General features: G+C 58.7%; 54 protein-coding genes (2 of these 54 running past the window's edge). 35 read left to right on the top strand and 19 right to left on the bottom strand.

Annotation, left to right across the window (positions count from 1 at the left end):
• Positions 1-293 carry the 5' portion of a UDP-N-acetylglucosamine 1-carboxyvinyltransferase gene (gene murA, locus ACZ48V_RS10705; protein ID WP_464538989.1) on the bottom strand. 1027 nt of this gene lie to the left of the window's left edge, so 293 of the gene's 1320 nt are visible here — the first part of the coding sequence; its start codon is at positions 291-293; its stop codon lies beyond the left edge, outside the window.
• A gap of 56 nt (positions 294-349) precedes the next feature.
• On the opposite strand from murA, the gene ACZ48V_RS10700 reads away from it, so the two are divergent.
• The 6 genes from ACZ48V_RS10700 to ACZ48V_RS10675 all read left to right on the top strand — a co-directional run bounded on the left by ACZ48V_RS10700 (position 350) and on the right by ACZ48V_RS10675 (position 8274).
• Complete coding sequence (locus ACZ48V_RS10700) at positions 350-1657, top strand: cysteine desulfurase family protein (protein ID WP_464538987.1); 1308 nt, start codon at positions 350-352, stop codon at positions 1655-1657.
• 61 nt (positions 1658-1718) lie between these two features.
• The gene (locus ACZ48V_RS10695; RefSeq protein ID WP_464538985.1) at positions 1719-2393 is read left to right on the top strand and encodes a TIGR04282 family arsenosugar biosynthesis glycosyltransferase; all 675 of its coding nucleotides are present in this window, start codon (positions 1719-1721) and stop codon (positions 2391-2393) included.
• A 345-nt stretch (positions 2394-2738) separates the two neighbouring features.
• The gene (gene fbp, locus ACZ48V_RS10690; protein ID WP_464538983.1) at positions 2739-3788 is read left to right on the top strand and encodes a class 1 fructose-bisphosphatase; all 1050 of its coding nucleotides are present in this window, start codon (positions 2739-2741) and stop codon (positions 3786-3788) included.
• A gap of 297 nt (positions 3789-4085) precedes the next feature.
• Complete coding sequence (locus ACZ48V_RS10685) at positions 4086-4844, top strand: hypothetical protein (protein WP_464538981.1); 759 nt, start codon at positions 4086-4088, stop codon at positions 4842-4844.
• 744 nt (positions 4845-5588) lie between these two features.
• Positions 5589-7706: a glycogen debranching protein GlgX gene (gene glgX / locus ACZ48V_RS10680; protein WP_464543122.1), complete on the top strand. Its 2118-nt coding sequence runs from the start codon at positions 5589-5591 to the stop codon at positions 7704-7706.
• A 169-nt stretch (positions 7707-7875) separates the two neighbouring features.
• Positions 7876-8274, top strand: coding sequence for a hypothetical protein (locus tag ACZ48V_RS10675; RefSeq protein ID WP_464538979.1), 399 nt, complete (start codon positions 7876-7878; stop codon positions 8272-8274).
• Between the two features lie 226 nt (positions 8275-8500).
• Here the strand turns inward: ACZ48V_RS10675 and ACZ48V_RS10670 are convergent, their stop codons facing one another.
• Both ACZ48V_RS10670 and ytxJ read right to left on the bottom strand, forming a co-directional pair.
• Positions 8501-9112, bottom strand: coding sequence for a TlpA family protein disulfide reductase (locus ACZ48V_RS10670; protein WP_464538977.1), 612 nt, complete (start codon positions 9110-9112; stop codon positions 8501-8503).
• Positions 9109-9453, bottom strand: coding sequence for a bacillithiol system redox-active protein YtxJ (gene ytxJ, locus ACZ48V_RS10665; RefSeq protein ID WP_464538975.1), 345 nt, complete (start codon positions 9451-9453; stop codon positions 9109-9111). The genes ACZ48V_RS10670 and ytxJ overlap by 4 nt, the downstream gene beginning before the upstream one ends.
• Before the next feature lie 131 nt (positions 9454-9584).
• Between ytxJ and ACZ48V_RS10660 the strand changes: the two genes are divergently transcribed.
• From ACZ48V_RS10660 to ACZ48V_RS10635, 6 genes are all read left to right on the top strand, one after another.
• Complete coding sequence (locus tag ACZ48V_RS10660) at positions 9585-11381, top strand: M3 family oligoendopeptidase (RefSeq protein ID WP_464538973.1); 1797 nt, start codon at positions 9585-9587, stop codon at positions 11379-11381.
• Complete coding sequence (locus ACZ48V_RS10655; RefSeq protein ID WP_464538971.1) at positions 11374-12057, top strand: class I SAM-dependent methyltransferase; 684 nt, start codon at positions 11374-11376, stop codon at positions 12055-12057. Before ACZ48V_RS10660 ends, ACZ48V_RS10655 begins: the two co-directional genes overlap by 8 nt.
• Positions 12058-12264: 207 nt before the next feature.
• On the top strand, positions 12265-13251 hold the full coding sequence (locus ACZ48V_RS10650) for a universal stress protein (RefSeq protein WP_464538969.1): 987 nt from the start codon (positions 12265-12267) through the stop codon (positions 13249-13251).
• A gap of 54 nt (positions 13252-13305) precedes the next feature.
• Entirely contained in the window at positions 13306-14178 is an 873-nt protein-coding gene (locus ACZ48V_RS10645; protein WP_464538967.1) for a universal stress protein, read from the top strand.
• Between the two features lie 214 nt (positions 14179-14392).
• A complete protein-coding gene (locus tag ACZ48V_RS10640) occupies positions 14393-15292 on the top strand; it encodes a universal stress protein (RefSeq protein WP_464538965.1) in 900 nt (299 codons plus the stop codon).
• 107 nt (positions 15293-15399) lie between these two features.
• Entirely contained in the window at positions 15400-16329 is a 930-nt protein-coding gene (locus tag ACZ48V_RS10635; protein ID WP_464538963.1) for a universal stress protein, read from the top strand.
• Between the two features lie 39 nt (positions 16330-16368).
• On the opposite strand, the gene ACZ48V_RS10630 is transcribed toward ACZ48V_RS10635, so the two are convergent.
• A complete protein-coding gene (locus ACZ48V_RS10630; protein WP_464538961.1) occupies positions 16369-16989 on the bottom strand; it encodes a hypothetical protein in 621 nt (206 codons plus the stop codon).
• Between the two features lie 460 nt (positions 16990-17449).
• Between ACZ48V_RS10630 and hemA the strand changes: the two genes are divergently transcribed.
• The 3 genes from hemA (at position 17450) to ACZ48V_RS10615 (ending at position 20783) form a co-directional block, all read left to right on the top strand.
• Entirely contained in the window at positions 17450-18910 is a 1461-nt protein-coding gene (gene hemA / locus ACZ48V_RS10625) for a glutamyl-tRNA reductase (RefSeq protein ID WP_464538959.1), read from the top strand.
• A 141-nt stretch (positions 18911-19051) separates the two neighbouring features.
• The gene (hemC, locus tag ACZ48V_RS10620; RefSeq protein WP_464538957.1) at positions 19052-19996 is read left to right on the top strand and encodes a hydroxymethylbilane synthase; all 945 of its coding nucleotides are present in this window, start codon (positions 19052-19054) and stop codon (positions 19994-19996) included.
• A gap of 40 nt (positions 19997-20036) precedes the next feature.
• Positions 20037-20783 carry a uroporphyrinogen-III synthase gene (locus tag ACZ48V_RS10615; RefSeq protein WP_464538955.1) on the top strand — a complete coding sequence of 249 codons (747 nt, stop codon included), beginning with the start codon at positions 20037-20039 and terminating at the stop codon, positions 20781-20783.
• Positions 20784-20934: 151 nt separating this feature from the next.
• Here ACZ48V_RS10615 and thiE read toward each other — a convergent pair whose 3' ends face one another.
• Entirely contained in the window at positions 20935-21594 is a 660-nt protein-coding gene (thiE, locus tag ACZ48V_RS10610; RefSeq protein ID WP_464538953.1) for a thiamine phosphate synthase, read from the bottom strand.
• 108 nt (positions 21595-21702) lie between these two features.
• Here thiE and ACZ48V_RS10605 point away from each other — a divergent pair, with 108 nt between their 5' ends.
• The 4 genes from ACZ48V_RS10605 to ACZ48V_RS10590 all read left to right on the top strand — a co-directional run bounded on the left by ACZ48V_RS10605 (position 21703) and on the right by ACZ48V_RS10590 (position 27341).
• Positions 21703-23055, top strand: a complete 1353-nt coding sequence (locus tag ACZ48V_RS10605) for a glycerate kinase type-2 family protein (protein ID WP_464538951.1) — start codon at positions 21703-21705, stop codon at positions 23053-23055.
• 297 nt (positions 23056-23352) lie between these two features.
• Positions 23353-23823 (top strand): nuclear transport factor 2 family protein, encoded by a 471-nt coding sequence (locus ACZ48V_RS10600; RefSeq protein ID WP_464538949.1) that lies wholly within the window; start codon positions 23353-23355, stop codon positions 23821-23823.
• 134 nt (positions 23824-23957) lie between these two features.
• The gene (locus ACZ48V_RS10595; protein ID WP_464538947.1) at positions 23958-25907 is read left to right on the top strand and encodes a PAS domain-containing sensor histidine kinase; all 1950 of its coding nucleotides are present in this window, start codon (positions 23958-23960) and stop codon (positions 25905-25907) included.
• Positions 25908-26090: 183 nt separating this feature from the next.
• Complete coding sequence (locus ACZ48V_RS10590; protein ID WP_464538945.1) at positions 26091-27341, top strand: PAS domain-containing protein; 1251 nt, start codon at positions 26091-26093, stop codon at positions 27339-27341.
• A 25-nt stretch (positions 27342-27366) separates the two neighbouring features.
• Here ACZ48V_RS10590 and ACZ48V_RS10585 read toward each other — a convergent pair whose 3' ends face one another.
• Entirely contained in the window at positions 27367-28650 is a 1284-nt protein-coding gene (locus tag ACZ48V_RS10585; protein WP_464538943.1) for a SpoIID/LytB domain-containing protein, read from the bottom strand.
• A 233-nt stretch (positions 28651-28883) separates the two neighbouring features.
• On the opposite strand from ACZ48V_RS10585, the gene ACZ48V_RS10580 reads away from it, so the two are divergent.
• From ACZ48V_RS10580 to ACZ48V_RS10530, 11 genes are all read left to right on the top strand, one after another.
• Positions 28884-29711, top strand: coding sequence for a TatD family hydrolase (locus ACZ48V_RS10580; protein WP_464538941.1), 828 nt, complete (start codon positions 28884-28886; stop codon positions 29709-29711).
• Positions 29712-29769: 58 nt separating this feature from the next.
• Positions 29770-30834, top strand: a complete 1065-nt coding sequence (locus tag ACZ48V_RS10575; RefSeq protein ID WP_464538939.1) for a saccharopine dehydrogenase family protein — start codon at positions 29770-29772, stop codon at positions 30832-30834.
• A 393-nt stretch (positions 30835-31227) separates the two neighbouring features.
• Positions 31228-31848 (top strand): superoxide dismutase, encoded by a 621-nt coding sequence (locus ACZ48V_RS10570; protein WP_464538937.1) that lies wholly within the window; start codon positions 31228-31230, stop codon positions 31846-31848.
• Positions 31849-32269: 421 nt separating this feature from the next.
• Positions 32270-32563 (top strand): cation:proton antiporter, encoded by a 294-nt coding sequence (locus ACZ48V_RS10565; RefSeq protein WP_464538935.1) that lies wholly within the window; start codon positions 32270-32272, stop codon positions 32561-32563.
• A gap of 62 nt (positions 32564-32625) precedes the next feature.
• A complete protein-coding gene (gene mnhG / locus ACZ48V_RS10560) occupies positions 32626-33060 on the top strand; it encodes a monovalent cation/H(+) antiporter subunit G (RefSeq protein ID WP_464538933.1) in 435 nt (144 codons plus the stop codon).
• Positions 33061-33113: 53 nt separating this feature from the next.
• Positions 33114-35588, top strand: a complete 2475-nt coding sequence (locus tag ACZ48V_RS10555) for a putative monovalent cation/H+ antiporter subunit A (protein ID WP_464538931.1) — start codon at positions 33114-33116, stop codon at positions 35586-35588.
• 88 nt (positions 35589-35676) lie between these two features.
• Complete coding sequence (locus ACZ48V_RS10550) at positions 35677-36156, top strand: Na+/H+ antiporter subunit B (RefSeq protein WP_464538929.1); 480 nt, start codon at positions 35677-35679, stop codon at positions 36154-36156.
• 74 nt (positions 36157-36230) lie between these two features.
• Positions 36231-36602, top strand: coding sequence for an NADH-quinone oxidoreductase subunit K (locus tag ACZ48V_RS10545; RefSeq protein WP_464538927.1), 372 nt, complete (start codon positions 36231-36233; stop codon positions 36600-36602).
• Positions 36603-36653: 51 nt separating this feature from the next.
• Positions 36654-38243: a Na+/H+ antiporter subunit D gene (locus tag ACZ48V_RS10540; RefSeq protein ID WP_464538925.1), complete on the top strand. Its 1590-nt coding sequence runs from the start codon at positions 36654-36656 to the stop codon at positions 38241-38243.
• Positions 38212-38694: a Na+/H+ antiporter subunit E gene (locus ACZ48V_RS10535; protein ID WP_464538923.1), complete on the top strand. Its 483-nt coding sequence runs from the start codon at positions 38212-38214 to the stop codon at positions 38692-38694. The genes ACZ48V_RS10540 and ACZ48V_RS10535 overlap by 32 nt, the downstream gene beginning before the upstream one ends.
• A complete protein-coding gene (locus tag ACZ48V_RS10530) occupies positions 38691-39305 on the top strand; it encodes a 4'-phosphopantetheinyl transferase family protein (protein WP_464538921.1) in 615 nt (204 codons plus the stop codon). Before ACZ48V_RS10535 ends, ACZ48V_RS10530 begins: the two co-directional genes overlap by 4 nt.
• 156 nt (positions 39306-39461) lie before the next feature.
• Here ACZ48V_RS10530 and ACZ48V_RS10525 read toward each other — a convergent pair whose 3' ends face one another.
• The 3 genes from ACZ48V_RS10525 to ACZ48V_RS10515 all read right to left on the bottom strand — a co-directional run bounded on the left by ACZ48V_RS10525 (position 39462) and on the right by ACZ48V_RS10515 (position 43951).
• Positions 39462-40736 carry an amidohydrolase family protein gene (locus tag ACZ48V_RS10525; RefSeq protein WP_464538919.1) on the bottom strand — a complete coding sequence of 425 codons (1275 nt, stop codon included), beginning with the start codon at positions 40734-40736 and terminating at the stop codon, positions 39462-39464.
• Between the two features lie 116 nt (positions 40737-40852).
• On the bottom strand, positions 40853-42250 hold the full coding sequence (locus ACZ48V_RS10520) for an amidohydrolase family protein (protein ID WP_464538917.1): 1398 nt from the start codon (positions 42248-42250) through the stop codon (positions 40853-40855).
• Positions 42251-42304: 54 nt separating this feature from the next.
• Positions 42305-43951 carry an amidohydrolase family protein gene (locus ACZ48V_RS10515; protein ID WP_464538915.1) on the bottom strand — a complete coding sequence of 549 codons (1647 nt, stop codon included), beginning with the start codon at positions 43949-43951 and terminating at the stop codon, positions 42305-42307.
• A 487-nt stretch (positions 43952-44438) separates the two neighbouring features.
• Between ACZ48V_RS10515 and ACZ48V_RS10510 the strand changes: the two genes are divergently transcribed.
• From ACZ48V_RS10510 to ACZ48V_RS10490, 5 genes are all read left to right on the top strand, one after another.
• On the top strand, positions 44439-46064 hold the full coding sequence (locus tag ACZ48V_RS10510) for an ATP-binding protein (RefSeq protein WP_464538913.1): 1626 nt from the start codon (positions 44439-44441) through the stop codon (positions 46062-46064).
• Between the two features lie 108 nt (positions 46065-46172).
• Positions 46173-47453, top strand: coding sequence for a sensor histidine kinase (locus ACZ48V_RS10505; protein ID WP_464538911.1), 1281 nt, complete (start codon positions 46173-46175; stop codon positions 47451-47453).
• 228 nt (positions 47454-47681) lie between these two features.
• Positions 47682-48101: a response regulator gene (locus ACZ48V_RS10500; RefSeq protein WP_464538909.1), complete on the top strand. Its 420-nt coding sequence runs from the start codon at positions 47682-47684 to the stop codon at positions 48099-48101.
• The gene (locus ACZ48V_RS10495) at positions 48091-48636 is read left to right on the top strand and encodes a hypothetical protein (protein WP_464538907.1); all 546 of its coding nucleotides are present in this window, start codon (positions 48091-48093) and stop codon (positions 48634-48636) included. Before ACZ48V_RS10500 ends, ACZ48V_RS10495 begins: the two co-directional genes overlap by 11 nt.
• Positions 48637-48728: 92 nt before the next feature.
• Entirely contained in the window at positions 48729-49478 is a 750-nt protein-coding gene (locus ACZ48V_RS10490; RefSeq protein WP_464538905.1) for a hypothetical protein, read from the top strand.
• Between the two features lie 174 nt (positions 49479-49652).
• Here ACZ48V_RS10490 and ACZ48V_RS10485 read toward each other — a convergent pair whose 3' ends face one another.
• The 10 genes from ACZ48V_RS10485 to proC all read right to left on the bottom strand — a co-directional run.
• Positions 49653-51386: an ATP-binding protein gene (locus ACZ48V_RS10485; protein ID WP_464538903.1), complete on the bottom strand. Its 1734-nt coding sequence runs from the start codon at positions 51384-51386 to the stop codon at positions 49653-49655.
• A 151-nt stretch (positions 51387-51537) separates the two neighbouring features.
• Positions 51538-52614: a class I fructose-bisphosphate aldolase gene (locus ACZ48V_RS10480; RefSeq protein WP_464538901.1), complete on the bottom strand. Its 1077-nt coding sequence runs from the start codon at positions 52612-52614 to the stop codon at positions 51538-51540.
• Between the two features lie 175 nt (positions 52615-52789).
• Positions 52790-53107 carry an ABC transporter permease gene (locus ACZ48V_RS10475; RefSeq protein ID WP_464538899.1) on the bottom strand — a complete coding sequence of 106 codons (318 nt, stop codon included), beginning with the start codon at positions 53105-53107 and terminating at the stop codon, positions 52790-52792.
• Positions 53104-53895 (bottom strand): imidazole glycerol phosphate synthase subunit HisF, encoded by a 792-nt coding sequence (gene hisF / locus ACZ48V_RS10470; RefSeq protein WP_464538897.1) that lies wholly within the window; start codon positions 53893-53895, stop codon positions 53104-53106. The genes ACZ48V_RS10475 and hisF overlap by 4 nt, the downstream gene beginning before the upstream one ends.
• Positions 53896-53935: 40 nt before the next feature.
• Positions 53936-54151: a DUF5615 family PIN-like protein gene (locus tag ACZ48V_RS10465; RefSeq protein WP_464538893.1), complete on the bottom strand. Its 216-nt coding sequence runs from the start codon at positions 54149-54151 to the stop codon at positions 53936-53938.
• Positions 54152-54159: 8 nt separating this feature from the next.
• On the bottom strand, positions 54160-54315 hold the full coding sequence (locus ACZ48V_RS10460; protein WP_464538891.1) for a DUF5615 family PIN-like protein: 156 nt from the start codon (positions 54313-54315) through the stop codon (positions 54160-54162).
• 3 nt (positions 54316-54318) lie between these two features.
• Positions 54319-54564, bottom strand: coding sequence for a DUF433 domain-containing protein (locus tag ACZ48V_RS10455; protein WP_464538889.1), 246 nt, complete (start codon positions 54562-54564; stop codon positions 54319-54321).
• 31 nt (positions 54565-54595) lie between these two features.
• Positions 54596-55390: a 1-(5-phosphoribosyl)-5-[(5-phosphoribosylamino)methylideneamino]imidazole-4-carboxamide isomerase gene (gene hisA, locus ACZ48V_RS10450; RefSeq protein WP_464538887.1), complete on the bottom strand. Its 795-nt coding sequence runs from the start codon at positions 55388-55390 to the stop codon at positions 54596-54598.
• A 55-nt stretch (positions 55391-55445) separates the two neighbouring features.
• On the bottom strand, positions 55446-56075 hold the full coding sequence (gene hisH, locus ACZ48V_RS10445; RefSeq protein WP_464538885.1) for an imidazole glycerol phosphate synthase subunit HisH: 630 nt from the start codon (positions 56073-56075) through the stop codon (positions 55446-55448).
• 285 nt (positions 56076-56360) lie between these two features.
• Positions 56361-57151: the 3' portion of a pyrroline-5-carboxylate reductase gene (proC, locus tag ACZ48V_RS10440; RefSeq protein ID WP_464538883.1), read on the bottom strand. It continues 31 nt past the right edge of the window; only the last 791 of its 822 coding nucleotides appear in the window; the start codon falls outside the window, past its right edge; its stop codon occupies positions 56361-56363.

The raw sequence follows: 57151 nt of genomic DNA, 5'->3' as shown, positions 1-57151 counted from the left end.
TAGAACGAGGCGCGCATCTTCTTGACGAGTTCGTAGGGCGCCTCCGGATGGTCAACCCGGCTTGCATCCACCCGAAGCTGGTGGGCCGATTCGTCGAACGAGACCGATGCGCCCGACACGCGCAGCACGTTCGAGAACGTGTACACGTCGCGCAACGCCGGAATGTTGGTGAGCGTGGTGGTTCCATTGGCGAGGAGCGCAGCGGCCATAAGCGGAAGCGCGGTGTTCTTTGAGCCGCCAACGGGCAGCGATCCGGTGAGCGGCTGGCCGCCCGTCACAACAAGTTTGTCCATGGGTGGGGAGACTGCATTTTCGCACAACAACGAAGGGGAAACGTTCGTCTTAAAACGTGCATACCGATACTTGTTCGCAGCCACGCCTGCAGCCGCAGACGCTTCCTGCTTCGTGCGCGCTGTATTCGGCTGCTCTACGTATTTCGCAGGCCCTTTTGTTTACTGGATTCGAGGCAGTACGCCCCATGCAGACCAACACGCCAACCGATACCATCTACCTGGATCATGCCGCCAGTACGCCGCTCGGCGAGCCGGTGCTTGAAGCGATGATGCCGTACCTGACCACGCACCACGGCAATCCGTCGTCGGTGCACCGGTGGGGGCGCCAGGCGCGCGTGGCTGTCGAGGAGGCGCGCGAGCGCGTGGCCCGCTGCATTGGTGCCGAGCCGAGCGAGGTGGTGTTCACAAGCGGAGCCACCGAGGCGAACAACTGGGTCCTGCGCAAGCGGCTGGCGGATGCGGGGCCGGGAGCCCATCTCGTTACGTCGGTCGTGGAGCACGAGGCCGTGCTCGAACCGGCATCCGATCTCGAAGCAGCCGGCCACCGCGTCACCCGGCTGGTCCCCGACCGCTACGGACGCATCTCGCCGGATCAGGTCGAGGCGGCGCTGGATGACGATACCGCGCTCGTCTCGCTGATGCATGTGAACAACGAAACCGGCGCCCGCACCGACATTCCGGCTATCGCTGAGGTCTGCCGCGCCCGTGGTGTGGCGCTGCACAGCGACACCGTGCAGTCGATGGGGGTGTTGCAGAACGACGTGCAGGAGCTTGGGGTGGACTACGCCACTATTTCAGGGCATAAGCTTTACGGTCCCAAGGGCGTTGGGGCGCTGTACGTGCGCGGCGGCCACGCTCTGGCGCCACTCATTGAAGGCGGTAGCCAGGAGCGCGACCAGCGGGGCGGCACCGAGAATGTGGCGGGCGTGGTTGGGCTCGCTGCGGCGCTGGAGCAGGCCTACGAGCGAGCGCCAGACGAGGCCGAGCGTCTGGCGGCACTGCAAGAACTGCTGATGCAGCAGCTGCACGGCGCGCTGGGGACGTCCATCGTGTGCAATACTCCGCCCGAAGCGGATCACCGCGCGCCCCACATCGTGAACGTAGCCGTGCCGCCGAAAAACGGAGACCGCGTCGACGGCGAAATGCTGATCCTGAACCTTGATATGAAAGGCATTATGGCTTCAGCCGGCTCGGCCTGTACCAGCGGCACGCTTACGCCGAGCCATGTGCTGTCGGGTATTGGACTCGACGACGCGACAGCTGCCGCGGCCGTCCGGTTCTCGATGGGCGCCGAAACCACCGAAGTCCACCTGCGCCGCGCCGTAGAGGTGCTGCACGCGACGGTAGACCGGATGCAGTCGTAGCATCTGTTCGTACGTAGTAGCACCCCGCCTCGCATCCCCCTAACTCCTGCCCCCCTTGCGCATGCGCAACGCCCTTCTCGTCTTTGCCAAATGGCCGCGTCCCGGACGCGTAAAGACCCGGCTCACTCCGGTTTTGACCGATGAGGAGGCCGCCGCGCTCTACCGGGCGTTCCTGCTCGACCTGCTGGAGCAGACGCAGGCACTTCATGCCGATGTGCTGATTCACTGGGCGGCCCCTGTGCCGGCGGGTGAAGACCCGGAGCCGTTTGCTACCCGTGCAGACGGCATGCGCGTGCAGAAGGGGAACGCACTCGGAGCGCGCATGCAGCACGGCATCCAGGACGCGTTGTCTGACGGATACGAGCGCGTGGCGGTGGTTGGGAGCGATCATCCTACGCTTCCTACGGCCTTTCTGCGGGAGGCCTTCTCGGCGCTGGCGCGTCCGAATAGCATTACCCTGGGGCCGAGCTACGACGGCGGGTTCTACCTGATCGGGATGAATGCCTGTTACCCGCAGGTTTTTGCCGACATGCGCTACAGCCATCCACAGGTGCTGAACCAGACGCTCACGCGCATCGGGCAGACCAGCGCCCGGCTCACGGTGCTGCCGCGCTGGTACGACGTTGATACCCCGGCTGCGCTCCGCCTGATGTTGGCAGACATGGATAACGGGCAGCCGTCGACCTGCCATACCGAGGCGGCGGTCGAAACGCTCGGGCTGCGCTCGCTGGTGTAGCGTCGTGCACAGCCGCGCTCTGTCAGCAGGCGTCCGAACCAAAACGAAAGAGATCAGCAGCAAGGCAAAAGCAAGGACAGGAGGGGGGCGTACACGTCGTCTGATGAGCGCGCCCAATGGTTGCCCAATGGTTGCCCAATGGGTGCCTAACAGGGGCCTGCAGGACCAAGGACGACGGAGTCAGCGGAGTGTTTTCCGTGATTCCTGCGTAGAAGCGCTTCCATTTTTTGCAGAAACCCGTTGCATTCGGTTAAGCTAATGTGCACATTGTACACCTGATGCATCCACGAAGCGCTGCATTTGCTTCGTTTCCTTTCGTTTTCGTGATCAGGTCCCTTTGATAGCATGAGTGATTCTTCTATCGTTGAACACGCCGATCTGGGCGACTTCAAAACGCTTGAGCAGTTTATTCTGGAGCAGCAAAACCTGTTTGATCACTCCAGTGGCTCCTTTTCCAGGCTGCTGCGCGACATCAGTGTGGCGGCTAAGATTGTAAACCGCGACATGCGCCGTGCGGGGCTGCTCGACATATACGGGCAGACAGGCGTCACGAACGTGCAGGGCGAGGTGCAGAAGAAGATGGATGCGCTGGCCCACAAAGAGTTCGTGCTGGCGCTGCGCCGGGGCGGCGAGTGCTGCCTGATTGGCTCCGAGGAGCACGCCGAGGCCATTCCGATCGACGCAAGCAGCGAGTCGGACGGCCACTACATCGTGCTGATGGATCCGCTTGATGGCTCGTCGAACATTGATGTAAACGTGTCGGTTGGCACGATCTTCAGTATCTACCGCATCCCCGACGACGTGCCGCCCGAGGAGGCAACCCTCGACGATGCGCTGCAGCCGGGCACCGACCAGGTGGCGGCCGGATACGTGGTGTACGGCTCTTCGACTATGCTGGTCTACACTACCGGACACGGCGTGAACGGCTTCACGCTCGATCCCTCCATCGGCGAGTTCTTGCTCTCGCACCGCAACGTAAAAACGCCCGATCGTGGGCGCATCTGCTCGATCAACAGCGGAAATTACCACGCGTTCGACCAGGGGCTGCGCAACTACCTCAACTGGCTACAAGAGTACGACGAAGACGACCCAAACCGTCCGGCCAAGACGCGTTACATCGGGTCGTTCGTGTCAGACTTCCACCGCAACATGATGATGGGCGGCATCTACATGTATCCGGCTACGCAAGGCAACCCCGATGGCAAGCTTCGCCTGATGTACGAGGCCAATCCCATGGCATTTTTAATCGAACAGGCGGGGGGAATGGCGACCAATGGCGAGAAACGCGTTATGGAAATTGAGCCTGAAGCGCTGCATCAGCGCACCCCGCTCTTCATCGGGAGTCCCGATATGGTGAAGCGCGCCCATGCGTTTCTCAGGGGAGAGCGGTCGTAGCCTCTCTATGCAGGGCCGTCTGAGTGATAGTCTGAGCGACCAGTCTAAGCGAAAGTACAGTTTGAAAGACAGCCGGGCAGTTGGCTCCTGATGGGAACGTCTGGGCATCGTCGCCCCGTTTCCTGTTCAGGAAGTCGTGCTATTCAAAAGGCAGGGGCCGCCATGGTAGGTCGTTACCTACTGGTAGGCCCCTGCTGTGCTCGCAGGCCTGTGCGGGCGCTCCGGGTGCTCAACCCAGGTGTGCCACCGCGACGTCCCTGTCCCAACGTCTGTTGAATCAGTGGTTTATTGTGCTATATGGACATTGCCGATCTGCCGACGCGGGCTCCTGCGTCGGTGCCTGCCGAATCGCTGTCGATAACTGACCCGCCCCGGTGCACCTTCACAGGGTGGGCGCCCGAGGTGTTTGAGGTACTGGCACGGCTTCGAGAGACGCCTCATATCGACCAGTACAACAAAGAGAAGCCGCATCTGCACGAGGTCCTCAAAGATCCGTTTAAGCGCTACCGAGACGACCTGGTTGTGAACTGGGTGTTGCCGAGTCGGCTGGACTTTGAGACCGAGCGCTACGTGTTTAGCCGGCTGCTGAAGAACGATTTTGGGGCTGGCGGATGCCACGATAACCTGTGGATGGCGTTCTATCGCCCTCACACAAAGCGGCTAAAGGATGTTCAAATCTCCCACCGAATCGACCCTGACGGATTCCAAGTGGGTATTTTTGTGGGTGCTCACGCGACCGACCTGCTACGCCAGGCCAAGCAGCGCATCCAGCAGGCCCCTGAGGTCTACCTGCAGCACGTAAACGCATGCTTGCGCTGCGATCGGTGGCGCTTCTACTACCGCACCGGGCGCTCAGAGCCCACCACGCACACCGATCCGCTTGATACACTCCCCGACGCGGTGCACAACGCCGATGGCATTTGGCTTCGTCGTTTCATGCCGCGCGAGCAGGTGCTTGATTGGGGCAGTGATCTTGTCGCTGAAACGCTCAGCGCCGTACGGCGGGTCTGGCCGATCTACCGGTTCTACCTTTCGGATGCGACCGTAAAATCGTAGATGGGAAGGAGACACTACGGACAGGGGGTGGCAAGAGTATTGTGTTGCTATTGGTCTTTGTAATCATTTTCTTTCGTTGATAGGATGTAACGTTGCGTGCGCTTACGACTACCGAGTATCGTTCTGCGCACGATTGTTGCAGGTCACAGCTTTAAGCGCATGTAGATAGCGTAATTAAAAGCCCTGTAAGAGGCTTAGCTGCCACCAGCTGCCTGTTCTGGAATCTGCAGGTGACCGTCGTAGGTCGCTAAAAGATGGCTAAAGGCCAAAAAAGTCCAAAGATAGAGAGATGCAGCGTTGCTACGCTATACGTTGCCACACATGCGTGGATGGGCACTACCGTATAAAACGGTAGACAAAGATGGGCCGTATAAAACGGTAGACAAAGATGGGCTGGAGACGGATAAGGATAGGCCGGAGGACGAGACAGAAAGAGAGGCCAGTTGGTCCAGTCAGTACAGTGCCAGTGCCAATGTGGGTGAGCTGTCTGCTAAAAAGAGCAGGGACAATGCGCCAGAAGCGACGCAAAAAAGCGGGTCGCCTGCGCACCAGACAAGGCAAAATTAACGTAAGCTGTTTCAGCAGCGTCCAGATAGCAGGTTCACTGCCAGGTTCACTGCACTGTGCAGCGCCTGTGTTGTTTACTCAATACCCAAGAAAGTGATGTTCGAAGAAGAGATCGTGACTCCGCAGGATGTGGAGATTGAGAAGCGCGTGCAAGACGGACTGCGAATCCGCGCGGGCATGCCGTATCCGCGTGGGGCAACCTGGGATGGCATCGGCGTGAACTTCGCGCTGCACAGCGCGCATGCCGATAAGGTAGAGCTGTTATTGTTTGAGAATGCCGACGACGACCGGCCCAGCCACGTCTTTGAGTTGCCCGAACAGACCGGTCCGATGTGGCACGGATACATCGTAAACCTGCGCCCTGGGCAGCTCTACGGCTACCGGGTATACGGCCCCTACAACCCGGAGGCAGGGCAGCGATTCAACCCCAACAAGGTCTTGCTCGACCCGTACGCGAAAGCCATTGGCCGGCCGTTGTCGTGGGATTCAAGCCTTTATGGCTACGACACGTCAGACGCCCAGGCTGATCTTTCGTTTAGCGACGAAGACAGCGCCCCCTACGCGCCGCTCGGGGCCGTTGTTGAAGAAACGTTTGCGTGGCAGCGCGACCAGTCGCCGGGCATCCCGTGGGAAGAGACGGTCATCTACGAGACCCATGTGAAAGGCGCAACCCAGCGGCACCCAGACGTGCCGCCCTCGCTGCGAGGTACCTATCTGGGGCTGGCCTCCGAGCCGATGATCGACCACTTCAAGAGTCTGGGGGTCACCACTGTGCAGCTGCTGCCGGTGCATGCAAAGCTGAATGATCACTTCCTGGTAGAGAAAGGACTCACCAACTACTGGGGATACAACACACTGGCCTATTTCGCGCCGGAGCCCTCGTATGCGAGTAACGGGTCGATTTCGGCGGTGCGCGACTTTAAGATGATGGTGCGCTCGCTACACGCAGCGGGACTTGAGGTCATTATCGATGTGGTCTACAACCACTCGTGCGAAGGGAGTGAGCTGGGACCGACGCTCTCGTTCCGAGGCATCGACAACAAGACCTACTACAAGCTGAATCCCGACCAGAAGCGGTATCATATCGACTACACCGGAACGGGGAACACCCTTGATCCGGGCGACTCATACGTGCTTCAGATGATCATGGATAGCCTGCGGTACTGGGTTGAAGAGATGCACGTAGACGGCTTCCGGTTTGACCTGGCGTCGACGCTGGCGCGCGAGCTCTACGACATTGACATGCTCGCTCCGTTCTTCAAGATCATCCAGCAGGACCCGGTGATCAGCCAGGTGAAGCTGATCGCTGAGCCGTGGGACGTGGGGCCGGGCGGCTATCAAGTGGGGGGCTTCCCGTGGCAGTGGGCCGAGTGGAACGGTCGCTACCGCGATTCGGTGCGCAGCTTCTGGCGCGGCGACCAGGGACAGAATGGCGAGATCGCGACACGCGTTACCGGATCTAGCGATCTCTATGAACGCTCTGGGCGACGCCCTTTCGCATCCATTAATTTCATAACCGCTCACGATGGATTTACGCTTGAAGACCTTGTAAGCTACGAGGAGAAGCATAACGAAGCCAACATGGAAGATAACCGAGACGGCCACGGCCATAACCTCAGCGTGAACTGCGGTGTGGAGGGGCCTTCAGAAGACCCGGTAGTGCTGGCCTGCCGGGAGCGTCGCAAACGCAGCCTCATGGGCATGATGCTGTTGTCGCAGGGCGTTCCCATGATCCTTGGCGGTGACGAGCTCTCGCACACGCGCGGCGGCAATAACAACCCGTACTGCCAGGATAACGAAACGACCTGGTACGACTGGAACCTGACGCCTCGAAAAGAAAAGTTTCTGGAGTTTGTTCAGGGGCTTACCGCGTTCCGGAAGCGGCACCCCAGCTTTCGACGCCGCCATTTCTTGAGCGGCCCGGAAGGAAAAGGAGTCAGTGATGCCGTATGGTGGCACCCTGACGGACGCGAAATGAACAGCGGCGACTGGGACAACAGCCACCTCACAACATTTGGGTTCATTCTTCGTGGTGTTCTTTCACGCAAGAACGGGCGGGGTACGCTGGTGCGTGACGACACGTTCTTCGTCGTGATGAACCAGAGCGATGAGCAACGAACGGTGCACCTGCCCGAGAACGAGCACGTAATGGACGGCACCTGCCTGCGGTGGGTGGTCGTGCCGGAACTCCGCGAGGGGCTGGCGACCGCGCAGACGCGTTACGCCCCTGGTGGACTCCTGCGCCTGCCCGGACATACGCTAACGGCGATGCGCGCCGAAATCGAATCGGATTGACGTGCAGCAGTGGGGACGAAAGACAGCCCCCCGAGACAAACGAAGCATGCGCGTTCACAGGGCGAGGAAGCGAAGTGGCTGTATTCCTGTAGAGGAACAAAACGCCCCTATCTGCATTGAAAGCGATTCCTTAACACGCTATATCTGATCTTACGTTTTTACGTACTCCATGCCGCAAAAGGTGAATACCATCCCGCTGGACGAGCTCTCCAACGACGTTCAGCTTTCGAAGCAGACCATTGTACGATGGATTGATCGTCACCTGATCGATGCTGAGTTAGACTGGTCGCTCTCCGATAGCAACGAGGAGGTGCGCATGATCACGATCTCTGACGACTCGCTCGATTTTTTGCGCTCGTTTGCAGAGGAGTACCGCGAAGACGTTGTGAGCCGCACCGAGGCGCGTCACATCTTGAAGCAGATCGACCGCAAGAAGATCAAGAAGCTCATCCGTGCAGGCGATGTTAAAGACGTTGAAGTTGACGAAGAAACGCGCATCGTCGTGGGGAGCATTGAGGACTATCTACGCTCCCGTGAGGGAACCATTGAAGAAGAGGAAGAGGAATAACCCCATAGGGTCACGCTTTGCATATGCTGATCTAACATGTGTAAGCTCACATGTAGAAATGGCTGAAGCGCTCTTATCTGTTGGCCGGTAGGTCTTTAGATCACAGGCCCCCTGACCCTCCTGTATCTCAATGCAGACTGTCAGGGGGCTTTTCGCTTCTTGTAAGCTAAGAAACATTGCGAGGCGCAGAAGGGCGGAGCGGATCTTCCATTTCGTACGGTCTTGTCTACAAGCGGTCAGCAACCGCGGCATCCGCATCAAGCCACGCGTCGAGCTGCTCGCGAAGCGAATCCACGTCAAATAGTCCCATGATGCGGTGCGTCACCATGCCGTCGGGACTGATCAAGAGCGTCGTAGGCAGTGCGTAGATTGATCCGAGCGCTTCTTCCAGGCCATCATCCTGGCCTATAACGAGCGGATAGTTAATCTCCATATCTTCAGCATACGGCGCAACGACCTCGGCGCCTTCGTTATCGCGCGAAATGCCCAGGACCACAAGTCCATGATCGCCATACTCGTTCTGCAGATCAATCAGGTCGGGAATCTCGTGGCGGCAGGGCGGGCACCAGGTCGCCCAGAAGTTCACAACAGCGACCCCGTCGACCGCGTCAAGCGTGATCTGGTCGCCGTCCATTGTTTCCAGGGTAAGAGAAGGCGCCGGGAAGGGCTCTTCAAGAGCCGACTGCTGAATCGCCGGATAGCCCTCGCCGTCGGTACTTGGCCCGATGGTGCGAGGCGCGTCAGCCGGGTCCGGACGGTCGTTGTCAGACGTACATCCAACACCAACTGCAAGCATTCCGACGAGCAACAGCGAAAGAAGCGTGCGAAAAGAAATCATAGGTCAAGCTTGAGGCGATGAAGAGCTTTCGTGAGGCGTTCAGCGGACACGCCATGGTGGTTCTCGTGCGCTACCACGTCGCCCTGATGTACGAAGATGGCCTGTGGGGTTTCGTGGCGTAGATTGAGATCGTCTGCGATCTGGTCCGACACCTCGCGTGCAGACTGCACAACCACGCGATATACAGGGTAGTCGGTGTGGTCGGACTGCCACGTTTGCACGTTGCGTTCGGCCCAGGCGCTGGCCGGACAGATTGCGCTGTGCTTGTAAATCAATACCGGCTGCTTGTGGGAAGCCTGGCGGGCTGCTTCCCAATCAGATAAAGACGTAAGGGAAGTCATTTCAGTGCTCATACAGAACCAATTCCAATCCAAAAGTCAATCAACAAAGTGAAGGGTCGAGCGTTACCAATCACGTGCAATTACCACACCGTTTTCGACCGCGTTTTTCCCAACAAGGCACCCATGCGACCATGGCTCAACCGACAACCTCTGCCGACGCTGTTCAGTGGGATCTAACAGACCTCTACGCCACCCCAGGTGCGTTGCGAAGCGACGTAGAGGCGTTACAGGAGGATGCGCAGGCATTTGCCAGCACGCATCGCGGGCAGGTGGCTACCTACGATGCTGGTGCGCTGGCATCGATGCTCGACACGTACGAAACGCTTATGGATCGAGCCGGTCGAGCGCATGCTTATGCGTTCCTGCGGTGGGCTACGGATACCAATGACGATGAGCGTGGCGCACTGTTGCAATACGTTCGCGAACAATATGCACAAATTCAGCAGCAGGTGCTCTTCGTAGAGGTCGAATGGGCCCAGGTCGACGATGCGCGCGCCGAAGCGCTCTACAACGACGAAGCCTTGTCGGACTACAAGCACTACCTCGACGTTGAGCATAAACAGGCTGAGCACGTACTGAGTGAGCCGGAAGAGCAGGTGCTCTCTGAAAAAAACGTGACCGGCCACAGCGCCTGGACGCGCTTCTTTGATGAAACCTTGAGCCGCCAGCGCTACACGGTAGATGGGGACGAGATGTCGCAGCAGGAGGTCCTATCGCAGCTTTACGAGCCCGATCGCAACGTGCGCCGCACAGCAGCAGAGGCGTTCACCGAAGGACTCGTCGAGCAGCAGCGTCCGCTTACCTTCGTCTTCAACACGGTGCTCGCCGACAAAGCCTCGACCGACCGCCTGCGCGGGTACGACCACTGGCTACAGGCACGCAATGCCTCGAATCAGGTAGAGCACGAAATGGTCGAGGCGCTGATCGAAGCCGTTACGGGACGCTACGACCTTTCTGGGCGCTTCTACCAGATTAAAAAGAAGCTGCTCGGGCTCGATACCATGTACGACTACGACCGGTATGCGCCCATCCAAGAGGCAACGACCACGTACGAGTGGGGCGATGCCCGATCGCTCGTGCTCGACGCCTACGGTCGCTTCCACCCGAAGATGGCCGACATTGCGCGCCGCTTCTTTGAGCGTAACTGGGTCGACGCTGCTCTTGCCGACGGAAAGCGCAGCGGCGCCTTCAGCCACGGTACCGTACCCAGCGTACACCCCTACGTGCTCATGAACTACACCGGGCGCTCGCGCGATGTCCAGACGCTGGCCCACGAACTGGGCCACGGCGTGCATCAGTACCTCTCACGGGGTCAGGGCGTTCTGCAACAGAGCACGCCGCTCACCACCGCCGAAACCGCTTCTGTATTCGGAGAGATGCTCGTCTTTCAGGAATTGATGGAGACGCAAGACACGCCCGAGGACAGGCTGGCGCTGCTTATCAGCAAGATAGACGATACCATGGCCACGGTATTCCGTCAGGTGGCTATGAACCGGTTTGAAGATCGGATCCACACGCATCGCCGCAACAAAGGCGAGCTCTCGCCCGACGCGTTTGCCGAGCACTGGATGGAGACGCAGCGCGCCATGTTCGACGGAAGCGTCACGCTGGGAGAGCACTATCGCCACTGGTGGAGCTACATCCCGCATTTTCTGCATACGCCGGGGTATGTGTACGCGTATGCCTTTGGCGAACTGCTCGTGCTTGCGCTCTATGCCCGTTACCAGGAAGCCCCCGACGGATTCGCCGATCGCTACTTGTCGGTGCTCGAAGCGGGCGGGTCTGAATGGCCACACCGCCTGATGGAGCGCATGGGCGTCGATCTTACGAATCCGGACTTCTGGGAGGAGGGACTCGTAGAGGTCGAGGCCCTCATCGACCGCGCTGAATCGCTCTCTGACACTGTATCGTCTGCTGCCCATGCCTGATCATCCTGCAAAAAACCCTGCTGGTTGCGTTCGCAACCAATACGAGAACAGCCAACGTGAGAGCAGCAAGCCATCGTTTTGGGATGAGCGCTACCGGGTACACGAGCGCCTCTTCGGGGAAGTGCCAGATCCGTTCCTGGCGGATGCACTGCGCCAGCTTCCCCCCGCATCGTCGGTGATCGACGTAGGAGGCGGCGACGGCCGCAACACGCTCGCCGAGGTCGCGGCCTGCGGAGGCACGCTCACCGTACTCGACTTTGCAACGAGCGCACTCGACACCGCTGCCGCGTGCGCAGCACAGGAGCAGCTCCCCTTCGCGGCCCTGCACGCCGATGTACGTGCTTGGCAGCCCCGCAAGACGTATGATGCAGCCGTGGTAGCCTTTGTGCAGCTGCTGCCTGCAGAGCGAAAGCAGATGTACGAACGTCTGCGTAAGGCCGTGCGTCCAGGAGGGCACATCATCGGACTCTGGTTCCGTGGCGACCATGCCAACGACGCGTATGACCGCATCGGACCCTCAAAGCCCGACCGCTACGTGCTCCCAGGTGAACTGCAAGAAGCCTTTTCGGGGGATACGATTCGTCAGTGCACCGCCGCAGATCGGCGCGTACAGCAAGGACCGGTGCTGCGAGGCCATGCGGCGCTCATCCAACTGCATGCAATCCGCAAAGCATAGGCAGCTGCAAGGTCGTTGGCAGCGTGTCTGATGATCGCTGCGCTGCGCATCCAACGTCCTGAGGGGGGCGGCTTAACCATACGGCTTAACCAAAAGCGGACCCCGAACAGGAGAATCAGTATTGCAAAATAACTCCCTGCGTCCTATTCTCCGGAAGAGAGCATAGACGCATCTTTTCACTGACGTTGCTTAGCATAACAAATTATTATGCTTGATCTTAATGATATTCTCGTGCCCCGCGATTTCTCGTCAACCTCTGATCGGGCCTTGCAGTATGCGCTGGATTGGGCACGGCGTACGGGAGCTACACTGCATGTGGTGCATGCCAAGGTGCTGCATCAGAACATAGACCAGGAAACGATTGAGGCTGAGCGTGGCACAATGAAGCAGCTGCGTGAGCAGCTCCGCCACGTACAGGGCAACGACATGAGCAAAGGGGCCGTAGATCTTGAGGAGGCGGTGGTGCGCGATGTGGCGGCTGCGCCAGCCATTCTGGAGTATGCGGAAGACCACGATATCGATCTGATCGTGATGGGCACGCACGGGCGGCGTGGGGTGCGCCGCATGATCATGGGAAGCGTGGCCGAAGAGGTCGTACGCTATGCTGCATGCCCGGTGCTGACCGTTCGGGGGGAACCCGTAGATATGGCCGACGCGCCGGACCCCATTCAGACCATTGGGGTGCCGGTCGATTTCTCAACGCATTCTCGGGAAGCGCTTTTACACGCGGCTGCTGTGGCCGATCTGCTGGATGCCGATTTGTTCGTGCATCACGTTCTTGAGGATACGCTGCATCCGGCGTTTTACGTGGGGGGGGTGCAATCGGTGCACGACATCGACCCCGACATTGAAACCAAGGCGCTGGCGAAGCTCGATCGCTTTGTGGAGGAGACCCTACAGGCGCTGGCGTACCAGGACGTCGTAGTGCGAACACGGGTCGATGTAGGGAGCGCAGCGCGGCTCATCTCCAAAGTGGCAAAAGAGGAAGACGTTGACCTGGTGGCGATGGCAACGCATGGGCGCACAGGAGGCACGACCTTCAAGCTGGGGAGCGTTACGGAAAAGGTGGTACGGCACACCCGGTGCCCGGTACTTACCGTAAAGGTGCACGGACGCAGCCTGTTGGCGACCGAGGAAGCGGCAGCAGATGCGCCAGCAGCAGACGCGTCAGCAGCAGACGAGTCTGCGGCATAGCTTCCCCTGCAGTGTATTTACGTTTCCCTTTTGTTTATCTGACCAAGCATGCCCATGGACACGATCGAACGCATTCTTGTACCGACTGATGGGGCTGAGCCCGCGTCGTGGGCCCTTGAACACGCCCGCTTTCTGGCCAACGAACACAACGCAACGCTGCACTTCATCCACGTATACACATCCGACGAAGGGCCCGTCGACTCGCTTGAGTTGGCTTCGTTTGAATCGGAGGCGTCGATACCAGCGCCGGACGTACTCAAAGATACGCCGTACCCGGTGGTCAAACGATCGGTCACGTATCCGTCGGTGTCTGATGGCATTGTGCGGTACGCCAGGCAAGAAGAGATTGACCTCATCGTTATGGGAACGCATGGGCGCACCGGTGTGCATCGGGCTATGCTGGGAAGCGTGGCAGAGAAGGTGGTACGCCACGCGCACTGCCCGGTCTTGACCATGCGTGAACAGACACACCGCTCCCCCCAGCAGTCGATCGACCACATTTTGGCACCGATTGACTTCTCGTCGCACACGCATATCGTAACAGACCAGGCTACTGCCTTCGCCAAACGATACGGCGCGCGCGTCACGCTGCTTCATGTTCTGGAAGACATTGCTGTGCCAACGACCTACGGCATTGATCCCATGATCACGGATTCAGAGCCTGTGCGTGCACGTATTACGGAACGTTTGAGCCGAGAGGCCGACATGCTGCGCGGGCAGGGCGTTGAGGTAGCGTCGCGGATCCGCAGCGGAAACCCGGCGGAAGAGATTCTGGCACTGGCAGAGAACGACGAGGTCGACCTGATCGCGATTGCAACGGTTGGGCGCACAGGAATTGCCCGTTTTCTGCTGGGAAGCGTAGCAGAGAAAGTGGTACGCCAGGCCCCGTGCCCGGTACTCACAGCCCGCCGATCGAGCCAGAAATAGAGGCCCGCGCCTCCCCCTTTGTTGCACAACAGATGGGAGACAGCGCTCTGTTTTCCGAAAGGTAATTTGTGGGAGATTCCTCTACAGAAAAGGTAGTCTGTGCACTGACAAGGCGTGTAGGAAGTTCGCAGCCGGTGCAAGACGCGCATTGTATCTATCATGGAGGTGCGTACTCGGGTCATCGGTTTCTTTTTCATATACCGCTTATACTCATATGCTTGCCATAGATCGTATTCTTTACCCTACAGATCTCTCAGAAGGGGCCAAGCGCGCGTTCCCGTACGCAGCGTCTATGGCGTACTTGCATGGCGCCGACCTCCACCTTCTCAATGTGGCGGGGCGTCATCTGTATAACTTCGAAGACCTGCGCAAAGAGTTTCCCATTGAACCGGACGCATTAGGCCAGTGGCTGCGCGAGGCGGGAATAGACCAGTTTTCGGTGGAGGATCTGACCCTCGTGCAGACCCAGAAGGAAGGGGCCGTTCCCGGAAAACATATCCTTTCATATGCTGAAGAGCATAAGACAGACCTGGTCGTGATGGGAACGCACGGACGCCGTGGCGTAGACCGCATGCTTCTCGGAAGCGTGACTGAAGAGGTCGTCCGCCAGGCGTCCTGTCCAGTGCTCACCGTTCGGAAGGCGCTTACGACATCGCCTTCGAAGACCATTCGCCGCGTTTTGGTGCCGATTGACTTCTCGGAGGCGTCGGAGCGTGCGCTCCAGCATGCTTACGAACTGGCCATGACGTACGGTGCCGAGATTGTGGTGCTCCATGCGATTGAGGAAGTGGTGTTGCCTATGGCCTACGGCGTGGCCCCGAAGCAAGTTGATGCCGAAGCCGTACGGCCCGATGTCGAAAGTGCGCTCGCAGAGCTGCTCAAAAAGCATGTGGGTATTGAACATGCGCGTGCTGAGGTACGCGTCGGATATCCGCCACAGCAGATTTTGGAAGCGATCGAAGAAGAATCGGCTGACCTGGTTGTGATGGGTACCCACGGTCGGCAGGGGCTAAACCGACTGCTTATGGGAAGCGTGGCGGAGCGTATCGTACGCCATGCTGCGTGTCCGGTGCTAACCCTTCAGCAAGAAAGCCGGTCGCTGCTTCCCACCTGACGGTTTGCATGTAGTTGGCAACGCTCGGCCTCAGAACAAAAGGAAGGCCGAGCGGCTTGCCTGCATCCAGTCTTTCATTGAGTTATACATATATCTCCACTGCTCTTATGACGTTAAATAACATTCTTGTAGCCACCGATTTTTCAGACACATCGCAAAACGCGTTTAAGCAAGCTCTTCTCTTCGCGGAGCGGTTTGGGGCAACGCTTCATGTGTTGCACGTTGTTGATAAGATGGATGCGACTTGGTATGGTATTGAAGATGCAAAAGCGCGTGCTACAGCTCTGCGTAAATCGATCAAGCAGCAGGCAAGTCAGATGCTGCATGAGATGATCCCCGAGAATCCTGATGTGGAGGTTAATACGCATGTCTCGATGCAGCTAAGCTTCGATGTGTCCGCTACCATTCGCGAGTACGCTGAGGAGCTTGACATGGACCTGATTGTGATCGGAGCCCGTGGGCGAACCGATCGGAGTTCGCATGCGCTTGGCCGCGTAGCCAGCGAGGTAATCGAGGAGGCGCCTTGTCCGGTGCTTACAGCGGCAGAAACGCCTCCGTGGGTGACGGGGCAGGAGGCGCTTGACGAGATTGTTGCGCCGGTCGACTTTTCGGCACACTCGCATCAAGCGTATCTGTATGCACGCCACATAGCGGCGGCGTTCGATGCGGTGCTCCACTTGGTTTTTGTTGCCGAGTCGCGCACTGTGCCTGTGTTTAGCGACACGGGCCTTCCAGGTCTTAAGCAGATGGATATGCCGAAAGAGATCGTCGAAAACAGCCGTGCGGCCCTGCAGCATATGATCGACCATGCCGATGGTCCATCGGTACAGCACGAGATTCACATCGAGAAAGGACAGCCGGCAGCGGTTGTGCTTGACTTTATCGAACGAAAAGGAATAGACCTTGCAGTAATTGCTACACGCGGCCAATCTGCACTGAAGCGTCTCTTGCTGGGAAGCACAACGCGCCGCCTTCTGCGGATGGCTTCATGCCCTGTCATGACCTTGCGGGCCACGTCCACAGACGACGACGCATAACGCATTGTGTGGGCATTGCGTGCCCAGGTGCATGGGGTATCAGCGCGGCACCTTTGTTTCCTCACTGTCGGCATCGTAGGGCCACGAAAGCGGGTCGGATTCGTAGTCCTCGACCTCTTTGCGGAGCGAATCGATACCCGAAAAGCGGTCTTCGTCCGCCGTTTCACCCTCAGAAGCCTCCGAAAGCGGTGTGGGGAGCTTTTCTTCAGGGACAAAGGGTTTCGCGTCTTGTGGGCTGGGTTTGCTGGCAGGCGTTTTGCTGATAGCACGAGCAACGATCATGAGCGGCCCGGCAATAGCAGCGGCAATGAAAGCGGCAATGCCGGTATTGGCCCAATCGGCGTTGCCAGCAACCATAATCTGCAGGAGGCTAACAATGAAGAGCAAGGTTGAGACAGCAAAGAAAACCCCCAACCCCCAGACAGCGGGGCTTGCAGGTTGAACCGTGGTCGGCTGCATTGACATTGCCTCTCTGTGAGCAGTGCGTGCCCGCGACTGCGCGTACAGGTACAGGGGGGCCCAGATAAGAAGCATGCCGATGCCGCTTCCGAGACCAATCGCCCAGAATGTGATGCGCTCCAGGTCCACAAACATGCCAACAAGCGCTCCGAACGTGAGGAGTCCTAAAACGAGTCCGATAACGTTAAGAAAGCGAATCATGGGGGACATTCATAATATAAGGGGGGAATAGAGCAGCAGGTAACGCCCTCAGGGGCTGGGCTGCAAGCGATGCATGGGGTGATGTCCTTTACCGTTCGAAGTCAGGAAAAGGATTAGGAGACACATCGCGTGCCCTTACAGTACAGTACACAACCGGTCGTGTCGTGCGCCAATGAGACCGAGGGGTACGACGATAGGACGCAAGTGCTATCATCCATTGGCGCACTCATGGGCTCCATAACAACACATGCAAGGGTAGATATGGATGAGTCTGCATGCATGCGGGCGCGCTCATTGAGGTAGTTTACGTGAGACGTGAAGAGATCTGCGGCAAATGAATGCCACTGGGCGCCACCCCGACCCGTTCATTTTTTATTCACCCCTGGTTATTGAACCAGTGTATTTGCAATACCGTTGTAACATTTGTCATATCCCAGCGCTCATCGAGCCCCTTTGCTGCATGACGTTTTATGCATTCGGTGTCAACCATACCTCGTCGTCTGTAGATGTCACGGAGGCGTTTAGCGCGTCGACCGAGGCCCAAGCGCGCATGTACGAGCACTTCGATCTGAGCGAAGATGCTGAGATCGTGCTTGTTTCCACATGCAACCGTACCGAAGTATACCTTTACGGACGCTTTGCTGATTGCATGCACGTACAGCATGTTCTTGCTCAGCATGCCGGCTTTTCTTCGTGGCCTTCAGGCGATGCCTTCATGCTGCAAGACGAAGCGGCTATTCGGCACATCCTGCACGTTACCAGCGGGCTGGATTCGGTCGTCGTTGGCGACGGACAAATTCTCTCGCAGGTGAAAGAGGCCTACCAGCATGCGATCGACCACAACAGTGTGCATTCGCTGATGCACCGCCTCATGCACACGGCCTTTCGGGCAGCGAAGCGTGTGGTACACGAAACAAGCCTTTCCAACGGCTCCGCGTCGATCTCCACAGCAGCTGTTTCAATGGCTGAGGAGTTCTTTGCGCAGTACGGATTTAGTGACCTGAGCGAGCAAGATGTGCTTGTGCTCGGTGCGGGTAAGATGGGCGCGCTCGCTCTTCATGCCCTGACCAACTACGCACCGACCTCGGTGACGCTTTCAAACCGAACTGGATCGGCTGCTCATGAGCTGGCAGCGCAGCACCATGGCGTCGATGTCGTTGCGTGGGAGGCGCGCAATGAGGCGCTCCAAAATGCCGACATCGTTGTCGTCACCACCGGAGCTCCCGAGCCTGTCCTGACCCCTGCCAACGCCCCTGAACGTCCCTACAAACCGCTGCCCGCATTCGTGATAGATGTTGCAGTGCCGCGCAACGTTTCTCCTGCGCTCAACGACAACGCGGACTACGTGGTGCGCGACATGGATGCCATCGAGGACTGGACCTCTAACGTTCAGGCGCAGCGGCGCTCTGAAATACCACGTGCTGAAGCGATCTGCGAGGAGCTGCTCAGCGACTTTGTGACGTGGGTCTTTCATCAGCAGGCGCTGCAGCCTGCGATCCAGGCTATTCGTAACACTTTTGAGGGCATCCGTTCGAAAGAAGTGGAGCGCCATGCGCATCGCATTGAGGGCATGGACCGCGACGAGATTGATCGTCTCACGCAGTCGATTATGCAGAAGCTGCTCGCCGTGCCCATCGTACGGCTCAAAAACGTGGACCCCGATAGCATCAACTTTGTGCACGGCATCCGTCTGTTGCATGCGCTCTTTACGCGGGCCGATCGCAAAGAAGAATCGGAGATGCTGCCGGAACGCAGTGATACAAGCACACCCTCACTTTCCGATACTCCTCGACACGGGGCAACCGAGCGCCACGCAGAACGAGATTCTGCCGAATCCGAAGCGCAGTGCCCGTATGAAGATGTTATGTCAGATTCCGCCGATCATATCAGTGCCCTGCTGCGCGCTCCGCATCCCTCTTAAAATTGACTGCGGCGAATGGGGGATGCGTCCATGGCGCAAAATGAAGGCAACCTGCGCGCCTGCAGTGAAGAACATGGGCGGGCACGATGGATAAACGCTTCTGGTCGATTCGTACCTTCTTACTGCTGTCCTCATTCCTATATGTCTCGTTCCGAAATGGTCATCGGTACGCGTGGAAGCACACTCGCGCTCTGGCAGACCCGCCGCATGCAACGTCGCCTAAAGCGGCACGGCCACGAAAGTACGCTGCAGCGTATCTCTACACGGGGCGACCGCATCCAGGACGTACCCATTTCGGAGATTGGCGATGAATCGGTCTTTACCAAAGAGCTCGATCGCGCCCTGCTTGATGGGCGCATCGACTGTGCGGTGCACTCGCTCAAAGATCTTCCATCGCGTCTGCCCGAGGGCATTGTCCTTGCTGCGGTTGGGCGTCGCGCATCGCCCTTCGATGCGTTTGTGGGGCACCCCGATACGACGGAGGGACTGCACGACCTGCCGCAGGGGGCGACGGTGGCTACGGCGTCGCTCCGGCGCCGTGCGCAACTGCTGGCGTGGCGCGACGATCTGAACATTGTTTCGGTACGGGGTAACGTCGACTCGCGTCTCGAAACACTCGCGGAAAGCGACTGGCACGGTATGGTACTCGCCGTAGCCGGACTCAAGCGTCTGGACCGTGAGGATGTGATCCGGACTGTTATTCCGTCGGACGTGATGGTGCCGGCTGTGGGGCAGGGGGCACTGGCTATCACCTGCCGTACCGAAGACAGCGCTCTGCGCACGCTGCTACGGGGCGCCGTGCACGACCTCGACACCGCTGCTGCAATCACGGCAGAGCGAGGATTCATGAAGCGCATCGAAGGCGGATGTCAGGTGCCTACAGGGGCGTGGGCGCGTCTCAACAGCGAAGGGACGCTCGTGATCGACGGGTGCGTAGCAGCGCTCGACGGGAGCGCGTCGTTTCGTGCGCAGAAAACGGCATCGGTCGAGCAGGCGGCTATGGCAGGTGCCGAACTGGCTGAGGAGCTGTTGGATGCGGGAGGAGCTAAGGTGCTCGCTCGCATCCGAAATGCAGCGTCCGCATAAGCAACTATTCCAAACGAGGAATTAGACTGCCGTCAGGGCCATGTCCGATCAACCGCTCGCCGTTTTGCTTCGCCAGGCACGCCGGGGTGCCGATGGCAATGATCCGTACGAGCACGCGCTGCGCAGAGCAGCGTATACCGCGACATGCCAGCCGGTGCTCGCGTTCGACCTGCAGGATCCGCGTGCCCTGCGCGTGCTACTGCAGCGCCCTACCCGCTACGATGCGCTCATATGTACCAGTCCACGGGCGGGACATGCGCTGCAAGAGATACTGCGTCCCGACCATGAACTGTACGCGTCGTGGACTGCGAAGCCCACTTACGTGACGGGCCCCCGCACGGCCGCAGTGATCGATGCATGGGGCGGGCAGCCCGTCGGGCAGGAGGCCGGCAATGCAACAGCGTTGGCTCGGCGCATCATCGCAGATACGACTGCAGATACCCCAACGTCACTTCTTTTCCTGTCCGGTAACCGTCGTCGTGATACCTTGCCGCAGGCGCTCACCGAAGCGGGCTGCCCGTTCGACGAAGTCGAAGTATATCGCACCCGCATCCGCACCGATCTTTCGCTGCCCGATCCGCCTGCAACCCTCGTCTTTTTCAGTCCGTCGGGGGTAGAAGCCGTAGAGCGCTCCGGATATGACCTGAGCGCATACCCCTGTGTGGCTATCGGAACCACCACCGCGGCAGCGCTTCGCGAGGGCGGCGCTCCCGACGTAGCCGTTGCCCCGACTCCGACGCCAGAGGGCGTACGGGCTGCACTGCGAGAAATGGAGAAGCCGGTTTAGGGAATGGGCGAGTGGGCGCAGCAAAGATCGACGTTGTGTTCGCGCAGCCGTTTACGCATTCACACCCCCGCGCCCCGACCGAGGATAGCGGCGGTGAGGTAACAGAGACCGCACGAATGCGGGGCCGTCGGCATTGTGTGCTATGATCTGGCTACTGCGTAGCAGACGTTGCTTCCTCAAGTGCGAGGCGAAACATGCGCGCGGCCCGGCGCGGATTCTCTGCCGTGGCCACAGCTGAAAGCACAGCCACGCCATGCGCGCCGGCTGCGATTACGTCGTGCACCCGGTGCCGGGTGATGCCGCCAATGGCAATGACCGGGCAGTTCACGGCGCTGCAGCAGGCCTGCAGGCGCTTCAAGCCCTGCGTAGCACCCGCATCTGCCTTAGACTGCGTTGGGTAGATGGGCCCGAACCCGATGTACGTGGCGCCATCGGCTTCGGCCGCCTGGGCCTGGGCAATCGTCGACGCCGAAGCGCCCAAGACAGGCTCCGGCCCCAACACACGGCGCGCAACAGCAACCGGGATGTCCTCCTGACCTACGTGGAGTCCCCGCGCGCCAACACCCAGCGCTACGTCGAGCCGGTCGTTCACGACCAGGGGCACCCCTGCATCGGCGCAGACCTCCTGCACGCGCTGTGCCGCAATGAGTTGGTTGCGCACCACGCCATGCTTCTGACGAAACTGAATGGTGTCTGCACCTCCGGCAATGGCACGTTCGGCGAGTGCGGTATGGTCAAACCGCTGCTGGAGGCGAAAGTCGGTGATAACATGCAGGCGACCAACAGCGGGGGCGGGGAGCGAATTTGGCATGGCGAGCGGTATTAGAGCAAGGATTTGGGGACAACATGCGCACGTCTGCATACACAGCACACCCGCGTTAGTTGACCTGTTCTCTTCAAAACCACTCAGGTGCTCGTCATGCCCTACTCGCAGCTTCTGTCCGACGCACGAGAGGCCATCGAAGCCGGGGTGGAGGCCGTGCATCCCGACCGTCTTATGAACGGCCTCCTCGCGAGCGATCTCCTCGATGGCGACAGGGGGGGCGCGATCCGCGAGGCAAAGCAGATATACGTCGCAACCATCGGAAAGGCCGCGGCGCCGTGGGCGCGTCAGTGGGCCAATCAAATTTCGGCGGATGCAGGGTGTGTCGTCGCGCCGAAGGGCTACAGCACAGCCTCGAAGCATACGCTCCCGCAGTCATGGCAGCAGGTGGATGCGGGGCATCCGCATCCCACCGAAGACAGTGCGCGCGCCGGACGCCTTCTTCTCGACATGGCGGCGAGATGCGGACGCGGCGATCTGCTCATCGTAGGGCTGTCGGGCGGCGGATCGGCATGCACAGCGTTGCCGCCAGCGGGCATCTCGATGGAGGCAGTGCGCATGCTCAATGAACAGCTGTTGCAGAGCGGGCTCCCCATCGACGCTGTGAATGCGGTGCGCAAGCATGTGCTGCAAGTTGGGGGCGGGCGGCTGGCAGCGGCTGCGTACCCGGCAGACGTGCGGTGCTACGTCATCTCTGACGTTCCTGACGACGACCTGTCTACCATTGCAAGCGGCCCGACGGTAGGCGATCCTACGACCTATGCCGACGCGATTCACGCGCTTCGCGAAGCGCATCTGTGGAGCGATATTCCTGACGCGGTGCGCACGTATCTGGTAGAAGGGAAGGGCGGTACGCATCCTGAAACCGTACCGCCCGGCGATAAACGCCTATCGCGCGCCCAGACAGCCGTTATCGCCAGCAACGATGACGCACGTGCAGCCGCAGTCACATATCTGAGAAAGCGTGGATATACGGCTACAGACGTCAATGAGCGCATAGAGGGCGAGGCGAGCGAGGTGGGGGTCCGGCACGCTCGGCATCTCACAGAAAGCCGCGGGCCGCGTGCATTCGTATGGGGCGGAGAGCCCACCGTGCATGTGACAGGCACCGGCGTAGGCGGACGCAGTCAGGAAGCTGCACTTGCTGCGGTGCCCATATTGAGAGCATCCAACGTTCCTGCCGTGCTTTTCTGTGCAGGCACCGACGGCATCGACGGCCCGACCGATGCTGCCGGGGCATGGGCAACCCCCGAAACGCTTGAAAAAGCACAGGCGCACGGTTTTGCCCCGGAGGTGTATCTGGCCAACAACGACAGCTACACCTTCTTCAAGCGGATTGGCGGGCTCTATCAACCCGGTCCAACAGAGACCAATGTAATGGATCTGCATGTGGGGCTGGTTGGCGAAGCGCAGATGGGTCGAGCCGCACAAGTAGAGCAGCATAACTAAGTGGTGCTGCATTTGTCTTATTTCTTTTGTACCATTGACAGTACATTCACAACATGTATAGTGGTGCAAATGCCACCTTGCGCTCCTTGACCAGTCTACCGTTGCAGAGCAAATAATAGTGGCCACTCCGCAAGAACGTATTCTGCTTTTGAGATGAAGTGATCTCCCAAGCGCTGCGGGACACCATTGAGTCAGAGAACTAACTCTTCCTGTGCTGCATTTGGCCTTCATTAACTGCACAGGGCTGGTTTTAAGACAGCATAATAGATCATCCTATATCGACAAATCTTAGCAGCAATGCCCCGAACGGTCTTTATTGTGCTCTTAAGCGCTCTTTTTATTGGTGGATACGGGCCTGCTGCTCTGGCACAGGAAGCCCCTGAATCCGACACTGAGTCTGTTCAGGCCGCAGAAGACGAGATGCGCCAGGCAATTCTTGGGCAGGACACCGATGCACTGGAGCGGCTTTGGACAGAGCGTTTCATGGTCAACGCGCCGCGCAACGTGGTCGTACCTAACCGCGAAGCCGTTTTGGAGGTCTTCAGGTCTGGGGTGGCGGCCTACGAATCGTATGAGCAGGCGATTGAAACCATTGAGGTGAGCGAAGGTGTAGCGGTCGTCATGGGGCGCGAAACGGTCGTCCCGATAGGCGAAGCTCCCCACGCAGGGGGGATGGTGCATCGCCGCTACACGCATGTGTGGAGAGAGGACGACGGAGCGTGGCGGCTCGTAGCTCGCCACGCACATATCACGGAAATCAGCGACTAAATGGAAACGGAACTCTGAGCCCTTGGTAGATCACAGCTTAACTCGTGTATGTATACAGTGCAATGAACACAATAAGCTCAGCACGCTACTCGGGAAGCGCGAACAGCAGCAGGGTCGTAAACGAGGTCACAGGCGTGGCAGACCCGTTTCTCATCGTAGGAGGGATTAGCCTGCTTGTTGTCCTGGCGATAGGACTCGCGCTCTGGTGGCGCTACCGGGCATCTGCTTCGAAGGAGGCCCTCCCCGATGAAGAAGCATCTACAGATACGCCGGAAGAGTCCTCCTTTCACGACGCATGGATCGACCATCTGGCCGTTGGTATCGTGGTGGTCGACAGCACCTACCAGGTCGAGCAGGTCAACGCACGCGCTCGGGTGCTTTTGTGCGACGACGCCCTATTGGAGGGGGCAGTGCTTCCGCATGCACTGGTGCAGCGCATGCTGCGCGAAGAAGGCGCGCCGCTATCGTTTCGGTGGCACAACGACAGGGGAAAAGCACTAAGCGTTCAGGTAGAAACGCTGCGACGGAGCGATGGGCTGCATCGCGTCATTACACTGCTCGATAACACCCGGGTGCTTCGTACCGAAGCGACCCTCCGCGACACCGACCGCCTGCTCCGTGCAATTCTACGGACCAGCGTGGCCGCTGTAGCGGTCGTTAACGCACACGGTACGATCACATATGCGAATGAACAGGCCGAGTCTATCTTGGGACTCAAAAACGGTACAGATGGCACATGGACCTACGAGCAGATCGGGTGGACGCTAACGCCTGTTGACGATGACATGGCGACCCGGCGTCCGCTTCATGATGTACTGCATACGCACAAAACAGTGCGCGACATGCGCTGCGCCGTAACCTGGCCTGACGGCACACGCAAGTATATCTCGCTCAACGCCGCTCCGCTCCCGCACGACGAGCGTCCCTCGCAGGTCGTGTTCTCCGTGCAAGAGATAACGGGTCGCTATCAGGCAGAGCAGCAGCTTCGAAAAGAGCAACACTTCGCAGAAGCTGCCATAAATAGCCTGCCGGGGCTCTTCTTTATGGTGGATGCGAATGGACGGTACCAGCGGTGGAACGAGACGCTTAAATCCGTGGCTGGATACACCGAAGATGAACTCCACGACCACACGCTCGACGAACTCGTTGCCGAAGAAGATCGGCCGCGCATGCGAGAGGCGATTCGTACGCTGTTTGGCGAAAATGTCGGGTTTCGGATAGAAGCCCAGCTGGTAACGCATTGCGGGGCGCGCGTCCCATACGTATTTACAGGAGCCCGTTTCACCATCAACGAAACATCGTACGCTGTAGGTGTTGCACTCGACATCACAGTACAGCGCAAGCGTGAACAAGCGCTTCAAGAGGCACGCCGTCAGGCGGAAGATGCGCGTGCAAACGCCGAACAGATGAATGCGCTGAAAACCTCGTTCCTGGCCAACATGAGCCATGAGGTACGCACGCCGCTAACAGCCATGATCGGATATGCCAACATTCTGGTTGAGGAGGAGAACCCGCCAGAGCGATTTGCAAGCCACATCGTAACCGGTGGGAAGCGGCTACTCAATACCCTCGACGACATCCTTCTTTTCTCGCAGCTGGAGGCGGGAACGTACATGCTTTCGCCAGCACCCGTCGACATAGAAGCACACATCAAAGAAGCGGTGCGCAGCGCAGCGCCGCAGGCAGGGGTTGTGATTGACGGGCCCGATAACGCAAAACATGTCAGCCTGGATCGCGGAGCGGTTGCCTGCATTGCGCGGCATCTGATACAGAACGCAGCAGCATTCACAGACCGCGAGGGGCAGATTACGGTAAGCGTCGGTCACGAATCCGGGAAAAGCAGACTCACCGTGCGCGACACGGGGGCGGGCATGCCCGCCTCGTATATCCCGCGTGCCACGCAGCCGTTTACGCAGGCTTCTACCGGGATGGCACGCGTTCACGAAGGGAGCGGACTGGGACTTGCAATCGTGCACAAGATGGCTCAGCTCATGCAGGGAAGCGTGTCGATCGAGTCTGCCGAAGGAGAGGGCACTACCGTAACGGTATGGATGCGCCATTTGGATGCGACATATCGCAACTGAGAACCTGTTTTGTTTTGCAGCCCAGCAGAGCCGCTCGCAGCCCGAATTAAGAAATCAAAACGGGTTCCGAAGGCGGTAACGTCACCAGATTGGTGCACACGCAGAGGGGCACTGCCGAACTGCACATGAGGCTGCTCATAAACACAATCAAACGCATCTTCTTCCTGAAGACCTGCTATCGCTTTGGTATATCTGATCGCGCAGTGGACATTTCTCGGAGGCGCGGGGCTCTACAGTGCTTTGCCTGTGCTCGCGTCGATTCTATTTGCAGCAGTTGCGCTTGCAGCGGTCGGGAGACATGAGCAGATGCGGGCCAGCACCGCCACCTCCTCAAGCCGCACTGACCTGCCGGCAGAACTCCTGGATCAGGTAGACGGGGGCGTGCTCGTCATAGATAGCACATACCGCATCGAACACTGCAACCGGCAAGCTCAGGACTTCTTTCCCCAGCGATCAATCAAAGAAGGGGCCGTGCTCCCACGGCTTTTCGTCAACCAATTGCCCGAGCGCGGAAAAACGACTGTACTCGAATGGCCTGCGGAATCTTCTGCAGCGACTCAGGTCCACGTGAAGGCCGTGCGCGGTGCAGCAGGACTCATGCGCGTCATCACCCTGCGCGACGTGACCGATGAGGTACGCACGCGTTTTGAGCTTGAGCAGACAGACCACCTGCTCCGAGCGATTCTCGACACAGATGTGGCGGCTATCGCGGTCGTCAACGACCAGGGACAGGTTACATATGCCAACGCACGAGCCGAAACAATTCTGGGGCTGCAGCGCACAGACGTGTCAGGTGCCGCGAGAGAGGAGGCACACGGGGCTTGGCAGTACGAGCAGCTGGGGTGGTCGATCGAGCCGGTCGACGACGACCCGGTAACGCGCACGCCGCTTCGTCACGTGCTGGACACGCGTGCGTCAATCCGGGACATGCGCTGCATGGTTACCTGGCCCAGTGGAGAGCGCCGGTACCTGAGCCTGAACGCGGCCTTTCTCGACACAGGCACGTCCGATGAGGAACGTGTTGTGTTTGCGATGCAGGATATCACCGCGCGCTACCGGGTGCGCCAGCAGCTACTGAAGCAACTGCGCGCGCATGAGGCCACACGCGATGCGATGCCTGCCTTGCTCTACATGTCTAACCGCTCCGGTGGTAAGCGCTACTGGAATGAAACGCTCGTTCGACGTACAGGCTACTCCGAAGACGACATGCAGGGGCGCACGCTTGCGCAGCTCGTACATCGCGAAGACCGAGCTCGCGTTCGGGCGGCGGTGAATCAGGTCTTTGCGGGAGAAGACACATTTGGATTGGCTGTGCGCCTGCAGGCCAAAGACGGGACGTTGTATCCGTGCATGATAAACGGTACCGTTCGTATCATAGACGGTACCGAGCATCTGATTGCTGTTGGACTCGACGTGTCGGCGCAGGGGGAGTAGCCTGGGCGTGGCATCATCCTGGAGCTCACCACCCAATGCGGGTCGGCGACTCACGCCGGGCGGATTCGGTCGCCGCGGGCGGAGGGGCAGAGGCTTCAGACTCGTCGAGCGCCAGCGTGGGCGGGGGCTGCTGCACGTCGTCGATGCGGGTAAGTGTAGCGCCCTGGTAGTAGAACGAAAGAATGTCTTGATAGGAACGCCCCGCCCGGGCCATCCCGTGAGCGCCCCACTGGCTCATGCCGACCCCATGCCCGTATCCGCGCCCGTTGAAAACGTACGAGTTGCCGCTACGCCGCGCATCAAACCAGGTGCTCCGCAGCACCTCGCGCCCTATAGCCTGGTTTACAGCAAGCCGAAACGCGTTGGCCTGCACCGCCTCGCGCGAACCATTCGGACGCAGTAGCTCAAGCGTCAGGAGGCGTCCGTCGTGGGCGGTGTCGCCAAGAAAGAACCCCCGCACTGCCCCACCAAAACGACGCTCCAGTCCACGTAGCACGGTGGCGCGGTTGGCTGTAGACTGCCACGTATGATGCGGAGACACCGAGTCGTATGGGTCGCTGCGGCCGCGCAGGTAGGGCAAGTCGTCGCTGGCATCCCAGACGTCCTCGTTGTTTGCGGTATGCCCGCCGCTGCTCGAAAAGTAAACTGCTTCAATGAGATGCCCGTTGTACGTGAGCACCTCGCCCCGTGTGGCTTCTGCAGCAGCGCGCGAAGCATCAGTGATGGTTGAGAGGCCCCGATACACCTGCGAGAGCGTGTGGTCAACGTGGGTGTAGGTGCCGTCGAACTTGTCGCTTCCGCGCAGGGCATAGGTTCGGGCAACGACGGCCATGGCTTTGGTGCCCTCCCTGTCATCAAGGCCATACTCGCTCGCGACCACGCTGGCGACGTACGACTCCAGCGGTACCGCATTGACCAGCTCAACCGTATTGCCATCGGGGCGCACTTCGAAGACGCCCCGGTACGAGCGCTCTACGCCGCCGCTTCGAAAGCGGGTGGCAGCCTGATGCGGCGCGTGCAGGTAGAGCGCTGCAGCCGAGATGCGGTCGGAGCCATGCTCGATGTGCACGTCGCCCCGGCGTACGGAAAGCGTGGCAACCGTACCCGGCTCAATGTGAAACAGCGGAGACCGATCGGGATGCGTGTGCACGGGAACCCGGCGTGAGGTTACGAGCTCCACCCGGTCGAGCGACTGATCGGCCAGGACCCGCACCCGGACATCCTGCGCGGTTGCAATGTTCGCATCCAGCAGCACCAGCACCCCTACTATGCCGAATAGAGCGATGCTCCACGCGCGAGGAGCACGCAAAGGGGCGCGTACGCTGCGAATCCACAACCAAGAAGAAGCCAGAGTCACAGAACTATACAATGTTCGGGAAATGGACCGGTGAATGGAGCAACCTCGGAATCTACAGTATATAAAAGGCCACGCGAAGTTGCAGCTTTTCCGCAAACATCTGAAAGAATGGAGAAGTAGCAAAGCACCGCGCTTGGAAATACGTTTGCCCTTGTTTGTCTTTTTCATAGCGATATAGCCGCACTATGCTTGTGGATACGCACGCTCATCTTTACCTGGACCGCTTCGATGACGACCGCGAGGCGGTGCTGGACCGGGCGCGTGAGGCAGGCGTGGGAACGATCGTGTTGCCGGCCATCGATACGCCTTCGATTGAGCAGGCCGTTGCGCTGGCCGAGGCGCACGCCGACATCTTTGCGATGACCGGACTCCACCCTTCATCTACAGAAGACGCGACCGAGGCCGATATGGCAACGGTGGCTGACTGGTGCAACCACGAGCAGGTGGTGGCGATCGGCGAGAGCGGACTTGACTACTACTGGGATCGTTCGTTCGATGATCGGCAGAAGCACTTCTTTCGGGCGCACATCCGCCTGGCGATTGAAACCGGACTGCCGCTGGTTATCCACAATCGTGAGGCGACCGACGACGTGCTGGCTATTCTGGCTGAGGAGCGTGCCGGGCATCCCGATGGCGACCGCCTGCATGGTATCTTGCATTGCTTCGTAGACGATGCCGACACGGCGCAGCGCGCCTGGGAGTTGGGGTTCTACGTGGGCATCGGAGGCATCGTAACGTTCAAAAATAGCGACCACGACGCGATGCTGCGCGCCACGCCGCTTGAGCACATTGTGCTGGAGACCGACGCCCCGTATCTGGCACCGCAGGCCGAGCGGGGGCACCGCAACGAGCCCGCGTTCGTGAAGCACGTAGCGGAATACCTTGCAGCGGTGACCGACCACTCAATCGAAACGATCGTCGAAACGACAACGGCCAATGCGCAGTCTGTCTACGGCCTGCCTGCTCCTGCGGGATTGAATGAGGCATCTGCCGCTGAAACGGATCGCCCGTAGATACTGGGCCGTTAGGTGCTGTCCCTAATCTCTCTAATAGCAGTCTCCGCAATCTATTATGGCAACCTGGCTCATCTATGGCGCATACGGCTACACGGGCAGGCTCATCGGACGCGAGGCGCTGAAGCGCGACGTCGACTTTGCCATTGCCGGGCGGGATGCGGAGCGCATCGCCGGCCTGGAAGCGAAGTGGCAGGTGCCGGGGCATGTCGTTTCGCTCGACGACCACGACGCGCTCGCAAACGTGCTTCGTACGGTAGATGGCATAATGCATTGTGCAGGTCCGTTCGAGGATACGGCTTTCCCGATGGTAGAGGCCTGTCTCGAAGCCGGCACGCACTATCTGGACATCACCGGGGAGTGGCGCGTGTTTGAGGCGCTGCGGGCTCGCCACGAGGCGGCACAGGAGGCGGGCGTCGTGCTGCTGCCCGGCACCGGATTCGACGTGGTGCCGACCGACTGCGTAGCCGCCACCCTCGCCGAGGCCTACCCAGACGCTACGGCTCTTTCGCTTGGATTCGTAGGGCTCGGTTCGATTTCGCGAGGCACCGCGCTTACAGCACTGCGTGGATGGGGAGAAGGAAGCCTGATGCGCCGAAACGGGAGCCTGGTGCGCATCCCCCCGGGTACACACACGCGCCAGGTAGACATTGCCGGGCGCCCTCGTACGCTTACCGCCATTCCGTGGGGCGACATCAGCACCGCCTACCATTCTACCGGCATCCCGACCATCAGCGTGTACACGTACGTGCCGCCCGTTATGCGCCAGCTTATGTACTGGTCCGCCTATCTGCCCGCGTGGGCACGCAACAGCGTTCGCCCACTCATTGAGGCGCTCCTGAAGCAGATGCTCGACGGCCCCGATGCAGAAACGCGCCGAGAGGGGGCCTCGTGGGTATGGGGAGAAGTGCAGGGCCCCGACGGCACCCGGCATACTGCTCGCTGGAAAGGACCAGAAGGGTACACGCTCACCGCACGTACAGCTGTAGAGTGCATGACCCGCATGTCGAAGACGCCTCCGTCGCCGGGGTACCACACGCCGTCTACAGCGTTTGGCGCCGACCTGGTCGCCGCAGTGCACCAGAGCACCGACGTAGAGCTACACGACGCCGCGGACGCATGACGCCGCGGATGCATAATAGTTTGATAGTCGGCCAAGGCCCCGTACGGTTTGACGCGTCCGTTGCCGGATGCCTTCTCGATGCTATCAGCACACACATCGGCACACACATCGGCACACACGTGGGCTCGGATATGGGAATAGACGGCAGGCAGGTGTGGGCGACTCCTTACATACAGTTGTAATGGCCACGCAACGTAGAAAACAAACCTCCAGAGGCATCGTTCGGGCATCGGATCCGACACCGGTTCCTCCATGCCGGCTGTACTGGCTGCAGCTTCCTACGCGATTTTTGCTCGATAGAGAAGAGCGTTCCGTTGTAGATTAGTAGGGATATCACGAGCCAAAGCGGCGTGCATGGTTCACCCACATTACACATCAACCCCAACACAACTTATGGCTTTTTCTCTTCCGGATCTACCGTACGACTACGACGCGCTGGAGCCTGCAATTGACGAGCAGACGATGCGCATCCACCACGGCAAGCATCATCAGGGCTACACCAACAAGCTCAACGCTGCCCTCGAAGGACACGACGACCTGAGCGACCACTCGATTGAAGCACTGCTGCATGGCATTGACAACCTGCCTGCAGACATCCAGACTGCTGTACGCAACAACGGTGGCGGTTTCGCCAACCACAGCCTGTTCTGGAGCATTCTCTCACCAGAAGGAGGCGGTGAGCCCACCGGCGCCCTTGCAAGCGCAATCGACGACCAGTTCGGGTCGTTCGATGCATTCAAGAAAGCATTTAAGAACGCCGCGACCGGACAGTTTGGCAGCGGATGGGGCTGGCTTGTGGCACAGCCCGACGGAAGCCTTGAAGTGTACTCAACGCCGAATCAGGACAGTCCATACATGGAAGGCGACACGCCCATTCTTGGCGTCGACGTGTGGGAGCACGCGTATTACCTGAACTACCAGAACGAGCGCGGTACTTACGTTGATCGGTTCTTCGACATCATTGACTGGGATGCCGTCAATGAGCGTTATGAGGATGCAGTCGACGGCGAGTAACCGACGATTCGCAACCAGCAATGCGTGATGCGCAATCACCCACGCGTAACGTGCTGGTTCTACCCAGACAGACGTAGAAAGAAGGGGGATGGGTAGCACCTTGTCCCTCCTTTTACATCACATTTGTGTGGTGAATGTTAAAGGAGAGGCGGAAATCTTCCGCCTCTCCCTTTTTCGTTGAGTTGCGCGTGAAGCCGCGGCTTAAAGCGCTTTTTGTGCGACTCTCATTGGAATATTTCTGCGCTGTAGCGTACCATACGTGCGGTTTAACATGCAATAACCGTTGTGTTGTGGTAATAAGCAGAGCCCCAAGTCTACCCGTTAGTGAGTTGCTTGGCGCCGTTGGCCTACGTCGCGCTGAGCATCATCATTGGTGGCACCTGGTAATGCCCCTGGAGCAAAAAAAGAAGCAAGAAAAGTAATGGATGCGTTTGTCGACGGAGCCATCTACATATCGATGGCAATTCTGAGTCTTTCGGTGTTGCTTGCGTTCTACCGCGTTGTTCGTGGCCCGTCGCTTCCTGACCGGATCGTGGGGCTCGACCTGGTTGCATACATCGCCATTGCCATTATGCTGGTGTATGCCATCGCTGAGAATAAGCCTCTCTTCCTTGAGGTCTCGCTTGTTCTTGCGCTCATTGCGTTTCTGGGTACCGTAGCCTTTTCACGATACCTCGAGTTCGTAAGCAGCACCTCCGACACGACCTCATCGTGACGCGCGGTACTCCACGCTTGCTTTCTATCCTGTACTCTTCTTGCCGATAGTCTTTACGCTCTATGAACGCGATCATTGATCTGCTTTTGATAGTATTCCTGCTGGCAGGCACAGGCTTTGTGTTCATTGCGGCACTTGGTGTCGTTCGCCTTCCCGACGTCCCGATGCGTATGCACGCCTCCACCAAAGCGGGAACCCTCGGCGTCATGCTGATTGCCGTTGCCGTGTTTTTAACATATCCGACACTGAGCATCTTCGCACGGGCAACAGCTCTGGTGCTGTTTATGTTACTCACAGCTCCTGTGGCTGCTCACATGATGGGGCGTGCATCATACGCTTCTGGCGAACGGATGGGCGTAACGCTCTGGGAAGGTACAGTGATCGATCAATTCAAGGAAGACCGCAAAGCCGAGGGGGGCCCCATGCCTCAGGTAGCAGCGGTACGCCCACAGAACGCCGACCGCAATGAGGCGGGTAATCCCTCGCCCTCCTCGTAGTGTGCCGCAACGTGTGTCCGTAGTAGGTCGTTTTCTTTGACTGAGAGTGCTTCATGGGTATCTTAGCTATTGTCTTTGCAGGATTTGTCTTGGCTGCCTTCACGCCGTGGGTTACGCGGTCGTTGGGCCGCCTGTCGGGGTGGATGTATGCGCTTGTGCCCACAGGCATCGTAGCGTATCTGGCGACCTACACGGCGGCAGTTCAAGATGGAGGTGCCGTCTCGGCCTCGTTTGACTGGGTTGCGGTTGAGGCGTTTACCGTCTCGCTGAGCTTCTATATTGACGGGCTCAGCCTATTCTTTGCGCTGCTGATTAGCGGCGTAGGCGCGCTCATCTACATCTATGCAGGCGCTTATCTGGAAGGCCACCATCACCTCGGACGGTTCTTCAGCTACCTTTCCATGTTCATGGCATCCATGATCGGGATGGTGCTGGCTGATAACCTGCTTACGTTCTATATCTTCTTCGAGGGCACTAGCTTCGCCTCTTTCATGCTGATTGGGTTCAACCACTACAGCAAAGAGTCGCGGCGTTCGGCATGGCAGGCCCTGCTTGTTACCAAAGCCGGGGGACTCGCGCTGCTCGTCGGGTTTGTGCTGATGTACATGGTGACGGGCACCTATCAGATCTCTGAAATTATCCAGCAGGGTGCGCTCATTCAGCAGAGCGAGTTCTACGTTGCTATCGTAATTCTGGTGCTGGCCGGGGCCTTCACGAAGTCGGCGCAGTTTCCGTTTTACTTCTGGCTGCCCAACGCCATGAAAGCACCTACGCCGGTAAGTGCATACCTGCACTCGGCAACCATGGTGAAAGCGGGGATCTACGTGATGGCCCGCCTGCATCCGGCGCTCTCTGGCACCGACTTCTGGGTAATCGTCGTGACAAGCTTCGGGGCGCTCACCATGCTGCTTAGCGCCTGGCTGGCGCTGCAGTACACCGATATGAAAGGGGTGCTGGCCTACACCACGGTGATGGCGCTGGGGCTGCTTACGATGCTTCTTGGCATCGGCTCTGAGATTGCGCTGAAAGCGTGTATGCTGTTTGTGCTCGTGCATGCGCTCTACAAGGCTACGCTCTTTATGATTACAGGGGCTGTAGACCATGGCATCCATGTGCGCGACATTACGAAGCTGAGCGGACTCCGCCACAAGATGCCGATTACAGCTGCAGCAGCTGGACTGGCCGCGCTCTCCATGGCAGGTATCCCGCCGTTCTTTGGGTTCATTGGCAAGGAGATCGTTTACGAAGCGGCTTTGAATGGAGGCGTTGCAGAAACAGCTATTGCGGGCGTATCCGTTCTTGCAAACATTGCGCTCGTTGCGGGAGCCGGGCTCCTGGCCCTAAAACCATTCTGGGGCAGCCCAAGTGAGGCCGCCGAACATGCCCACCAGGCGTCGGTCGGGCTGTGGTTTGGCCCCGTCGTACTGGCTGCGTTCTGCGTGCTGCTCGGACTCTTTCCCGGATGGTTTGGCGATCCGTTCCTCGGGCCGGCTGTCGGAGCCGTAATGGGAGAGCCTACATCGCTCTATCTGGTGCTCTGGCACGGATTCACTATTGAACTGCTTTTGAGTGCGATCACGGTAGCTTCGGGGGTGGCGCTCTACTTTGCTACTCCGGCGATGCGCAATCACGCCATCGGGCGTGGTTTTGAGCGCGCCTTTGGCTCAGGCCTCGACCGCGGGTACGACCGCGTCATTGATGGTATTCTCGGCCTTGCCAAGTGGCAGACGCGCATCCTGCAGAATGGGGTGTTGCGCTACTACATTGCCACCATACTCGGCTTTATGGTGCTGCTCGTAGGAGGTACGTTCCTACGCCAGGAGCTTGGCGGATTCGTCATCGATTTCTCAGGACTGCAGATTTACGATGGGGCCATTGCGCTTCTCATTGTGAGTGGGGCCATCTCGATCATCTTCTTGCGATCACGCCTTGCAGCCGTAGTTTCGCTTGGCATATCGGGTATCGGTCTCGCACTGGTGTATCTTACGTTCGGAGCGCCCGACTTGGCGATGACGCAGTTTCTGGTCGAAACGCTCACCGTTATCCTGTTTGCGCTGGTGCTCATTGAGCTTCCTAATTTGAAAGAGTCGGTCAGTAGCGCCGGGCGCATACGCGATGCACTCATCGCGGTGGGCGTAGGAGCGGTGATTACCGGACTTATGCTGGTTGCGCTGCAATACCCGTTTGACAGCAGCATGGCTAATTTCTACGCTGCCAATACGTACACGGAGGCCGAAGGCCGCAACATTGTGAACACAATTCTGGTGGACTTCCGTGCCATCGATACGCTCGGGGAGATTGTCGTTCTTATGATCGCTGGATTCGGCATCTATACGCTTCTGTCGTACCAGAGCGCAGATTCTGAAGACGAAGGGGATTCCAAGGGACCAGAAGGAAAGGTCGATCAGCCGCGCAGAGAAACGCTGGCTGATGCACCTGCTTCGGCCGATCAGCCTGCCGCTGCCTCGGCACCAGGCGATTCAAACGGGGCCGACATCGCTGAATCGGTCGACAAGCCTGATACGTAAGCGCCCAGCCTTGTTACATCGCCCCACGCTGCTACTGCGTAGCCTCAGACGGCTCCCTGCTCGCTGCTAACGCGACATTTATCTGACTATGATTCGTTCTCTGATCCTTCAAACATCGGTCAAGCTCCTCACGCCACTGATGGTGCTCTTCTCGGTCTTTCTGCTCCTACGCGGGCACGATGAATCGGGCGGGGGGTTCATCGGGGGGCTCGTTGCGGCCGGGGCCTTTGCGCTCTACGCAGCAGCGTACGGCTCGGCGCTGTCGCGCAAAACGCTTCGTGTGAGTCCACTCGAACTGATGAGCGTTGGCGTTGGCCTGGCCCTGCTTAGCGGACTGCTCCCGCTCCTCTTTGGGGAGCCTATCCTTACCGGACTGTGGGCATACTTCACGCTCGGGGGCGAAGACATGAAGATTGGGTCGGTCTTGCTCTTCGACATCGGGGTCTACCTGCTGGTTGTTGGTATGGTGCTCACTGTGATTTACGAACTTGATCTGTTTGGCCTCGGGCTCTTTCCTCGGGAAGAGGGGGGGCAGGTGCCAGAAGAATACCAAGATGTCTTGCGATAAGGCTATCCACAAAAGTAGCCCGTCTCGTTGTGCGCTGATATATTTTTACTGTTGTTTAACCGCCTGACTCTACTATGGAAACGCTAATGGCTTTTGTTGTCGGTACGCTGTTCGCCATCAGCGTGTACCTGATCTTGCGACGTAACCTGGTGCGCCTCATTCTCGGCATTGTATTGCTTTCCAATGCGGTAAACCTGCTGCTCTTTACCATGGGGCGCATGACGCGTGCCGACGCGGCGTTCATTGAAGTTGGGGCTACCGTCCCCCCTGAAACCATTGCAAACCCGCTGTCGCAAGCGCTTATCCTGACGGCTATCGTGATCGGGTTTGGGCTCCTCGCCTTCACACTCGTGCTGGTATACCGTACGAACCGCGACCTGAACTCTGTTGACTCTGATGTGCTGCGCGAAGAGGAGGTTGACCCCGACGTGTACGGCACCGCGTAACCCGCCCCGATGCCTCCTGCTGTTGTATTTCTGCTTTAACGTTTCTTGCTCATGACTACCCACCTGTTGCTTGCCCTGCCCATTGTCGTTCCCCTGGCGGCTGCGGTTATCGCGCTGCTGCTACGGCGTGCGCCAGCCGTGCAGCCGTGGGTGAACCTGGTCAGCATGATCAGCATGGCCGGGCTCTCTATTGCACTGCTCGTTCGGGTGTCAAGCGTAGGCATTCAGGCAACGACCTTCGGCGGCTGGCCGATGCCCTTCGGCATCACGCTGGTGGCGGACCACCTGAGCGTGATTATGCTGCTTATATCCTCGATTATGGGGGTGGTGCTTGCTATCTATGCGATGGGTGACATGGACCCTGGACGGGTCAAGTTTGGGTTCTATCCGTTTATGAACCTGCTCATGGTCGGTATTGCTGGCGCATTTCTGACGGGCGATCTGTTCAACCTCTACGTGTGGTTTGAGGTGCTGCTCATCGCATCCTTCGTGCTGATGGCCCTTGGCAACACCCGCGCACAGCTCACCGCAAACATCAAGTACGTGAGCATCAACCTGGTGTCGTCGCTTATCTTTCTGGCAGGCATCGGGTTTATCTATGGCCTTACCGGCTCGCTCAACATGGCAGAGATTGCTACCATTCTTGCCGATATGGAGGGGGCCTCAGGCGTTATCACAACAGTCTCGATGCTCTTCCTGATTGCTTTTGGGATTAAAGCAGCTATCTTCCCGCTGTTCTACTGGCTGCCGGCATCGTATCACACGCCACCGCCCACGATCATGGCGCTCTTTGCCGGACTCCTTACTAAGGTGGGGGTCTACGCTATGATTCGGGTTTTTACGCTGCTGTTTAACGTGCAAGATGGCTATACCCAGACTATCCTGCTCTGGATTGCTGGCCTCACTATGGTCACCGGCGTGCTCGGGGCCGCGGCGCAGACTGACTTCCGACGCATCCTCTCTTTCCATATCGTGAGTCAGATCGGGTACATGATTATGGGGCTGGCGCTCTTTACGCCACTCGCGCTCATTGGCTCAATCTATTACGTTGTCCATAACATTCTCGCGAAGTCAAATCTCTTCCTTATCAGCGGCGTAACGCGCCATCTGCAAGGCACTTTTACGCTCAAAAAGCTGAAAGGACTCTACGCGCACTATCCCGGCCTCTCCATTCTGTTTCTGCTCTCCGCTTTTGCTCTGGCGGGCTTTCCGCCGCTATCAGGCTTCTGGGGAAAACTCATTCTGGGTATTGCCGGCCTGCAGGCTCAGGAGTACATTATCGTTGGTGTAGCCTTCGCGGTGGGTATCATGACGATGTTCTCCATGACTAAGATATGGATGTACTCTTTCCTGCCAGGCGGAGGCGCCGACGACGATCAGCCGGCCGATCGGCCCGATACTGTACCGCCGCTGGCGGGCAACGTACGCCTGCTGTACGTCCCCATTGCTCTCGTAGCCGTGCTCATCGTAGGCATCAGCCTCTTTATCGGGCCGGTGTATGAGGTGGGCAACCAGGCTGCTACCGAACTCATGAACGCTGACCTTTACATTGATGCCGTCTTAGGCCATGAAGACTCTATTGCTCAACCTGCTCCTGGCGCTGATCTGGATGGCAGTGCAGGGAGCGTTCACGCTCGGTAATTTTGCGTTCGGGTTTGTGCTCGGATACGTCGTTTTACGTGTCATGCAGCCGCTCCTGGGCGATGCCGCATACGACGACCGCCTACGCCATCAGGTGTTCTTGGTCGGGTTTTTCCTAAAGGAGCTGGTGCGTTCCAGCATACGCGTGGCGTATGAGGTGCTTACGCCCGGGTACCATATGCGGGCAGGGATCCTCGCCATTCCGCTCGACGTGCGTTCCGACTTGGGCATCACCCTGTTTGCAAACCTGATCTCGCTCACGCCGGGCACTCTTAGCATTGATGTATCTGAAGACGGCAAAACGCTTTACATCCATGCCATGTACATCGACAAGAGCGTGGAAGAAGAGGTGGCTGCTCTCAAGACCAGCCTGGAACGCCGTATCATGAACGCGCTCGGCAAAGCCGATCGGGCCGAACTACTCTCCGCCAAACATCACGCCTCGTCGTGAAACGCTCCGCGGTATACACGCGCTGGTGTGCGCTCTCCGACGGGCAGCCCGCCCTCTTGAGTCCAAACGAACGAGCCCGGCTCCGTTCTTTTGGGGATGCGAACCGGCGGCGCAGCTTCGTGGCGGGACGAACGGCCTTGAAACGTCTGGTAGCACAGCATCGAGGCGTGGCACCCGGTGACGCACACATCCACGTGGCGCCGGATGACAGTCTCTTGCTCGATGGGCCCCTCTATGGCTCGCTCGCTCACTCCGGCAACTGGGCGCTGGCTGTGCTGTCTCTAATGCCCATCGGGGTTGACCTGGAGCGCATCCAGCCGCGCGACCCCGACGTGGCGCGCTTTCTCTTTGCCCCCGCCGACCGCGACACGCTCCATACGCTTCCCGGCTCGTTCGACGAGCAGCTCATCCTGGCGTGGACACTCAAAGAAGCCGTGCTAAAGGCACGCCGTAGCGGATTCCGGTGCTCGCCGAAGTCCATTCAGCTTGCAGTGGATGCGCGCACCGGAACCGCTCGCGCTGTCGTAACACGCAGCGAGCCGCATGACCACTGGCACCTCACGTTTGGCCGACGCCAGGGCTACTGGTGGGCCTGGGCGGTGCCCGAGTAGCACATGTGCTACCCTACCAACACGGCACCAACACGGCATCTCGCAGAGGCACAACCGCACAGAGGGGCACTACCGCACGCTGTGTATACAGCGAACAAGCACCCCTGCGCGACCGTCCGCCTGACCCGCGCAGGGGCTCTTGCTAAGCGTTAGGCGTTATTTGTCAAGACCGGGCGAGCGCTCGATAAACTCGTCGTAGAGTTCGGTGTGGCGAGACTGTAACGGTACGTTGTATCCATTGATGTGAAGCCGGGTGACCTGCGTGGCCGGTTCAAACGGATCGCCGTCGGCGACGAAGAGTGTAGCTTGTTTCCCCACCTCCAGTGAGCCGACCCGGTCGTTGATGCCAAAAACCTGTGCGGGGACGATGGTGATGGCCTCCAGTGCGGCATCAGAACCCATTCCGTATGCAGCAGCAAAACCCGCGTGGAATGGCAGATTGCGGACGTTGCTGTCCTCGCCCGTGCGGAGCGCAACCTGAACGCCCGCCTCGTGCATGAGGCCGGCGTTTGCGTACGGCTTGTCATAGCGATCAGACTGCCGGGAGGGAAGCGCAATGACGGGTCCGGTAAGCACGGGCACTCCCGCTTCCGCGATCGTATCAGCTACACGCCACCCTTCCGATGCCCCGCTAAGCACAATCTGATCTGTAATGCCCCGCTCTTCGGCCCATGCGAGCGCATCCAGAATGTCGGCAGCCTTGTCGGCTTTGAGCATGATGGGCTGCTCGCCGGTTACGACAGGTACGAGCGCGTCGTATGCCGGGGCATACTCGGTAAAGTGTCCGGGTTCAGCTTCGTCTTGGCGCGCCTGAATCTCGGCATAGAGCGTAGCATCGTCCCAGAGCTCGTTTAGCGACTCAAGGGCTTCCTTCGCCTCTTGCTCAATCTCCTCTTCAGCGCGCGTGTCGCCAGTGCCTCGGCGTCCGGTTGAGGGAAAGTTTAGGACCATGTACTGGACGCCCGCCACATGCATCTGCTCGGGCGTATAGCCCAAGAGGTCGATCAGCGCCGCCTGGCCGGGCCACTGCCCACCGCTTGGTTCAGTAATGACGGTCGTAACGCCGTTGAGCCGGGTAACCGGAATCGAAACCGAGTTTGGGTTGACGGCAGTAAGGGCCTGCATGTGGGGCGTCAGGTCGCCGATCTCGCTAAAGTCGCGCGTCTCAGAGAGCGAACTGACTTCAACGAGTCCGAGTCGGGTGCCGCTGTCGATAAAGCCGGGATAGACCGACTGCCCGTCTGCATTGAACCGTGCCGGGATGTCGTCGGGCACCTCAACATCAGCCCCGAGAGCCGCGATGGTGTCGGCGCGGATAACGAGCGTGCCGTTTTCGATCACGCCGTTCGTGACGGTAACGAGGCGCGCATTCGTGATGGCAATATCGGTGCGTTGGGTGGGCGTATTCTGGGCGAAGCTGTCCGTGGGCATCCACAGAACAAGGCAGAGCAGCAAGGGAACGATTCGCAGCATGGGAGAGGGTAAAGGCATAAGTAGAGTAAGGGGTGCGCAGGCGGAAAGAGGGAAGTACGATGCCGTTACGACAATCAGCGGTGCAGATGCAGACCCGACTCGGTGGCGTGCAGATGCGTACCAGTTCCCTGCATGCAAGCGCCGTGGCGGGTATCCGCGTCGTGCCACACAAACGTCTCCTCAACAACCGACTCAGGATCCACGCGCAGGCGCATGTCGTCGGGGTCATCGTCGCGGTCGAAGCGCACCACACCATCCACGTAAGTGCGCTGCGCTACGGCATAGATAGAAAGCGGATGGTGGTTGAAAATGGCGAGATCAGCGTGCTTTCCTTCCTCAATTGATCCTACCATGCTATCAATACCGAGATGCTCGGCGGCATTGATGGTGATGAGCGCGAGGGCCTCGTTGTCAGACAGTCCGCCGTAGCGCTGCGACTTCGCGGCCTGGTGGTACAGATGCCGATTCAGGTCGGGCGAGTCAGAGTTAATCGACGTGTTAACGCCGTTGCGTGTCAGGATTGCTGCGTTGTACGCGGTGGAGTAGTAGACCTCGAACTTAAAGGCCCACCAGTCCGAAAAAATCGAGGCTCCAGCGCCAAAGGCAGCCAGTTCGGGGGCGATCTTGAATCCCTCGTTTACGTGCTGAAAAACCAGTTCGTCTACGCCAAAGTCCTCCAGCACGTCCATGAGCATGAGAATCTCGTCGGCGCGGTACGAATGGGCATGCACCATCACGTCGCCGCTCAGAATGCCTGCAACAACCTCCATGCGTTCGCTATGAGGCGGTGGCGCGTTGCGGTTGCCGGCCTCGTACGCATCCTTCATGGCCTGATAGCGCTGCGCCTCGGTAAAGGCCTCGCGAATCACAGACTCCACGCCCATACGGGTGCGGGGTACGATATTTCTACCCTCGCCGTGCACGCGGGTCGGGTTTTCGCCGAGTGCAAACTTGATTGTACGCGGAGCCTCCTCCATGCGAAGCGCATCGGGGTGTGTCATCCCGTAGCGGTGCTTGATCGTCTCGTTCTGCCCGCCAATGGCGTTGGCGGAGCCGTGCATCACATGCGAGGTCGTTACGCCGCCGGCAAGCGCGCGGTAGAGGCGTACGTCGTAGGGGTTGAGCACGTCGCCTACACTTACGTGTGCGGTAACCGGGCTTGTTGCTTCGTTGACATCCGATATGGCAATGTGTGAGTGAGCATCGATGATGCCCGGCATCACATGCATGCCGCTGGCGTCGTACGTCTCCACGCCACCAGGCGCTGACAGGTTGCTGCCAATCGAGGCAATGATTCCGTCGCGGACGAGAATGTCGGTGTTTTCGAGCGTGCTGTTGGTAACGGTATGAACGGTTGCATTCTGGATGAGCACGCTATTGGGGGCATCAGCACGCAGCTGGTCGGGGCCCGGCTGGGCGGTGCTTGTCCATACCAGACCGAGACTTAGCAGAAGAAGGAAGAGGGTTCGCATGGGGGATTCGGGGCGTGGTGCAAAAACGAGAGGAGGGAGGGCGTGCGGGGCGGCCTATCGGCGGTCGGGGCTGGTGCGCTGTCCGGTGACGTCGAAGCTCATGCCGCTGGCTGAGATCGTGCCATCGAAGCGGTCTTCTTCGATGGTGCCTGAGACGCGTGCATCGCCCATCTGGCTGCCAGGTACGACAAACGAGAGCGTTTCGCCATCGAACGAGATCGACTGCAGGCGCTCCTCAGAGCCATCGGGGCCAACGACGCTGCCGGTGAGTCCGGTGTTATCGCCACGCAGGCGGACTTCAATGTCGATATCGCCCTGTGGCGTTTCGAGCGTCATTGTCCACGTACCGGTAACGGCTTCTGCATCGCCAGTTACTTCCCCTGCCTCGGCTTCGTCTTTTGTGTACAGGTGGCCATCAACTACAACGTGCTGGATGCCAGTATCTTCGTCAAAAAGAGGGCCATCGGTAACAACGAGGTTTGCGATAAAGCCGGGCGCTACGCGGCCGAGCTGGCTGTCTACGCCAAAGGCCTGGGCCGGTGTGGTTGTGAGGGCCGCGAGAAGCACGTCGTGGGGAACGCCGCTTTCAGCGAGCGTGTGTAGGTGGCCGTACAGGTCACCTGGCGAGATGCCTTCGGTGCTGAAGCCAAAAGAGAGCCCGGCGTCGTGGAGCGTAACTGCCTGATTGATGAATCGCTCCTGTTCAGCGCGCAGGCGCTGCTCTAGGTTCGCACGTTCGCGCTCGGTATCATTGGCCTCGCGCACGCGCAGCGTGGGATCGTACGCAGTCGGCTCCTCGTCCTCGTCGAGTTCGGTGCGCTCAGGCAGGTCGAGCGACAAGAAGAGCGGCACGTCCGCATCCTGCAAGCTGTCGAGGAGGTCGAAGCCCTCCTTGAGCCCAGCGATCATAAGAGGGAAGTTCAGTTCGCGCTGTAGGGCAAGAATGCGATGTGCATCGACTGCGGACGAAGCAGCAAACATGAGTGGGCGTTCGCCATCGAGAAGGGGCATGAGGGCCGTGTGGGCGGCATCGCGTGGGGGACGCTGCCGGCCCTGCGGATCGCTGGCATAGGCTGCTTCAAGCTGCTGGCGGCGTTCGGTCTCGCGGAGGACCTGACGCATCATTGAGATGACGCCCATGGTGGTGCTGGGCGATACAACATTCGGCCACGACCCGCGCGCGCCACGGAACTGTCCGAAGAGGCTCACCCCCTCTGTGAGGGTAGCGGCCTCTGCATTGGACCCGTGCAAGTTAACAAGGGCTCCCTGTCCAGGTAGCATGCGGCCCTCGGGAGCAACGTGGGCTGTAGTAACGCCTTGCATGCGAAGCTGGTTAACGCGGCTTGCTCCAGCATCGAAGAAAGCTGATGCTTTGCGCTCGGGCTGCACACCGGCGCGTGCAGCAGAAGGATTGCCCGGATCGTCGACGCTGCCTTCGTCCTCTTCTTCCGGCATATCTATGCCGGTATGTGAGAAGCCGTCGATGAACCCGGCATAGATGTAGAGCGAGTCGGCGTCGATGACCCGGGCATCAAACGGAATGGATGCGCCGGCATCCACCGTGCGAATAATTCCGTTGCGCACAACAACCGTAACGCCTGTCTGTTCGCTCCCAGGCTCGGTGATGACGGTTGCGTTTTCAAAGGCCAATGTCTGCGTAACAGTGGGCCGGTCTGACTGAGCAACAGCTGGTAGAGCCACAAGGCATAAGAGAAGCGCAGCGACTGAGGCTGAACGCAAAGAGTGAGAAAGCGACATAGGGATGGGGCGTGTGTGAACGTCTACGATAGACCGCTTTCTAACATAATGGTAGCTGGTCGGAATATCAGGCCAATTCGTGACAATATGTCCAGAGCAGGTAACAATCGGACAGGTTGAGCGTGACGACCTTACTCTTATCTCACATACTGTTTTGTTTGCGAGGGAGCAAAGCAGTGTGCTGCAACGTCTGCTGAACGAGTGAACGAAACGGGCGAGTATTCTTGTTAACGTTACTCGGCACAGTACACGTACAGCATAGAAGGTACCCAAAGAGGTGCACAACCCGTTATAATTCTGCAGCTTCGCGCAAACACAGCGCTGGGCCACGAAGTTATAAGACCGGCGTAGAGCCATTCATTCTCCGAAAAGCGCTCTCACAGCGGTTCGGCCCCTCTGCCTGCAAAAACACAGACCTGAGCCTCATTACATGACTTTTGATCCCTCCAAGACGCCCGCGTCGCATTTCAACGTGGCTGACGAAGCGCGGCTTGCAGCGCTCCGTCAGTACCAGAGCGCGTACTCCCCACCTGAGGAAGCCTTTGATCGCCTTACCCGTCTGGCGGCTGACATTTTCGATGCCCCGCTGGCATATATCAACTTTATCGGACGCGACAAGCAGTGGACAAAGTCGAGCTTAACCGACCCACATCCCGATGCTGTCGGACTCGACATCTCATTCTGTGCATACAACGTGGGAGAAGAAGGGCCGCTCGTTGTTGAGGATGCGCGTGAAGACGAGCGCTTTGCAGACAACCCGCTTGTTGCAGAGGGATTCGACGTTGTTGGCGAATCGAAGGGCATCCGGTTCTACGCGGGAATGCCCCTGACAACGCCGGGGGGCTATCGTATCGGGTCGATATGTGTGCTGGATACAGAGCCGCGCACGCCCGACCCGGACGCGGTGGCACGTCTTGAAGACCTGGCGGCGATTGCAGTTGACGAGATGGAGCTCCGCGCCGGCTATCGCTACCATGAAGACATCCTGGAGAGCATTACCGATGCGTTCTTTGCTATCGACGACAGCTGGAACTTTACTTATGTGAACAGCAAAGCCGAGAAGTGGCTTGAGCGAAAGCGAGACGAGCTTATCGGTACCAATATATGGGACGCGTTTCCAGAAGCAGTAGATCTGGCGTTCCATGACCGGTACCAGCAGGTCATGGAAGAGCAAGACAGCGTACAATTTGAGTCGTACTTCCCCCCGCTGGAGCGTTGGTTTCGGGTGCATGCCTATCCATTTCGGGGGGGCGTGTCGGTCTACTTCAGCGATGTAACCGAGCGCAAGCAGTACGAAAAGGTGCTGAAAGAGGCCAAACAGACGGCCGAGGAGGCCAATGCATCGAAATCCCGTTTTATGGCGGGCGTGGCGCACGACCTGCAGACGCCGCTGAGCGTTATCAACATGCAGATTGAGCTGCTCCAAGACCAGATAGATGCGCCGCATCCACAAGCAATCGAGAGCATGCAGAAAGCAACAGCGCAGCTTCAGCGCATGGCACGCTCGCTTACCGACCTGGCGAAGCTGCAAGGCGGACAGATCGACATGGCACGGCGCGTGCAAGACATTTGTCCGATTGTGACGGAGGCAGTCTCAGGGATTGAAATGTATGCTCGCGAAGAGCACAGCGTGTCCATCTGTCACAGCATTTCGGCAGCGCCGCTGTATGCACCGATTAACAAGGCGTCGCTCCGGCGCGTTATTGACAACCTGACCTCAAATGCAGTGCAGTACAGTTCGCCAGGCAGCACGGTGACGGTTGAGGCCGGGCCTGCTACGACGGCCGTAGAAGAAGCACCCGGGAACGAAGAAGTCGCGTCTTTGCAACGTGAAGACGCAATACGCATAACAGTATACGACAACGGCCCCGGTATTAGTAAAGATTTGCGCAACAAACTCTTTGAGCCGTACGTGCGAGGCGACTCTGGTACGGGAAGCGGGCTTGGGCTCACCGTAGTGAGCGAACTTGTTGCGGCGATGGGGGGCGACATTGCTGTGCGTTCCAGAGAAGGGGAAGGCACAGCCTTTTATGTATTTCTTCCCGCTGCGCCATAGAGATGCGTTTTTGTTTGGTCCGCAGCTTTTCTTTGCTGTGGAAAGGCCAATGTTGTAACTGCTATTTGATAACTCGCCCCGAAATATACGCAAGTACGCGATGTGGTTATGAGGAAAAAGGATACGCCTTCATCTACATCCCACTCAGAGACGTCTCTCTCTGCGAAAAGAACATCTGAAACGCAGGGCGCAGGCGGTACGTCCTCTCAGGCCTCTGGAGGCAGCGAGCGAGAAAAAATCCCATATGAGGGAGCGGCGCATCCTGATGAATACCTTGACCGAGAAGGCGTCGAGATCCGCCAGTTGGTTAACCGGCTTCCGGGTGCGGTCTATCGCTGTACCTACGATACAAAATGGGACTCGCTGTACATGGGAAGCGGTTTCAAGGATATCTGCGGGATTCATCCGCGTACGCTTGACCCCAGTGGGCGGTCATTCAAAGAAGTCGTCGTGGAGGAAGACCTTGACCGCATCCGAAAAGCAGTGCGCACAGCGGTCAATGAGGATGCCTATTACCGGGTCGAGTATCGCATCCGTAGCGACGAAGGAGAGGTTCGGTGGGTGCAAGACAACGGGCGTCCGTGCTTTGCAGACGATGGGTCTGTGAAGTGGCTTGATGGCATTCTGCTTGACATCACGAAGCGCAAGCATGCCGAACATGGACTTTTGCGGGCCGAGGAGCAGGTCGAAGCGCAGGTCGAAGCGCGCACCGAAAAGCTGCGCGAGCTTTCGGCTGCACTCACGATGGCTGAACAACGCGAGCGCTCACAGATTGCCAGTACGGTGCATGATGATCTGCTACAGTATCTGTACGGCATCCAGGTACAGCTCCAGATGCTGGTGAATGGTATCGAAAGTACCGATGCTCTTGATGTTACTGCGCTCCCTGTATCGCCTGCACAAGTTGACGAACTGATGAACGAAGCAATCGCGTCGGCCCGTCGGCTTACGCTTGATCTGGCGCCTCCTGTTCTTGAGGGCGACGGTATTATGGAGGCGCTGCAATGGCTCCGTACACACTTTCAAACCCAGCATAGCTTCGGCATAAGCCTTCAAGATGAAGCGGAAGGTATAGACTGCTCAGGGGAGGTGCGCACAGTGCTTTTTCGGGCCGTGCGCGAGCTACTCGCAAACGCATGTGAATACGCCAACACGCACGGAGCAGCCGTGCGTACCTACACCAACGACGACAACTTCTGCATCGATGTAATCGATGAGGGCAGAGGATTTGATTGGGAGGGCGTGATGAAAGGAAAGAAAAAGCGAGGCGGCATCTGGGAGGTTCAGGAACGACTGCGGTCGGTTGATGGGAAACTACACCTTGATACAGCACCAGGTGAAGGAACACATTGCAAAATATGCGTTCCCGTTTCTGCTATGAACGGATAGGTGCGCATCCAATAACATGACAAAACAGTGCAATACAGCGACCGTGAGCACAGAGTCTCTTTGCGTTGCTATCTTGCGTTGCTATCTTGCATATGTTGCCCAAGCAGTACCTATGTTATAACGCAAGAGCCCTCTGTGAATGATGTCTTTTGTGTATGGTGTAACAGATTAAGAGCAACGCACTGAAGCCGTCCTTATACGAATCATTCCCACTTACTTGTACACCTTATGGAATACACGATCTACATTGTTGAAGATCAGGACCTTATGCGCTCATCAATGCGGACCTACCTGTCTTCGGAAGATGACTTTACGGTTGTGGGTACGGCCGAAAGCGGCGAAGCAGCGCTCCGCGACCTCAACGAAGACGTTGAATCGTTGCCAGACATCGTGCTTGTTGACGTAGCCCTGCCGGGTATAAGCGGTATTGAACTGGTCCAGAAACTACGCGCCATGCATCCTGACCTAACGTGTCTGGTGCTCTCGGGGCATGCCGAAGAGTCATACGTTGAAGCGGCTCATGAGGCGGGCGCACGCGGGTACGTCATGAAAGGGAAGCCGGATGAGTACATTAAGGCAATCCGTGTCATCCTGAAGGGGGAAAGCTACCGCAGCGAGGCCGTTGCATCAATGTGGGATGAAGCATAAGCCTTCGGTGCCCTATCAAGCTGGCAACTTGCTAAATCCGGCAATCGCCAACCGGTACTTTTCTAAAGGGGCCACGCAGCTACTTTCTTGCGTTGCCACCTGGACTGCGATTCACACTATTTGTCTCCCTCAGCTTTTTCAAGGCGTTGGTATGACCGATCGAGAACTGAACGAACACCTTGCAGCCCTCGCAGACATTACAGCGAAAGCACACGAGCGTCTTCGAGGAGTGCAAGATGCGCTGGCAGTCATCAGACAGACCGCCGAGCGCACCCATATTTCAGATCCTGAAAATATAGATCCGGATCGGCTTGCTAACCAGGATATCTGGCGAAAAGAGGCCAGCCTGGTATCCCGCCGTACGACCTTGCTTTTGTGGCAAGCTGCATCGTTGCTCAACGAAACAGCGAGCGAGATAAAACCAGTTCTTGAGCCTGTTTCCCATGCGTCTCAAGACAATGAACAGTCTGTTGATCAGAAAACAATGAATGGGGCTGTGCACAACGTCGACGAGAATACGAATGCAGGTGGATGATGAGTTGATATACTGCCTCGATTAAGATCTTCTCGGGTACCGCGCACTACGCGGACCTATCCGATACTTCGCTCACTGAATTCGTATCCGCCATGCCTGAGACCTCATCTGACGTAGACACCCAGCTAAACGCACTGGATACGCGCGACATCACGCTGCCGCGGCGGCTCTGGTCGTGGCTTGTGACCAAAGCAAACGACAACAACACGTCGGTTGATGAGATCGTGGCGCGCCTCATTGACACCTATCGCCATCCCGAGGTAGCTACACGAGAGCTCGGCGAGGCAGATACGATTATTCGCGAGCAGAAAGAGCCGTCCCGCTCAACAACGCAGCCTGAATCGGAAACAACTGAGCCAATCCAGCCTGAACCGTCAGTCTCTGAAAAGTCTGGGGCTGCCACAAGGGAAGCTTCGGCCATGTCAGAGCAAGATACGGTGGCAGACACCACGCGTCCACAAGGCGCACCGCCACCCAGTGCAAACGCTGATGTAAATGCCGATGCAAACGCTGCCTCAGAGGAGCGTGCAGAGCGCGAACGTACAGGGCAAGGCAGACAAGCAGAAAAAGCAACCTCGGCCGCCGAGCGCCTGCGTAAAGCCAGCGACCGCCTTCGTCATTTGATGAACGAGGGAAAAGGCGAAGGTGACGCCTCTGGGCAGGGTAAAAAAAGTGCCGATAGCAAGGCGGGAGCCCGCATCAAAGAGCTGCTCAGCAAGAACGACAAGCTACGCACGCTCGAACCGCCGGAAACGGCCCCGCGGAAGTCGCCCGAGGAAGGCATTTCGATGTTTGACGTAGCTGCCAAAAACGAAGGCGACAGAGCAACCGGCAAATCCTAAACAGACGCCCGATATCACAGCGCACGCGCCTCTACTGGCGGCCGGCCTGCCAGCGGTTAGGCCCACCTGCAGTCAGGCCAGTGGGGGGAGGTTGCGCAAGGGTGGGGGGCATTCCATCTCTTACATCCTCTTTCGCTGGGGAGCATGAGCGCGGTCTATGTTTCCTTGCGTCGTCTAAATGCGGCGCTTCAGATTGTCAACACGTTGTACGACTTCGCTTCGCTCCATAGAACGATACGGTTCGGGCAAGAGCGACTTGCTTGTACACTCCAGCACTGAGGCCAGGGTCTGTAGCTCTATTTCCTGGGGATACGTGGGCGGGATGAAGTCCTGAACCGTCGCCTCTAAAATCTCGGGCGTTACCTCACTTTCTTCGGCTGCCGCCCGGAACGAAGCACGCGTCATAATCGCCTCCATATCCGCACCGCTGAAGGTGCGATCGCCGGTGAGCAAGACATCGGGTACGTCGTCGACGGGAATATCGACTCCTGTGCGCCGCATCATCACCTGCAGAAGCTCCTCGCGGTCTTCGCGATTGTGGGGATAGAACAGCGCCAGGTGCTCCTCGGCGCGTCCCTGACGCTTCAGGTCGACGGGCATCAGGTCAGGGCGTGCAGTCATCAGGAAAAAGATCACACGTCCACGGTGTTTAGGATTGCTCATGAACGAGACGATCTTGCCGAAGACGCGCTGCGAGACGCCCGAGTCGCCCTGCGCGTTGCGGTTGCCGAGAGCAGCGTCGGCCTCATCGATCATTACGGCAACGGGAGTCATCGCTTCGAGCAGGTTCAGTATTTTCTCCAGGTTGCCTTCGGTAACGCCCTGCCACTGCGACCGAAAGTTCTTCAGCATCACCATCGGAATGCCGATCTCGCCGGCAAAGCACCGAATCAGAAACGTCTTGCCGCATCCTACCGGACCGCAGATAAGGTAGCCCATAGGCATCACATCGGGACGGTTGGCCCGCAGGGCCTGGGCTGCCTGTCGCAGATGCGTCTTCGCTTCTCGGTGGCCGGCTACGTCGTCGAGCGAGAAGTCGGTGTCGACAAATTCGAGCATGCCATACGCTTCGGCTTCAATAAAGTCTTTGCGCAGCTCAGAGAGGCGGTCGAAGGTGAGGCGGGTCTTGTTTTCGAGCACATCGGCGAGGATGGTGCGCAGCTGGGTCAGGTTAAGCCCCGAGGTGGCATTAGCCAGCGTGGAAGGCGGCATATCGGCATGCTCGGTGTAGACCATGCTGCGGTCGCCGATATACCAGCTGGCGAATTCAGCGCGCGCGTCTTCATCCGGAATAGGAACCTGAATCTCGGCGGTATGCGGGCTCTGAACAAGCTGCTGGTTCAGGTCGGTCAGGTTCTCGGTGACGAGGCAGAGCGTAAAGTCGTTGTCGAGAAAAAGCGGGTCGCGCGCCCACTTTTGCAGGTAGACCAGCGCCTGGCGGTCTTCAGCCGAGTACATGGCGGCCTCGGCCATGGGCGCAATGGTTTCGGCATAGTCAATGATGCACGCCATGCGCTTGCCGTCGGATAGGCGCAGGCGCAGGTAGTTTTCAAGAAGCGGGAATACGCGTGAGGGCTCCTTTGGGAGCTTTTTGGCGTATTCGGTGCCGAAGAGGCTATCGTAGCCCGACACGGCGCGGCTAAAATCGCGCTTGGAGGCCTTGTCGGGAAAGTGGAGTCCGGATGACCGATCGTACTGAATCACAAGGTCGCGCGCGGCGAACAGGTCGTCGGTCAGGAAGTCGAGGAAAGGGACGTACGTGGGCTCCCCATCGCTGGGCGTTACAGTGCGGATAACGTCGCGCACGTCGCCATGAAGAAGAAACGTAGAGATGGTCTTGGTCAGGTACTTCTGAGCCAGGTCATTGGCCCAGTTGGGGTAGTGAGCCGTGGGGTTAGCAGCAATCATGGCAAAGCGCAGGAAGAATCAGTTCGAGAGGGCGTGGGCGAACAAAGCACCCCGTGCGCATCCCCCTGAAACAGTAGGGAGACGAGACACGGGGTGCGGTAGCATCGGCAACGTTACAACGATAAGCCTGCAACAGCAGACCGGTGCCGGTTTAAGCAACGGTGATGCTATCGTCGAGATAGACATCTTGCAGCGAATTGACGATGTCAACGCCTTCGTTCATCGGACGCTGGAAGGCTTTGCGCCCGGTAATCAGGCCCATGCCGCCGGCGCGTTTGTTGATAACCGCGGTACGCACCACCTGGGCTTTGTCGTTTTTGCCCGAGCCACCGCCCGAGTTAATGAGCCCGCAGCGCCCCATGTAGCTATTCATGACCTGATAGCGGGTCATGTCGATGGGGTGATCGCCCGAGAGGTCGGTGTAGATGCGCTCGTCGAGCTTGCCGTAGCTGGAGTCGCCCATGTTGAGCGCCCGGTAGCCACCGTTAAGCGTTGGCTGCTTCTGCTTCACGATGTCGGCTTCGATGGTTACGCCAATGTGATTGGCCTGCCCAGTGAGGTCAGCGGAGGCCTCGTAGTTTTTGCCGTCGATCTTGAAGTTGCTGTTGCGCACGTAGCACCACAGAATGGTGAACATGCCCAACTCATGAGCGCGAGCAAAGGCATCCGATACTTCCTCGATCTGGCGGGGCGACTCATCTGAGCCGAAGTAGATGGTGGCACCGACGCCTACGCAGCCCATTTCGAAGGCCGAGTCGACGCGGGCATACGGCGTCTGGTCGTAGGTATTCGGGTATGAGAGCAGCTCGTTGTGGTTGAACTTCAGGATGAACGGGATTTTGTGGGCGTATTTGCGGGCCATGCTGCCGAGCACGCCGTACGTGGTAGCCACGCCGTTGCATCCGGCCTCCATAGCCAGCTTGATGATGTTCTCCGGGTCGAAATAGATCGGATTCGGAGCGAATGAGGCGCCGCCCGAGTGCTCGATCCCCTGGTCGACAGGAAGAATCGACAGATAGCCGGTGCCGCCGAGGCGTCCATGGTCGAAAAGCGCTTGCATATTGCGCAGCACGCGCGGATTGCGGTCGGAGTCTTTCCACACGCGATCCACAAAGTCGCCGCCGGGCAGGTGCAGGTGGTCCCGGTCGATCATGCATTCGTGGTTGAGCAGGTCATCGGCTTCATCGCCCAGAAGCGCAGCGATATCAGTGGTTGGGGTGTCAGCCATAGGTCTGGAAGGTGCTTTATGAGATAAACGAAAGTGAAAAGGAGCCGCGTGTGCAGGCCGCGTTACAGCACGAGCATCTGCATACGTAGGCTAAGATACAAGCCAGAACGGGCGCTGTCCACCCCTACGGTGATGAAGATATGCAGGTTTGGAGGAGATGCACGCGCGTAAGGCCCTAACGTGCTGAGGAATCGTCGCGGTCGGATGCGTATTCCTTGGGGTATTTTTCAGAGGGATGCCGACGGTGGCGCTGGGCATAAAGGTCCTCGCCGTCGTCGACACGGCGGGCTGCCCGAAGCTGCAGGTAGACGCCCACGGCTGTACAGAGGAGCACAAACGCAATCAGGGCAGGCCAGAAAGGGGCTTCATATCCGAATTGCGAGGCGCGTACTTCAGGGTACCGGATGGCCTTATCGACCAGCCAGGCGATGATGCCACCGCCAACGAGAGCAAAAACCAGAGCGCCAAGGCGAAGGAGCCGAGCAGGAGTCATGAGTGCGAGGTAGGAACAGTGCGAATCGGACGAACAGGCAGGTCGGCGTCGAGCAGGAAGGACTTCGCTTCTTCGACGCTATACTCACGAAAGTGGAAGATGGAGGCCGCCAGCACGGCGTCGGCATGGCCCTCGCGCAGGCCGTCGCGCAAATGCTCCAGCGATCCGGCGCCGCCGGAGGCGATTACAGGGATGCGTACGCGCTCGCTGATCGCACGGAGCAGTTCGTTGTCGTAGCCCGACTTGGTGCCGTCGCGGTCCATTGAGGTGACGAGCAGCTCGCCGGCCCCGCGCGATTCGACCTCCTCTGCCCACTCAAGTGCGTCGAGTCCGGTTGGCTTGCGGCCGCCGTGTACGAACACCTCCCAGCCGTCGTCCTTCTCGCGGCGCCGGGCGTCGATCGCGACTACGATGCACTGCGATCCAAAGGCTTCGGCACCCTCGGTGATCACCTCGGGGGTCTTTACAGCCGCCGAGTTAATAGCGATCTTGTCGGCACCGGCGTGCAGCATGGCGCGCATATCGTCGACGGTGCGAATCCCGCCGCCCACGGTAAGCGGAATGAACACCTCGTCGGCGGTGCGCCGCACCACATCGTGCATGATGGCCCGGTCTTCATGGGTGGCAGTGATGTCGAGAAACACGAGCTCGTCGGCCCCGGCTTCGTTGTAGAAGCGGGCCTGCTCGACCGGGTCGCCGGCATCGACCAGATCCACGAAGTTCACGCCTTTCACGACACGGCCTTCGTCAACGTCGAGACAGGGGATGATGCGTTTGGCTAAGGGCATGGGGTGGAAGGATGTAAGGGTGGAGGGCAGAAGGTGTAAACTATTCGGACGCGATGGTGCGAATTCGATAACGGTCGGGTTCTACAACGCAGAACGTGTGCTGAAAGACTGAAGAAGTACGCGAATCGATGAGTTTACCCAGAGTGGTATGTACCTTGTCAACGGTCGAGGGGGTCATGCGGAGCAAAATCACCCCATTGCTGCCAACACCAAGTAGAAAAACCAGTGCACCAAAATCTTTGTCTCGCGTAACCATGATGCGATTTAGTTGGCTCGCGTTAGTTGGCTCGCGGTCTTGAGCAGTTCAGAGTTCGAGGCATCGTGCACACCAAGCGAACGGGCTGTTTCAACATTATGGCCGTGGCTTCGAAGCCAGTCGACAGTTACCGCATACACGTCCTGATCAGCGAGAAAACGCATGGATTAAGAATTTATCATGTGCGTTTCTTCTGTCCTAATCATCTCCGTGGCATACCATACGCATGCCCTTACATCCTGCTTATCCAAATCAGGGTAGTACTGTGTGGTAATTTGTTCAAATGGGATGCCCTCTTGGACCAACTCCAACACATTCGTGATCGGGATACGCGTTCCGGCTACACAGGGCTTCCCGAAATGCACGTCTGAGCGGATCTGGACACGGTCTCGGTAGGATATAGGCGTTGACATAGGTCATCACAAGGACATTAATACCTATCTCTCAGTGCAGCACCGAGGGGTCGTGCAGGGGGGCAGTCGAGAAGGTGTCGAGGTCAATGTCGTCTTTTTCGTTCCAGCTCCAGAATTGCTGACACGGAAAGACGTTCTCGTACAGGGCTTTGCCCACGATCACGGAGTCGACGCCGTAGCGCGCCAGCGTCTGGATGCCAAGCAGGTCGCGGTGCTGGCCCACGCCGCCCGAAGCGGTGATCTTGGTGGTTGTGAGCGCGCTCCCCATCGCGCGGTATGCGTTGAGGTTCGGCCCCTCCATTGTGCCGTCGCGGCTGATGTCGGTGTATACGATGCGCTGCACGCCGCGGTCTTGCATGTCAAGCGCCAGCTCCACCGCATCCACGCCCGAGCCTTCAGTCCACCCCTCCACGCGCGCCTCGCCGTCGCGGGCATCGATGCCCACAACGATGCGGCGGGGCCCAAACCGCTCAATCGCTTTGCTGATCATCGGCGGGTTGCGCACCGCTGCGGTGCCGATGATAACGCGATAGACGCCCATCTCCAGCGCAGCGGCAATGTCATCGAGCGAGCGGATCCCGCCGCCCATCTGCACAGGGATGTCCAGCGCATCCGTAATCCCGCGAATGGCTTCCCGGTTGGGACTGTCATCGCCGCGGGCCGCGTCAAGGTCCACGACGTGCAGAACGCGCGCGTTCTGCACGCGCCACAGCTTCGCCATCTTGACAGGGTTGTCGAAGTAGACGGTTTCGTCGTCGTAGGATCCTTGATGGAGACGCACGCAGCGTCCGCCGCGCAGATCGATAGCTGGAATTACGAGGGCCATAAGCAGATTCGAGGCTCGGTGGGGGAAGCGGGTACAACAGAACTACCTGCTTGAATCAGTCAAGCGCGGCAAAGTTTTTGAGCAGCTGCAGGCCTACGGCATGGCTCTTTTCCGGGTGGAATTGCACCCCAAACACATTGTCGCGCTGCACGATCGCTGGAAACGCATGGTCGTACGTGGCCGATGCCAGCACGTCGGCGCCGTGCTCGGCCTGTGCGTGATAGGAGTGCACGAAATAGACATAATCGCCCGGTCTGATGTCGGCCAGAAGCGGCGAATCGCGATGCACGTCGAGCGTATTCCAGCCCATGTGGGGCACTTTGTGGGTGGGCATCTCAGGACTGGCGTTGTCGGCATTGTTGAAGTGCACGACCGTGCCAGGCAGGATGTCGAGTCCTTCGTAGGTGCCGCGCTCGTGGCCTTCGCTGAAGAGCATCTGCATACCGACGCAGACCCCCAGGAAGGGCGTGCCCTGGGCAACGACCTCGCGCACCACGGGAGTCAGTTCGCGGGCGGCCACCTCGGTCATGCAGGCGCCAAATGCACCCACGCCGGGCAGCACCACCCGGTCGGACTGCACAATGGTGTTGGCATCGTCGGTGCGCACTACGTCGGCGCCAACAGCCTCAAAGGCTTTTTCAATGGAGCGCAGGTTGCCGATGCCGTAGTCGATGATGGTGGTCATAGAAAAAGACGCAAGTAAAATTAAAACAGGGGAGTAATGGATAGACGGTTAGTGACAGCAATTTGTAATGTGCCATGTGACTATCTTGCTCGAACCCCCTCTCCCTTTATTCCGCTTCGCTCCATGAGTCGGCCTGCGGCCTCGTGTGGGTTGCTCCCCCTTTTCCAAGGGGGAGATGTCGTTAGTCAGTGGGGGGTGGATGGGCACTTTACTTCTGTATCTTCGGCAATCACTTCACATTGAGCCGCTACTCAGGGGTATGCAAGGCGAGGAGGCAGCCCAAAGCTACTCGTCAGACTCGTTCAGTTCGCGCGAGCGGCGTGTAGCAGTATCCACGGCGTTGATGAGCATGGTGCGTAGGCCGTGGGCCTCCAGCTCAGAGACGGCAGCGATGGCCGTACCGCCGGGGGTGGTCACACCATCGCGCAGGATGGCCGGGTGCTTGCCAGAGTCGCGTGCCAGCTTAGCGGCGCCATACACGGTTTGCTTGGCCAAACGTGCTGCGGTTGTGCGGGGCAGGCCCTGCCGCACGCCCGCATCGATCAGCGCTTCAATGAACATGAATACATAGGCGGGGCCGCTGCCGGAGAGGCCGGTTACGGCGTCCATCTGCGACTCGCTTACCACCTCAGCGGTGCCAACTGCTTCAAACATCGCAGTAGCCAGCTCCAGGTGCGTCTCGGTTGCGGTCGAGCCGGCGGCCAGGGCCGTAGCGCCTGCATCTACCAGCGCGGGCGTGTTCGGCATGGCACGTACAATCGGGTTGGCGCTGTCGAGTTCGCGGGCCAGCGTGGTACTGTGGATACCCGCCAGCACCGAAATCACCAACGCGTCGTTGTTGAGTACCGGACGAATTGCGTTGAACAGGTCGCCACGCTGGTACGGCTTACACGCCACCAAGATGATGGTGGCCTGCTCAACCGCAGCAGCGTTGTCGGCGGTGACGTGGATGTCGGGATAGGCGGCGCGCAGAGCCGCCTGTCCGGCGTCGGAGCGACGCGTGGCAATGATGCGCTCGGGCGGAAGCAGGTCGCCGATGAGTCCGCCCAGTAGGGCTTGCCCGATGCTTCCGGCAC

The organism is Longimonas haloalkaliphila (assembly GCF_055379825.1).
The sequence above is the reverse complement of the archived record's forward strand: the minus strand, read 5'-3'. Positions and strand labels throughout refer to the sequence as shown.

Bases quoted from the DNA above. Each gene is read 5' to 3' on its own strand.
- ACZ48V_RS10545 (WP_464538927.1), top strand. From the start codon at position 36,231: ATGGAAACGCTAATGGCTTTTGTTGTCGGTACGCTGTTCGCCATCAGC.
- ACZ48V_RS10635 (WP_464538963.1), top strand. From the start codon at position 15,400: ATGACGTTAAATAACATTCTTGTAGCCACCGATTTTTCAGACACATCG.
- hisF (WP_464538897.1), bottom strand. From the start codon at position 53,895: ATGCCCTTAGCCAAACGCATCATCCCCTGTCTCGACGTTGACGAAGGC.
- ACZ48V_RS10605 (WP_464538951.1), top strand. From the start codon at position 21,703: ATGCCCTACTCGCAGCTTCTGTCCGACGCACGAGAGGCCATCGAAGCC.
- ACZ48V_RS10655 (WP_464538971.1), top strand. From the start codon at position 11,374: ATGCCTGATCATCCTGCAAAAAACCCTGCTGGTTGCGTTCGCAACCAA.
- ACZ48V_RS10500 (WP_464538909.1), top strand. From the start codon at position 47,682: ATGGAATACACGATCTACATTGTTGAAGATCAGGACCTTATGCGCTCA.
- hemA (WP_464538959.1), top strand. From the start codon at position 17,450: ATGACGTTTTATGCATTCGGTGTCAACCATACCTCGTCGTCTGTAGAT.
- ytxJ (WP_464538975.1), bottom strand. From the start codon at position 9,453: ATGACTTCCCTTACGTCTTTATCTGATTGGGAAGCAGCCCGCCAGGCT.
- ACZ48V_RS10695 (WP_464538985.1), top strand. From the start codon at position 1,719: ATGCGCAACGCCCTTCTCGTCTTTGCCAAATGGCCGCGTCCCGGACGC.
- fbp (WP_464538983.1), top strand. From the start codon at position 2,739: ATGAGTGATTCTTCTATCGTTGAACACGCCGATCTGGGCGACTTCAAA.
- ACZ48V_RS10460 (WP_464538891.1), bottom strand. From the start codon at position 54,315: ATGCGTTTTCTCGCTGATCAGGACGTGTATGCGGTAACTGTCGACTGG.
- ACZ48V_RS10455 (WP_464538889.1), bottom strand. From the start codon at position 54,564: ATGTCAACGCCTATATCCTACCGAGACCGTGTCCAGATCCGCTCAGAC.
- ACZ48V_RS10575 (WP_464538939.1), top strand. From the start codon at position 29,770: ATGGCAACCTGGCTCATCTATGGCGCATACGGCTACACGGGCAGGCTC.
- ACZ48V_RS10510 (WP_464538913.1), top strand. From the start codon at position 44,439: ATGACTTTTGATCCCTCCAAGACGCCCGCGTCGCATTTCAACGTGGCT.
- ACZ48V_RS10670 (WP_464538977.1), bottom strand. From the start codon at position 9,112: ATGATTTCTTTTCGCACGCTTCTTTCGCTGTTGCTCGTCGGAATGCTT.
- ACZ48V_RS10550 (WP_464538929.1), top strand. From the start codon at position 35,677: ATGATTCGTTCTCTGATCCTTCAAACATCGGTCAAGCTCCTCACGCCA.
- ACZ48V_RS10570 (WP_464538937.1), top strand. From the start codon at position 31,228: ATGGCTTTTTCTCTTCCGGATCTACCGTACGACTACGACGCGCTGGAG.
- thiE (WP_464538953.1), bottom strand. From the start codon at position 21,594: ATGCCAAATTCGCTCCCCGCCCCCGCTGTTGGTCGCCTGCATGTTATC.
- ACZ48V_RS10475 (WP_464538899.1), bottom strand. From the start codon at position 53,107: ATGACTCCTGCTCGGCTCCTTCGCCTTGGCGCTCTGGTTTTTGCTCTC.
- ACZ48V_RS10555 (WP_464538931.1), top strand. From the start codon at position 33,114: ATGGGTATCTTAGCTATTGTCTTTGCAGGATTTGTCTTGGCTGCCTTC.
- ACZ48V_RS10645 (WP_464538967.1), top strand. From the start codon at position 13,306: ATGGACACGATCGAACGCATTCTTGTACCGACTGATGGGGCTGAGCCC.
- mnhG (WP_464538933.1), top strand. From the start codon at position 32,626: ATGAACGCGATCATTGATCTGCTTTTGATAGTATTCCTGCTGGCAGGC.
- ACZ48V_RS10520 (WP_464538917.1), bottom strand. From the start codon at position 42,250: ATGCGAACCCTCTTCCTTCTTCTGCTAAGTCTCGGTCTGGTATGGACA.
- ACZ48V_RS10490 (WP_464538905.1), top strand. From the start codon at position 48,729: ATGCCTGAGACCTCATCTGACGTAGACACCCAGCTAAACGCACTGGAT.
- ACZ48V_RS10675 (WP_464538979.1), top strand. From the start codon at position 7,876: ATGCCGCAAAAGGTGAATACCATCCCGCTGGACGAGCTCTCCAACGAC.
- ACZ48V_RS10650 (WP_464538969.1), top strand. From the start codon at position 12,265: ATGCTTGATCTTAATGATATTCTCGTGCCCCGCGATTTCTCGTCAACC.
- ACZ48V_RS10615 (WP_464538955.1), top strand. From the start codon at position 20,037: ATGTCCGATCAACCGCTCGCCGTTTTGCTTCGCCAGGCACGCCGGGGT.
- ACZ48V_RS10525 (WP_464538919.1), bottom strand. From the start codon at position 40,736: ATGCCCACGGACAGCTTCGCCCAGAATACGCCCACCCAACGCACCGAT.
- ACZ48V_RS10580 (WP_464538941.1), top strand. From the start codon at position 28,884: ATGCTTGTGGATACGCACGCTCATCTTTACCTGGACCGCTTCGATGAC.
- ACZ48V_RS10565 (WP_464538935.1), top strand. From the start codon at position 32,270: ATGGATGCGTTTGTCGACGGAGCCATCTACATATCGATGGCAATTCTG.
- ACZ48V_RS10540 (WP_464538925.1), top strand. From the start codon at position 36,654: ATGACTACCCACCTGTTGCTTGCCCTGCCCATTGTCGTTCCCCTGGCG.
- ACZ48V_RS10600 (WP_464538949.1), top strand. From the start codon at position 23,353: ATGCCCCGAACGGTCTTTATTGTGCTCTTAAGCGCTCTTTTTATTGGT.
- ACZ48V_RS10465 (WP_464538893.1), bottom strand. From the start codon at position 54,151: ATGGTTACGCGAGACAAAGATTTTGGTGCACTGGTTTTTCTACTTGGT.
- ACZ48V_RS10630 (WP_464538961.1), bottom strand. From the start codon at position 16,989: ATGATTCGCTTTCTTAACGTTATCGGACTCGTTTTAGGACTCCTCACG.
- hisH (WP_464538885.1), bottom strand. From the start codon at position 56,075: ATGACCACCATCATCGACTACGGCATCGGCAACCTGCGCTCCATTGAA.
- hemC (WP_464538957.1), top strand. From the start codon at position 19,052: ATGTCTCGTTCCGAAATGGTCATCGGTACGCGTGGAAGCACACTCGCG.
- ACZ48V_RS10505 (WP_464538911.1), top strand. From the start codon at position 46,173: ATGAGGAAAAAGGATACGCCTTCATCTACATCCCACTCAGAGACGTCT.
- hisA (WP_464538887.1), bottom strand. From the start codon at position 55,390: ATGGCCCTCGTAATTCCAGCTATCGATCTGCGCGGCGGACGCTGCGTG.
- ACZ48V_RS10685 (WP_464538981.1), top strand. From the start codon at position 4,086: ATGGACATTGCCGATCTGCCGACGCGGGCTCCTGCGTCGGTGCCTGCC.
- glgX (WP_464543122.1), top strand. From the start codon at position 5,589: ATGCCGTATCCGCGTGGGGCAACCTGGGATGGCATCGGCGTGAACTTC.
- ACZ48V_RS10660 (WP_464538973.1), top strand. From the start codon at position 9,585: ATGGCTCAACCGACAACCTCTGCCGACGCTGTTCAGTGGGATCTAACA.
- ACZ48V_RS10640 (WP_464538965.1), top strand. From the start codon at position 14,393: ATGCTTGCCATAGATCGTATTCTTTACCCTACAGATCTCTCAGAAGGG.
- ACZ48V_RS10485 (WP_464538903.1), bottom strand. From the start codon at position 51,386: ATGATTGCTGCTAACCCCACGGCTCACTACCCCAACTGGGCCAATGAC.
- ACZ48V_RS10535 (WP_464538923.1), top strand. From the start codon at position 38,212: ATGGCAGTGCAGGGAGCGTTCACGCTCGGTAATTTTGCGTTCGGGTTT.
- ACZ48V_RS10480 (WP_464538901.1), bottom strand. From the start codon at position 52,614: ATGGCTGACACCCCAACCACTGATATCGCTGCGCTTCTGGGCGATGAA.
- ACZ48V_RS10495 (WP_464538907.1), top strand. From the start codon at position 48,091: ATGAAGCATAAGCCTTCGGTGCCCTATCAAGCTGGCAACTTGCTAAAT.